Origin of the sequence: Mycobacterium lacus (assembly GCF_010731535.1) — a bacterium.
Lineage (GTDB): Bacteria > Actinomycetota > Actinomycetes > Mycobacteriales > Mycobacteriaceae > Mycobacterium > Mycobacterium lacus.
Genome location: NZ_AP022581.1, coordinates 2,476,908 through 2,534,034, shown reverse-complemented (window position 1 = coordinate 2,534,034; position 57,127 = coordinate 2,476,908). Strand labels below are relative to the sequence as shown.

51 protein-coding genes, 1 tRNA gene and 4 pseudogenes (2 of these 56 only partly in view) are annotated in these 57,127 nt (G+C 66.6%); 39 read left to right on the top strand and 17 right to left on the bottom strand.

Annotated elements, in window-relative coordinates; genetic code table 11:
• The 3 genes from ddaH to G6N24_RS11620 form a co-directional block, all read left to right on the top strand.
• Window positions 1-601: the 3' portion of a dimethylargininase gene (gene ddaH, locus G6N24_RS11630; RefSeq protein ID WP_085161528.1), read on the top strand. Its footprint begins 251 nt before the window's first position; only the last 601 of its 852 coding nucleotides appear in the window; the start codon falls outside the window, past its left edge; its stop codon occupies window positions 599-601.
• A gap of 108 nt (window positions 602-709) precedes the next feature.
• Window positions 710-2,161, top strand: coding sequence for an amino acid permease (locus G6N24_RS11625; RefSeq protein ID WP_085161525.1), 1,452 nt, complete (start codon window positions 710-712; stop codon window positions 2,159-2,161).
• The gene (locus tag G6N24_RS11620; RefSeq protein ID WP_085161523.1) at window positions 2,158-3,048 is read left to right on the top strand and encodes a universal stress protein; all 891 of its coding nucleotides are present in this window, start codon (window positions 2,158-2,160) and stop codon (window positions 3,046-3,048) included. Before G6N24_RS11625 ends, G6N24_RS11620 begins: the two co-directional genes overlap by 4 nt.
• On the opposite strand, the gene G6N24_RS11615 is transcribed toward G6N24_RS11620, so the two are convergent.
• Genes G6N24_RS11615 through G6N24_RS11605 form a run of 3 tightly spaced genes read right to left on the bottom strand, consistent with a single transcriptional unit; the run spans window position 3,045 to window position 6,044 of the window.
• A complete protein-coding gene (locus tag G6N24_RS11615; protein ID WP_085161521.1) occupies window positions 3,045-4,367 on the bottom strand; it encodes an ABC transporter substrate-binding protein in 1,323 nt (440 codons plus the stop codon). The two genes, G6N24_RS11620 and G6N24_RS11615, sit on opposite strands and share 4 nt — an antisense overlap.
• Entirely contained in the window at window positions 4,364-5,185 is an 822-nt protein-coding gene (locus tag G6N24_RS11610; protein ID WP_085161519.1) for a carbohydrate ABC transporter permease, read from the bottom strand. The genes G6N24_RS11615 and G6N24_RS11610 overlap by 4 nt, the downstream gene beginning before the upstream one ends.
• Window positions 5,172-6,044: a carbohydrate ABC transporter permease gene (locus G6N24_RS11605; RefSeq protein ID WP_085161517.1), complete on the bottom strand. Its 873-nt coding sequence runs from the start codon at window positions 6,042-6,044 to the stop codon at window positions 5,172-5,174. The genes G6N24_RS11610 and G6N24_RS11605 overlap by 14 nt, the downstream gene beginning before the upstream one ends.
• 33 nt (window positions 6,045-6,077) lie before the next feature.
• Between G6N24_RS11605 and G6N24_RS11600 the strand changes: the two genes are divergently transcribed.
• From G6N24_RS11600 to G6N24_RS11590, 3 genes and pseudogenes are all read left to right on the top strand, one after another.
• Window positions 6,078-7,595, top strand: coding sequence for a TldD/PmbA family protein (locus tag G6N24_RS11600; RefSeq protein ID WP_085161515.1), 1,518 nt, complete (start codon window positions 6,078-6,080; stop codon window positions 7,593-7,595).
• On the top strand, window positions 7,592-8,965 hold the full coding sequence (locus G6N24_RS11595; RefSeq protein ID WP_085161513.1) for a TldD/PmbA family protein: 1,374 nt from the start codon (window positions 7,592-7,594) through the stop codon (window positions 8,963-8,965). Before G6N24_RS11600 ends, G6N24_RS11595 begins: the two co-directional genes overlap by 4 nt.
• A 26-nt stretch (window positions 8,966-8,991) precedes the next feature.
• A pseudogene (locus G6N24_RS11590) lies at window positions 8,992-9,294 on the top strand (carboxymuconolactone decarboxylase family protein); the annotation flags it as partial.
• Here the strand turns inward: G6N24_RS11590 and G6N24_RS11585 are convergent.
• Window positions 9,287-11,893: a cation-translocating P-type ATPase gene (locus G6N24_RS11585; protein WP_085161511.1), complete on the bottom strand. Its 2,607-nt coding sequence runs from the start codon at window positions 11,891-11,893 to the stop codon at window positions 9,287-9,289. The pseudogene G6N24_RS11590 and the gene G6N24_RS11585 sit on opposite strands and share 8 nt — an antisense overlap.
• 422 nt (window positions 11,894-12,315) lie before the next feature.
• Between G6N24_RS11585 and G6N24_RS11580 the strand changes: the two genes are divergently transcribed.
• From G6N24_RS11580 to G6N24_RS11565, 4 genes are all read left to right on the top strand, one after another.
• The gene (locus tag G6N24_RS11580; protein ID WP_085161509.1) at window positions 12,316-12,612 is read left to right on the top strand and encodes a hypothetical protein; all 297 of its coding nucleotides are present in this window, start codon (window positions 12,316-12,318) and stop codon (window positions 12,610-12,612) included.
• A 228-nt stretch (window positions 12,613-12,840) separates the two neighbouring features.
• Window positions 12,841-12,917 (top strand) — tRNA-Ile (locus tag G6N24_RS11575).
• 157 nt (window positions 12,918-13,074) lie between these two features.
• On the top strand, window positions 13,075-13,338 hold the full coding sequence (locus tag G6N24_RS11570; RefSeq protein WP_085161507.1) for an antitoxin: 264 nt from the start codon (window positions 13,075-13,077) through the stop codon (window positions 13,336-13,338).
• Window positions 13,335-13,730 (top strand): type II toxin-antitoxin system VapC family toxin, encoded by a 396-nt coding sequence (locus G6N24_RS11565; RefSeq protein ID WP_085161505.1) that lies wholly within the window; start codon window positions 13,335-13,337, stop codon window positions 13,728-13,730. The genes G6N24_RS11570 and G6N24_RS11565 overlap by 4 nt, the downstream gene beginning before the upstream one ends.
• A gap of 232 nt (window positions 13,731-13,962) precedes the next feature.
• On the opposite strand, the gene G6N24_RS24515 is transcribed toward G6N24_RS11565, so the two are convergent.
• Window positions 13,963-14,151 carry an alpha/beta fold hydrolase gene (locus tag G6N24_RS24515; RefSeq protein ID WP_085161503.1) on the bottom strand — a complete coding sequence of 63 codons (189 nt, stop codon included), beginning with the start codon at window positions 14,149-14,151 and terminating at the stop codon, window positions 13,963-13,965.
• Window positions 14,152-14,159: 8 nt separating this feature from the next.
• Window positions 14,160-14,342, bottom strand: coding sequence for a hypothetical protein (locus G6N24_RS11560; RefSeq protein WP_085161501.1), 183 nt, complete (start codon window positions 14,340-14,342; stop codon window positions 14,160-14,162).
• 233 nt (window positions 14,343-14,575) lie between these two features.
• On the opposite strand from G6N24_RS11560, the gene G6N24_RS11555 reads away from it, so the two are divergent.
• Window positions 14,576-15,499: an amidohydrolase family protein gene (locus G6N24_RS11555; RefSeq protein ID WP_085161499.1), complete on the top strand. Its 924-nt coding sequence runs from the start codon at window positions 14,576-14,578 to the stop codon at window positions 15,497-15,499.
• Between the two features lie 497 nt (window positions 15,500-15,996).
• Window positions 15,997-16,132 (top strand): annotated as a pseudogene (locus G6N24_RS24510) (SAM-dependent methyltransferase); the annotation flags it as partial.
• A gap of 40 nt (window positions 16,133-16,172) precedes the next feature.
• On the opposite strand, the gene G6N24_RS11545 reads toward G6N24_RS24510, so the two are convergent.
• Window positions 16,173-16,676 carry a hypothetical protein gene (locus tag G6N24_RS11545; RefSeq protein ID WP_085161494.1) on the bottom strand — a complete coding sequence of 168 codons (504 nt, stop codon included), beginning with the start codon at window positions 16,674-16,676 and terminating at the stop codon, window positions 16,173-16,175.
• A 51-nt stretch (window positions 16,677-16,727) separates the two neighbouring features.
• Here G6N24_RS11545 and G6N24_RS11540 point away from each other — a divergent pair, with 51 nt between their 5' ends.
• Entirely contained in the window at window positions 16,728-16,943 is a 216-nt protein-coding gene (locus G6N24_RS11540; protein ID WP_085161492.1) for a hypothetical protein, read from the top strand.
• Window positions 16,944-16,945: 2 nt separating this feature from the next.
• On the top strand, window positions 16,946-17,194 hold the full coding sequence (locus tag G6N24_RS11535; protein ID WP_085161490.1) for an excalibur calcium-binding domain-containing protein: 249 nt from the start codon (window positions 16,946-16,948) through the stop codon (window positions 17,192-17,194).
• A 19-nt stretch (window positions 17,195-17,213) separates the two neighbouring features.
• Here G6N24_RS11535 and G6N24_RS11530 read toward each other — a convergent pair whose 3' ends face one another.
• Entirely contained in the window at window positions 17,214-18,320 is a 1,107-nt protein-coding gene (locus tag G6N24_RS11530) for a F420-dependent hydroxymycolic acid dehydrogenase (protein ID WP_085161488.1), read from the bottom strand.
• Window positions 18,321-18,736: 416 nt separating this feature from the next.
• Between G6N24_RS11530 and G6N24_RS11525 the strand changes: the two genes are divergently transcribed.
• The 8 genes and pseudogenes from G6N24_RS11525 (at window position 18,737) to G6N24_RS11490 (ending at window position 26,093) form a co-directional block, all read left to right on the top strand.
• Entirely contained in the window at window positions 18,737-19,915 is a 1,179-nt protein-coding gene (locus G6N24_RS11525; protein WP_085161486.1) for a cation:proton antiporter, read from the top strand.
• A gap of 543 nt (window positions 19,916-20,458) precedes the next feature.
• Window positions 20,459-20,674 (top strand): hypothetical protein, encoded by a 216-nt coding sequence (locus G6N24_RS11520; RefSeq protein WP_085161576.1) that lies wholly within the window; start codon window positions 20,459-20,461, stop codon window positions 20,672-20,674.
• 124 nt (window positions 20,675-20,798) lie between these two features.
• A pseudogene (locus G6N24_RS11515) lies at window positions 20,799-21,394 on the top strand (nitroreductase family protein); the annotation flags it as partial.
• A gap of 233 nt (window positions 21,395-21,627) precedes the next feature.
• Entirely contained in the window at window positions 21,628-22,761 is a 1,134-nt protein-coding gene (locus tag G6N24_RS11510; RefSeq protein ID WP_085161484.1) for a 4Fe-4S dicluster domain-containing protein, read from the top strand.
• Window positions 22,754-23,584, top strand: coding sequence for an FAD/NAD(P)-binding protein (locus G6N24_RS11505; protein WP_085161482.1), 831 nt, complete (start codon window positions 22,754-22,756; stop codon window positions 23,582-23,584). The genes G6N24_RS11510 and G6N24_RS11505 overlap by 8 nt, the downstream gene beginning before the upstream one ends.
• Window positions 23,585-24,343: an NADH-quinone oxidoreductase subunit B family protein gene (locus G6N24_RS11500; protein ID WP_085161480.1), complete on the top strand. Its 759-nt coding sequence runs from the start codon at window positions 23,585-23,587 to the stop codon at window positions 24,341-24,343. It begins immediately after the preceding gene.
• Window positions 24,340-25,632: a Ni/Fe hydrogenase subunit alpha gene (locus G6N24_RS11495; RefSeq protein WP_085161478.1), complete on the top strand. Its 1,293-nt coding sequence runs from the start codon at window positions 24,340-24,342 to the stop codon at window positions 25,630-25,632. The genes G6N24_RS11500 and G6N24_RS11495 overlap by 4 nt, the downstream gene beginning before the upstream one ends.
• Window positions 25,629-26,093: a hydrogenase maturation protease gene (locus G6N24_RS11490; RefSeq protein ID WP_085161476.1), complete on the top strand. Its 465-nt coding sequence runs from the start codon at window positions 25,629-25,631 to the stop codon at window positions 26,091-26,093. The genes G6N24_RS11495 and G6N24_RS11490 overlap by 4 nt, the downstream gene beginning before the upstream one ends.
• A gap of 159 nt (window positions 26,094-26,252) precedes the next feature.
• Here G6N24_RS11490 and G6N24_RS11485 read toward each other — a convergent pair whose 3' ends face one another.
• The 6 genes from G6N24_RS11485 to acsA are packed head-to-tail and all read right to left on the bottom strand — an operon-like array spanning window position 26,253 to window position 31,853.
• Window positions 26,253-26,684 (bottom strand): pyridoxamine 5'-phosphate oxidase family protein, encoded by a 432-nt coding sequence (locus tag G6N24_RS11485; RefSeq protein ID WP_085161474.1) that lies wholly within the window; start codon window positions 26,682-26,684, stop codon window positions 26,253-26,255.
• Between the two features lie 12 nt (window positions 26,685-26,696).
• Window positions 26,697-26,948, bottom strand: coding sequence for an acyl carrier protein (locus G6N24_RS11480; RefSeq protein ID WP_085161472.1), 252 nt, complete (start codon window positions 26,946-26,948; stop codon window positions 26,697-26,699).
• 6 nt (window positions 26,949-26,954) lie between these two features.
• Entirely contained in the window at window positions 26,955-28,109 is a 1,155-nt protein-coding gene (locus tag G6N24_RS11475) for a dihydrolipoamide acetyltransferase family protein (RefSeq protein WP_085161470.1), read from the bottom strand.
• Window positions 28,106-29,083, bottom strand: a complete 978-nt coding sequence (locus G6N24_RS11470; protein ID WP_085161468.1) for an alpha-ketoacid dehydrogenase subunit beta — start codon at window positions 29,081-29,083, stop codon at window positions 28,106-28,108. Before G6N24_RS11470 ends, G6N24_RS11475 begins: the two co-directional genes overlap by 4 nt.
• Window positions 29,080-30,048, bottom strand: coding sequence for a pyruvate dehydrogenase (acetyl-transferring) E1 component subunit alpha (gene pdhA / locus G6N24_RS11465; protein WP_085161574.1), 969 nt, complete (start codon window positions 30,046-30,048; stop codon window positions 29,080-29,082). Before pdhA ends, G6N24_RS11470 begins: the two co-directional genes overlap by 4 nt.
• Complete coding sequence (gene acsA / locus G6N24_RS11460; protein ID WP_085161571.1) at window positions 30,048-31,853, bottom strand: acetate--CoA ligase; 1,806 nt, start codon at window positions 31,851-31,853, stop codon at window positions 30,048-30,050. Before acsA ends, pdhA begins: the two co-directional genes overlap by 1 nt.
• Before the next feature lie 192 nt (window positions 31,854-32,045).
• Here acsA and G6N24_RS11455 point away from each other — a divergent pair, with 192 nt between their 5' ends.
• From G6N24_RS11455 to G6N24_RS11420, 8 genes are all read left to right on the top strand, one after another.
• On the top strand, window positions 32,046-33,029 hold the full coding sequence (locus G6N24_RS11455) for an Acg family FMN-binding oxidoreductase (protein ID WP_085161466.1): 984 nt from the start codon (window positions 32,046-32,048) through the stop codon (window positions 33,027-33,029).
• A gap of 109 nt (window positions 33,030-33,138) precedes the next feature.
• Complete coding sequence (locus G6N24_RS25815) at window positions 33,139-33,438, top strand: hypothetical protein (protein ID WP_407938704.1); 300 nt, start codon at window positions 33,139-33,141, stop codon at window positions 33,436-33,438.
• 163 nt (window positions 33,439-33,601) lie between these two features.
• On the top strand, window positions 33,602-35,644 hold the full coding sequence (locus G6N24_RS11445; RefSeq protein ID WP_085161464.1) for an erythromycin esterase family protein: 2,043 nt from the start codon (window positions 33,602-33,604) through the stop codon (window positions 35,642-35,644).
• Between the two features lie 27 nt (window positions 35,645-35,671).
• Complete coding sequence (locus G6N24_RS11440) at window positions 35,672-36,712, top strand: 1-phosphofructokinase family hexose kinase (protein WP_085161462.1); 1,041 nt, start codon at window positions 35,672-35,674, stop codon at window positions 36,710-36,712.
• A 51-nt stretch (window positions 36,713-36,763) separates the two neighbouring features.
• Window positions 36,764-37,543, top strand: a complete 780-nt coding sequence (locus tag G6N24_RS11435) for a universal stress protein (protein WP_085161460.1) — start codon at window positions 36,764-36,766, stop codon at window positions 37,541-37,543.
• Between the two features lie 88 nt (window positions 37,544-37,631).
• A complete protein-coding gene (locus G6N24_RS11430; RefSeq protein ID WP_085161458.1) occupies window positions 37,632-38,288 on the top strand; it encodes a response regulator in 657 nt (218 codons plus the stop codon).
• Between the two features lie 241 nt (window positions 38,289-38,529).
• The gene (locus G6N24_RS11425; RefSeq protein WP_085161456.1) at window positions 38,530-40,179 is read left to right on the top strand and encodes a GAF domain-containing sensor histidine kinase; all 1,650 of its coding nucleotides are present in this window, start codon (window positions 38,530-38,532) and stop codon (window positions 40,177-40,179) included.
• Between the two features lie 168 nt (window positions 40,180-40,347).
• The gene (locus tag G6N24_RS11420) at window positions 40,348-41,232 is read left to right on the top strand and encodes a universal stress protein (protein ID WP_085161454.1); all 885 of its coding nucleotides are present in this window, start codon (window positions 40,348-40,350) and stop codon (window positions 41,230-41,232) included.
• 247 nt (window positions 41,233-41,479) lie between these two features.
• On the opposite strand, the pseudogene G6N24_RS11415 reads toward G6N24_RS11420, so the two are convergent.
• Window positions 41,480-42,708: pseudogene (locus G6N24_RS11415) on the bottom strand (integrase catalytic domain-containing protein).
• 103 nt (window positions 42,709-42,811) lie between these two features.
• Here G6N24_RS11415 and G6N24_RS11410 point away from each other — a divergent pair.
• Window positions 42,812-44,347, top strand: a complete 1,536-nt coding sequence (locus tag G6N24_RS11410) for an HNH endonuclease signature motif containing protein (protein ID WP_163745490.1) — start codon at window positions 42,812-42,814, stop codon at window positions 44,345-44,347.
• A 79-nt stretch (window positions 44,348-44,426) separates the two neighbouring features.
• On the opposite strand, the gene G6N24_RS11405 is transcribed toward G6N24_RS11410, so the two are convergent.
• Complete coding sequence (locus tag G6N24_RS11405; protein ID WP_085162298.1) at window positions 44,427-45,251, bottom strand: universal stress protein; 825 nt, start codon at window positions 45,249-45,251, stop codon at window positions 44,427-44,429.
• Between the two features lie 95 nt (window positions 45,252-45,346).
• Window positions 45,347-49,033: a trehalose-phosphatase gene (gene otsB / locus G6N24_RS11400; RefSeq protein WP_085162297.1), complete on the bottom strand. Its 3,687-nt coding sequence runs from the start codon at window positions 49,031-49,033 to the stop codon at window positions 45,347-45,349.
• A gap of 142 nt (window positions 49,034-49,175) precedes the next feature.
• Between otsB and G6N24_RS11395 the strand changes: the two genes are divergently transcribed.
• The 8 genes from G6N24_RS11395 to G6N24_RS11365 form a co-directional block, all read left to right on the top strand.
• Complete coding sequence (locus G6N24_RS11395) at window positions 49,176-50,072, top strand: universal stress protein (RefSeq protein ID WP_085162296.1); 897 nt, start codon at window positions 49,176-49,178, stop codon at window positions 50,070-50,072.
• A 15-nt stretch (window positions 50,073-50,087) separates the two neighbouring features.
• A complete protein-coding gene (locus G6N24_RS11390) occupies window positions 50,088-51,605 on the top strand; it encodes a bifunctional aminoglycoside phosphotransferase/ATP-binding protein (protein WP_232070797.1) in 1,518 nt (505 codons plus the stop codon).
• Between the two features lie 13 nt (window positions 51,606-51,618).
• A complete protein-coding gene (gene ppsA / locus G6N24_RS11385) occupies window positions 51,619-53,925 on the top strand; it encodes a phosphoenolpyruvate synthase (protein WP_085162295.1) in 2,307 nt (768 codons plus the stop codon).
• Window positions 53,922-55,025, top strand: a complete 1,104-nt coding sequence (locus tag G6N24_RS11380; protein ID WP_085162294.1) for a 3-oxoacyl-ACP synthase III family protein — start codon at window positions 53,922-53,924, stop codon at window positions 55,023-55,025. The genes ppsA and G6N24_RS11380 overlap by 4 nt, the downstream gene beginning before the upstream one ends.
• Window positions 55,009-55,905: a 3-oxoacyl-[acyl-carrier-protein] synthase III C-terminal domain-containing protein gene (locus G6N24_RS11375; protein WP_085162293.1), complete on the top strand. Its 897-nt coding sequence runs from the start codon at window positions 55,009-55,011 to the stop codon at window positions 55,903-55,905. Before G6N24_RS11380 ends, G6N24_RS11375 begins: the two co-directional genes overlap by 17 nt.
• A 67-nt stretch (window positions 55,906-55,972) precedes the next feature.
• Entirely contained in the window at window positions 55,973-56,209 is a 237-nt protein-coding gene (locus G6N24_RS24500; protein WP_232070761.1) for a hypothetical protein, read from the top strand.
• Window positions 56,206-56,613: a DUF222 domain-containing protein gene (locus G6N24_RS25500; protein ID WP_331253220.1), complete on the top strand. Its 408-nt coding sequence runs from the start codon at window positions 56,206-56,208 to the stop codon at window positions 56,611-56,613. The genes G6N24_RS24500 and G6N24_RS25500 overlap by 4 nt, the downstream gene beginning before the upstream one ends.
• 335 nt (window positions 56,614-56,948) lie before the next feature.
• Window positions 56,949-57,127, top strand: the 5' portion of a protein-coding gene (locus G6N24_RS11365; protein ID WP_085162292.1) for a recombinase family protein. It continues 1,306 nt past the right edge of the window; 179 of the gene's 1,485 nt are visible here — the first part of the coding sequence; the start codon lies at window positions 56,949-56,951; its stop codon lies beyond the right edge, outside the window.

Below are 57,127 nucleotides of genomic sequence, written 5' to 3'. Positions count from 1 at the left end.
GGTCTACGCGGCCAACGGAGGTTTCATCGCGAACGACATTGCCATTGTTGCGAGATTCCGGTTCGCCGAACGGGCCGGGGAATCGAAGGCCTACGCCGGGTGGATGTCCTCGGTTGGATATCGGCCCGTGCATACCCGCCACGTCAACGAGGGGCAGGGCGACTTGCTGATGATCGGCGAAAAGGTATTGGCGGGCTTCGGCTTTCGCACCGACCGGCGCGCGCATGACGAAATCGCCGCGGCGCTGCGGATGCCGGTGATCTCCCTCGAGCTGGTGGACCCTCGCTTCTACCACCTCGACACCGCGTTGGCGGTTCTGGACGACCAAACGATTGCGTTCTACCCTCCCGCATTCAGCAAGGCAGCGCGGGAACAGTTACATGCGCTGTTTCCCGACGCGATCGTGGTCGGTACCGCCGATGCATACGCATTCGGGCTCAACGCCGTCTCCGACGGGCTGCACGTTGTGATTCCCGCTGCCGCAACGGGTTTCGCCGCCCAGCTGCGTAGCGCGGGCTTCGAGCCGATCGGCGTCGATCTGTCCGAGCTGCTCAAGGGTGGCGGTGCCGTCAAGTGCTGCACGCTGGAGGTGTACTCGTGACGGTCTTCGACACCCCGCCAGTCACCACCGACACGGATCGGCAGTTCGCCGCCGCAATTGCAGGAGGCGGGCTCATAATCAGCGTGGCCCCGCAACAGGGAGGCGCAATTGCCGGCTACATCGATCAGCCTGAGAGAGCAGATGTTGCGGCGCCGCCCGGTGAGCGGCGCGCCCGTCGCGTGCGGGGCCGCAGGGCACCTCAAGCGAAGTTTCGGCGCATTCCAGCTGACGATGTTCGGGGTCGGCTCGACCATCGGCACCGGCATCTTCTTCGTGCTGTCGCAGGCGGTGCCGGAAGCCGGGCCCGGCGTGATCGTGTCGTTCATCGTCGCCGGCCTCGCGGCCGGCTTCGCGGCTATCTGCTACGCCGAATTGGCGTCCGCCGTGCCCGTTTCGGGTTCGGCGTACTCGTACGCGTTCACCACGCTGGGTGAAGCGGTCGCGATGGGTGTGGCAGCATGCCTGCTGTTGGAGTACGGGGTGGCCACAGCCGCGGTGGCGGTGGGCTGGAGCGGCTACGTCAACAAGCTGCTGGAGAACCTGTTCGGGCTTCACGTGCCGCAGGCGGTGTCGGCCGCGCCCTGGGACTCGCATCCGGGATATGTAAACCTGCCGGCGGTCATCCTGATCGCGATGTGCGCCCTGCTGCTGATCCGGGGTGCCAGCGAATCGGCGACGGTCAACGCGATCATGGTGCTGATCAAGCTCGGCGTGCTGGCGATGTTCGTGATCATCGCGCTCAGCGCCTACGATGCCGACCACCTCAAGGACTTCGCCCCCTTCGGCGTCGCCGGTATCGGGTCGGCGGCCGGGACCATCTTCTTCTCGTTCATCGGCCTTGACGCGGTGTCGACCGCCGGCGACGAGGTGCGCAACCCGCAGCAGACCATGCCCCGCGCAATAGTCGCGGCGCTGGTGATCGTCACCGGCGTGTACGTCCTCGTGGCGCTGGCCGCACTCGGCACCCAGCCGTGGCAGGACTTCGCCGCGCAGGAGGAGGCCGGACTGGCCACGATCCTCGACAACGTCACGCACGGCCGGTGGGCCAGCACCATCCTGGCCGCCGGCGCGGTGATCTCCATCTTCACCGTCACGCTGGTCACCATGTATGGCCAGACCCGCATCCTGTTCGCGATGGGCCGCGACGGGCTGCTGCCGGCGCGGTTCGCCGCGGTGAACCCGCTCACGATGACCCCGGTGACCAACACGGTGATCGTCGCGATCGCCGCGTCGACCTTGGCCGCCTTCGTACCGCTCGACAATCTGGCGGACATGGTGTCCATCGGCACACTCACCGCGTTCATCGTGGTATCCGCCGGGGTGATCGTCCTGCGGGTGCGCGAACCCGAACTGCCGCGCGCGTTCAGGGTGCCCGGTTACCCTGTCACGCCTGTCCTTTCGATGCTGGCCTGCGGGTACATCCTCGCCAGCCTGCATTGGTACACCTGGATCGCGTTCGGTGGATGGGTTGCGGTGGCGCTGGTCTTCTACCTGTTATGGGGTCGCCATCACAGCGCGCTCAACGGGCCGCTCAACCATCCGCCCAAGGAGAACCCGTGACCGTGGTCGTCGGGTACCGCGCCGGCAAGATCGGGCTGTCGGGATTGCAGCTGGCGGTGCGCGCGGCGCGGACGCTGCGCACCTCGCTAACCGTGGCGACCATCGTCGGAAAGCCGTGGCTGACACCGCCGTTGGCCGAGTACCAGCACTGGGCGGATCAGCTGGCCGCGGATTCGGCGACGGAGGCCCGACGCTACCTGCGCGAATTGGCCGACGGCGTCGACGTCACTTACCAGCACCGTGCGCACCGATCGGTTTCCGGTGGGCTGATCGAGGTCGTCGAGGAAACCGACGCCGAGGTGCTGGTGCTGGGGTCGCTGCCCGGCGCTCTGCCGGGGCTGGGGGCACTACCCGGTCGCGGGGGAGTGGTGATCGGCTCGACCGCCGGCCGGCTGTTGCACTCGTCGCCCGTGCCGGTGGCGATCAGCCCCAGCGGATACCGTGCCCACACGGGCAGCTTTACCCGGCTCACGTGTGCCTACGCGGCCACCGCGGAGTCGATTGGCGTGCTGCGGCGATGCATCGACTTCGCCGAGGAAGTCCAGTTACCGGTTCGGGTGATCACCTTCGCGGTTCGCGGCCGGACGATGTATCCACCCGAGGTGGGGCTGGATGCCGAGGATTCGATTCTGGATGCATGGGCGACGCAAGCGCGAGAAATCCTGGAAAATTTGAAGACCGAGGGCATCGTCGGCGAAAACGTGGTGCTGCAGGTGGTTACCGGAAACAGCTGGGAGGAGGCACTGCACGCGGCGGAGTGGGATGACGGCGAGATCCTGGCGTTGGGCACATCACCCGGCGGCGAAATTCGCAGAGTATTCCTCGGATCCCGGGCCACCAAGATCATCCGCCACAGCCCGATACCGGTGCTGGTGCTGCCCGGCTAGCGGTCGGCGGCGGCGTTGGCCGCGGCCTGGGCCTGTCTCAGGGTTGCCGCGACATCGCCGCGCCCGAGGAACATTTCGTCGAAATACGGTTGCAGGGCCTGGTTCCCCGCGGCGAAGCCGCTGCCACCCGGAGCCGGAATGCGCGGGCCGTCCAGCACCGAGAAGAAGGGTGTGACGTCGACGCCCTTGGCGGCCCAAAAGGCGAAGTAAACAGACTGAGCGGATAGCACCGCGGGAATTGCCGCCCCGGTACGGCCCAGGTATGCGTTGCCCGTCCTGCTGCCCATCCACGCCAATACCCGACGCACCGCATCCGGATGTTTGGACGCCGAATTACCGGCCGCCGCAATACCATTGGTCACGCTCACCCGGCCCTTGGGGCCGGCCGGCATCATCGCCACACCCCAGCGGAAGCCGGCGTCACGGGCCACCGGCGCAAGACTGTAGGTGCCGGACTGGAAGAGGGCCATCTTGCCGGCCAGAAATTGGTTGCGGGAGAAATCCCCGTTGTCATTGGTGTCGGACGCGGGCGGCGCCACATGATCGTCGTTGATCAGGGCGACGAGATAGCGGAAGGCTTCGATCGCGGCAGGGTTATCGAATGCGAACTCGTCGTCGCGCTGGAATATGCCGCCGGCGGAGCCGATGTAGTTGAGGTAGATGCCCTGAGGATCGTTGCCCGCGTTGTAGCCCCACTGGCGCACCCGTCTGGGTTCGAAATCCTTTGTGCCCGCTAAATGTCCGTCGGCGTCGATGGTGAGCCTGGCCAGCAGGGGGCGCAACGTGTCGTCACCGCCGGGACTCCACCGCAGGCTGTCCAGCTGGGCAGGATCCACACCGGCCGCCGCCAGCAGATCCGCGTTGTAGAACAACGCGATGCCAGCGTCGGTCAGCTGCGGCACGCCCCACAGCACACCGGAGCGGGTGAACTGCTCGACGACGGCAGGCTCCCAGTCCGAGGCGCTGTCCCTATCGATGCGCATCAGCCGGCCGCTGTCGGCATAGGCGGCGAGATAGGCATTGGATAGCCAGAAGATGTCGTCGGCGCTTCCGCCGGCGACGTCGGTCCGCAGGGTGTCGAAGTACGTGGAATAGGACACCAGATCGGTGTGCACCTCGATGCCCGGATGCGTTCGGGTGAAGGCCTCGAACGATTGCCGATACGCCGCCGCGATTGGTTCCGCCCAGAGCCGCACGGTCACAACGATCTTGCCGCCACCGGGTTCGCCCGCCCGGCCCATGAACACCGCCGTCGCACCCAACAGCACCGCGACCAGCACGAGAGCCCCGGCGACCAGCGATGAGAAGCGCGGTGTCATTTGATCCCTGAGACGACGATCGACGCGACGATATGCCGCTGAGCAGCCACGAAAAGTGCCATCAGCGGGACGATCGCGACCGTGGTCGCCGCCATCACCAGCGTCCACTGGGCGTTGAACCGGGACTGCAGGTCGGCCGTCGCGACCGTCAGCACCCGCCACTTGCGACCGCTGGTGATCACCAACGGCCACATGAAGTTGTTCCATTGCGAGACCACGGTGACCAGCGTGATCGCGGCCAAGACCGGTCGGCTGGACGGAATTATCACATGCACGAGCACGTCGAGCGTGTTGGCGCCGTCGAGGCGCGCGGCGTTGATCAAGTCGTTCGGAATGAGGCGAAAGTGTTCGCGTAGCAGGAATATCGCATACGGGGAACCGAACATGAACGGGAGCACCAATGCCCAGAACGTGTTGCGCAGACCTAGCTGGGCCATCATCAGATACAGCGGTATGACGGTGACGGTCGCCGGCACCATCAACGTCGCGATGTAGACCCAGAACAACACGTCTCGTCCGGGAAACCGCAACCGCGCGAACGCATAAGCGGCCAGCACCGAAAAGGTCAGCTGGCCCAGCAGAATCACCGCCGTCATCAGCGCGGTCACCGCCGCCGACCGGCCGAAGCCGGCGCCGGCCAGGTCGGTGTAATTGGACAACGTCGGTGGGCGCGGCAGCTGCAGCGGCGTACCCGTCGCAAACTGATGTGCGGAGGTAAACGATGTCAACAAACCGAGTGCAAACGGCAGCAACGTGATTACCGCGCCTACCAGCAAGCCGGCGTAGATCACCGTGTTGGACAAGCTACGTGAGGTCATAGCTAATCCGTCGGCGGAAGTACTGATGCTGAACGAAGGTGGCGGCGACGAGGATGACGAACAACACCACCGCCATCACCGATGCCCGTCCGATGGCGGCCGAACCGAACGCCTCGGCATAGATGCGGTGGGCCACCAGGTCGGTCCTGCGCTGGGGCCCGCCGCCGGTCAGTGCGTAGACGATATCGAAAATCTGTGCGGCGCTGACGATTCCGGTGACAAGGATGAAGAATGTCGTCGGCCGCAGCATGGGCAGGGTGATGCGCCAGAACCGCTGCCAGGCATTGGCGCCGTCGGTGCGCGCGGCCGCGTGAATGTCGTCGGGGATCGCCAGCAGGCCAGCCAGGAAGGACAAGGAGACATAACCGACATTGGTCCAGACCACGACGGCCGCAACCATCGGCAGGGCAAGGTCGGGATTGGTGAGCCATTCGATCCGGCGCCCCAGCACGGCGCTGACCGCGCCGTCGGTGGGCGCCAGGATCCAGCGCCACATCACCGCGATCGCCAGGGGGGCGCAGATCCACGGCAGCACGTAGAGCGTGCGGAAGAAGCTGGTGCCCGGCAGCCGCCGCGCCAGCAGCACCGCGGCCAGCAGTCCGAGCACCGTCTGCGCCGGGACCACGATCGCGACGAAGATGGCCGTGACCACCAACGAGTCGCCGAAGTCGGAGTCGACCAGCACCGATCGCCAGTTGGCCAGACCGACGTAGCGCAGCGGTCCCAGCAGGTCCCACCGGTACAGGCTTAGCCAGACGACGACCAGGATCGGCAGCAACAGGAAGGCGACCACGCCGAACAGGCTGGGGGCCAGCAGCGCGTACGCCAGCGCGCTGGTTCGGCGTGGCGCGTCGCTCATGGATGTATTAAAGCCGGTCGTTACGGTGTAGCCGTGACACCCAACCAGGGGATCGATGCCGACTTCCTGGACCTGCCGCGCCACCAATTGGCCGATGCCGCGTTATCGGCGGCTATCGCGGCCGGTGCCAGCTACGCCGACCTGCGGGTTCACCGCATCAGCACCGAGGTCATCCAGCTGCGCGACGGCGAGCTGGAGACCGCGGTCATCAACCGCGAAGTGGGGTTGGCAGTGCGGGTGATCGTCGCGGGTACCTGGGGATTCGCCTCCCACGCCGAGCTGGCGGCGCACGTCGCGGCCGCCACCGCTCGCCGCGCGGTCCAGGTGGCGACCATACTGGCGGCGCTGAACACCGAGCGCGTCAAACTGGCGCCCGAGCCGGTGTACGCCGACGCCACCTGGGTGTCGAACTACCAGATCGACCCGTTCGGCATGCCGGTAGCGGACAAAATCGCGGTGCTTCAGGAGTACTCCGGGCGCTTGCTGGGCGCCGACGGCATCGACCACGTGTCGGCCGGACTCACGGCCGTCAAGGAGCAGACGTTCTACGCCGACACCTTCGGCTCGTCGATCACCCAGCAGCGGGTGCGGGTGATGCCGTCCATCGAGGCGGTGACCGTCGACGCCGAAGCGGGCAGTTTCGATTCGATGCGCACACTGGCGCCGCCGACCGCCCGCGGCTGGGAAGCCGTCGCCGGCGACGAGGTGTGGAACTGGACCGATGAACTAGCCGAGATGCCGTCCTTGCTCGCCGAGAAGGTCAAGGCGCCCAGCGTGATGCCCGGGCCCACGGATCTGGTGATCGACCCTACCAACCTGTGGCTGACCATTCACGAATCTATAGGCCACGCAACCGAATACGATCGTGCTATCGGCTACGAGGCCGCCTACGCCGGAACCTCGTTCGCCACCCCCGACAAACTCGGCACGATGCGGTACGGCTCGCCGGTGATGAACGTGACCGCGGACCGCACCGTCGAATTCGGCTTGGCCACCGTCGGTTACGACGACGAAGGCGTGGCCGCGCAAAGCTGGGATCTGGTGCGTGACGGGGTGTTCGTCGGCTATCAACTCGACCGGGTGTTCGCCCATCGGCTGGGCGAGCCGCGCTCCAACGGGTGCTCATATGCCGACTCGCCACACCATGTCCCGATCCAGCGGATGGCCAACGTATCGCTGCAACCGGGCACCGACGACCTCGGCACCGCGGACCTGATCGCCCGTGTCGACGACGGCATCTACGTCGTCGGCGACAAGTCATGGTCGATCGACATGCAGCGCTACAACTTTCAGTTCACCGGCCAGCGATTCTTCCGCATCCGGGACGGCCGCCTGTACGGACAGTTGCGCGATGTCGCGTACCAGGCCACAACCACCGACTTCTGGAATTCCATGGAAGCTGTGGGCGGCCCGTCGACCTGGCGGCTGGGCGGCGCGATGAACTGCGGCAAGGCCCAGCCCGGCCAGGTGGCCGCCGTCAGCCACGGCTGTCCGTCGGCGTTGTTCCGGGGCGTCAACGTGCTCAACACCCGTACCGAGGGCGGCCGATGATCACGCCACAGCACGCCATCAACATCGTCCTGGAGGAAGCGGCGAAAGCAGGCGGGGCCGACGACACCGTGGTGCTGGTAACCGACCGGATGGAGGCATCGTTGCGCTGGGCGGGCAACTCGATGACCACCAACGGGGTCGCTGTGAGCCGCAGCATGACCGTGATTTCATTTGTGCGCCAAGGTGAAAGCGCTTTCGTCGGCACTGTGGTATCCGCCGAAGTGGACCCGTCGGTGATCCCGGGGCTGGTGGCGGCGTCCCAGGAAGCGGCACGCTCGGCGCCGGAGGCCGGTGACGCCGCGCCACTGCTTGCCGATGCGGGGGAGCCGGTCGATTGGGACGCGCCGGTGCCGGGCACCGGGGCCGAGGTTTTCGCCGGCATCGCCGGTCCGTTGAGTCGGGGATTCCGTGGCGGCGACCGGCTGTATGGCTTTGCGCACCACAGTGTCTCGACGACCTTCCTGGCGTCGTCGACTGGGCTGCGCCGACGTTACACCCAGCCCGCCGGTGCGGTCGAGATCAACGGCAAACGCGGCGACGCGAGCGCATGGGTGGGTGTCGGCACGCCCGATTTCGTAGACGTGCCAATCGATTCGCTGCTCAAGGAGCTGTCGTGGCGATTGGGATGGGCAGAGCGAACGGTGGAGCTGCCCGCGGGACGGTACGAGACGATCATGCCTCCGTCCACGGTGGCCGACATGATGATCCACCTCTGGTGGTCGATGGCGGGACGGGGCGCCCAGGAGGGCCGGACCGCCTTCTCGGCGCCCGGCGGTGGCACCCGGGTGGGCGAGCGGCTCACCGACTTGCCGCTGACGCTGTTCTCCGATCCGTGGGCGCCGGGCCTGGCGTGTGCGCCGTTCGTCGCGGTGAGCAACTCCTCGGAGACGGTGTCGGTGTTCGACAACGGGATGGAGATCGGCCAGGTGGATTGGATCCGCAACGGCGTGATCAACGCGCTGGCTTACCCGCGCGCCGCGGCCGCGAAGTTCGACGCGCCGGTCGCCGTCGCCGCCGACAACCTGGTGATGACCGGCGGGTCGAACGAGCTTGCCGACATGATCGCCGGCACCGAGCGCGGCCTGCTGCTGACCACGCTGTGGTACATCCGCGAGGTCGACCCCACGACGATGCTGCTCACCGGGCTGACCCGTGACGGTGTGTACCTCATCGAAGACGGCGAGGTGACCGCGGCGGTCAACAACTTCCGGTTCAACGAGAGCCCGCTGGACCTACTGCGACGGGCCACGGAGGCCGGCGTCAGCGAGAAGACCCTGCCGCGGGAATGGGGAGACTGGGTGACCCGGACGTCGATGCCGTCGCTGCGGATACCGGACTTCCACATGTCGTCGGTCAGCCAGGCGATCTAGCGTGTAAGGAATGCCGGCAGCGGTTCGGCGCGAGAAGACATCTCTGCAGGTCGGCGCGCGAGAGCACTCCGCCGACGCCGGGGCTCCGGCACATCGAACGCTTCGAGAGCTCGGCGCTGTCCGACGATCGCGCAAAAGCCGCCCCGCGGTATACGGATGCGTTAATTTGGAGCCCTGCGCACCTCGTCGCCAATGACGTCGCCGAGGTGCGCACTCGGTTCTCCGAGGCCGAAGTCATCGAACTGTCGTTGGGGGCTGACGCGCCGCGGGTTGAGCACGGCACCGAGCGGTATCTCATTGGCGCCGACGGTAAGACGGTGTTCAGCTGACGGCGGAGCGGGCGGTGCCGTGGCAGATCGCCCTCGCCTGGCGACGCCCCCGCAGGTGCTTGTCCAGGGCATCGACGGCGAGCAGGATCGGCATCGCGGCGAGCGCGACTAACCATCCCCACAGGGGCGGATTCCACTGGCCAAGCAGCCTCGCGACGGGTGGCACCCACAGTTCGACCAGTGAGATGGCCAGCCCGATCAGCGCCGCCGGCACCAAGAGCCGATTGGTGAGCCAGCCCAGCGCGCCGGGCCAGCGCGAGGAGGACCGGCAGGCGAAGACGTTCGCCGTCTGGGCGAAGACGACGGTCATGAAGGCCGCGCCGGATGCGGCCGCCAGGTCGTGCCCGGTGGGAAACGGATGCGCGGGACGCCAGCCAAGTGCCACGAGGGACACCACGAAAGCAACGAGGCTGAGGACGGCCTCGAGTGGGCCCAGCATCCCGAACGCCCGGCGCAACACCGTGCGATTCATCAGCCGGCCATGAACCGGCGGTCCCTCGAGAAGGTGCTGCGCGGGCGGCTCCGCGCCGAGGGCGACCGCGGACAGCGTGTCGGTGCCGATGTCCAGCGCGATGATTTGCAGGACGCCAAGGGCAAGAGGGAACAGGCCGCCCGAGAGCGCCCAGACGAGGAACGGTGCGAGCTCGGCGACGTTGTCGGTCAGGTGGTAGGTCAGGAACCGCCGGATGTTGACGAAGGTCGCGCGACCCTGCTCGACGCCGGCGACGATGCCGGCAAAGGAGTCGTCGAGCAACACCAGGTCGGCCGCCTCGCGGGCGACGTCGGTCCCCGACAGGCCCATGGCCACACCGATGTTGGCCTCATGCAGCGCCGGCGCGTCGTTGACGCCGTCACCCGTCATTGCGACGACGTGGCCCCTCGAGCGAATCGCGCGGGCGATGCGGAGCTTGTCTTCGGGGGACACCCGCGCGATCACCGCGCCGTCGCGGTCGAGCAAAGCGGCGAGATGCTGCTCGTCCTGGGGCAGATCACTGCCGGATAGCACGGGTGAGCCGGGGGAGCGTAGGCCCACCTCGTCAGCGATCGCGGTGGCCGTGGCCGGATGGTCGCCGGTCACCATCGCCACCTTCACTCCAGCCCTGCGGCAGGCCTTCAGCGACGCCGGGACATCGTCACGCGGAGGATCCTCCAACGCAACCAAGCCAAGCAGCCGCAGTCCTTCGGCGCACTCTTCCTGATTCCGGGGCGTGCGACCGTTCCTCGGGCCCGCCGCGATTGCGAGCACCCGCAGCCCGCGGGCTGTCAGGGCTTCCATCGCCCGGTGGGCCTCGGGGCCGGCGCCACAGAGCCCCAGCATGATGTCGGGTGCCCCTTTCACCACGATCTTGTCGGCCAGCACCACGGCCATGCGACGCAACCGGGGGTCGAAGGGGAACCGCAACTCGGCGGAACCGGTGCGACGGTCCTCGACCGTATCGATGCCGACTCGCCGGGCGAGGGTGTCGAGGGCCGCCTCCATGGGGTCCCCGTGGGCACGCCACTGCCCACCCACCTCTTCGGCGTACCCGGTAGAGCATTGTTCCCCGGCCAGGGCGAGCTCCCGCACCGGGTCCTCCGCGTCGGGGGTGGACCACGCCAGCCTGGCCGTCGGCCCGTAACCGGCGCCTTCGATGGCCAGAGAACCGGCGGGCGTCCAGGCCTCGACCACTGTCATCTGGTTGCGGGTCAGCGTGCCCGTCTTGTCGGTGCAGATGAACGTCGTGGACCCGAGCGTCTCGACGGCCTCGAGGTTGCGGACCAGGATCTGCCGTTTTGCCATCTGCTCCGAACCCCACGCGAGGGACAGCGTCACCGTGGGGAGCAGGGCCTCCGGGACCAGCGCGACGGTGACGCCGATCGCGAACACGAAGGCCTGCTGGATCGGGTTGCCCACGAGCACGGAAAGGAGCAGGAACAGCGCGCCGACGCTGACCGCGATCGTCGCGGTGACGCGCACGACGCCGCGCAGTCCGCGGGTCAGTGGGGTGTCGGGTTTGGTCGTCGACGTCGTCAGGCGCGCGATCCCGGCCACGCGCGTCCGTTCGCCGATCGCGGTGACCCGGGCGCACGCGTCGCCCTCGACGACAAAGGTGCCCGCGAAGAGCGCTTCGCCCTCGGCCACGGCGCCGGCCTCGCTCTCACCGGTGAGCATGGACGAGTCGACGAGCAACCGGTTCTCGGTGAGCACCACCGCGTCGGCCGGCACCCGGTCGCCGCTTTCGAGGAGGAGGATGTCGTCGACCACCACATCCTCGGCCTCGATCACCCGCCGACCTCCGTCGCGCCACACGGTGATGCGCGTCGGCAGCATCTCCTGGAGCCGATCGGCGGCCCGGTCGGCCCGGGCTTGCTGGATCATGGCGAAGACCCCATTCAGCACGATCACCGCGATGATCGCGACACTGAGTTGGGGAAGCTTCGCGAAGAAGGCCAGCGCCGCGGCCACCCAGAGCAGCAGGGCGAAGAAGTGCGTCAGCTCACCGAGCAGGCGGCGGGCGACCGAGGGCCGCCTCGACGCGGGCAGCCTGTTGGCGCCACCCCGCGCACGCCGCTCGGCGGCTTGCGCCGTCGTCAGCCCCGGCACCATGACACCGGCCATGGTTCTCCCTTCGGCGACACCCCAGTGCCCATCGAATTCTGTTGCCTCAGTGAGTCTTAACGGCGCTAACCACGAACCCCGTGCAGCGGTTGGCCAGAGAGCGGTTGCACCCTGCACGCAATAGCCAAGATGCTATAACCGAGGCCAGTACTCGCGTGATCGCGACTGGACGACGGCGGCGAAAGCTGCTGTCGTAGCTTGCGCGGCCGCCGCACATCGACGGCATTGCGGGGACCGAAGGCCAAGCCGGTCGGTTAACGGCCGCGGGCAAGCCCATGGGTGTTCACGCTCTCGCTAAGTGCCGTATGCCCGCTGTACATGTACGGATTATGGTGTAGCACAGCAATGTTCGCTTGTGGGCGCTCGTCACGTGGGCGTACCGTTGGGGCCGCGACCAACGACATCCCAAGAGAGCTACGACCATGAGCGGTCATCCTGATGTTGAGGTTCCTGCCGGCACGACGCGGATCACTGGGCGCGACGGCGGGGCACGGGTATTCGACGGCAGGGAATGGACCGTCGAGAGCGCGAGCGAGGGCCACGACATCACCGTGAGCATCCACGGCATGCAGTGCGCGGACGGTCGGGTCGTGTCCAGGGTCGCGGTTGGCGGGTTGTGCCCCGATTGGCCGATCACGTCCCAACGCGCTCGCAGGCTGGCGAGGGCATTGATCGCCGCGGCCGATGCCGCTGAAGGCCCCGAGTATATGCAGCCGTAATACTCCACGGCCGTCTCGCCACGCTGGCGGCGGCCCGGGTCGGCGGGGTATGGGTTCGCGTGGGCTCGCATGCCGGAAAGCGCTAATCTCATCGTCGTGCGAAGCAAGGTCGGCCGTGCATCATCGGCCATGGCCTCGCTGCCTACGCTCGTGTTTGATGATGAGTTGGGCATCATGTCTGCGAGAGACGAAAAGCCTGCAGCGGGAAATTCCCGGTCAGGGGCGCACGGGGCGGTAGCTCAGTTGGTTAGAGCCGCGGACTCATAATCCGTTGGTCGCGGGTTCGAGCCCCGCCCGCCCCACCAAGTTCTGGCTGATAGCAGCCGGTACTGAGGCGACCGGTCATCCACGCAGGGCCAGTCACCCCGGGCGTCACCGGGGCGGTGGGTGACCGGCGCCCTGCGACGGGCTCTTGTCTGCCGCGACCGGTTGAGACTCTAATGCGACATTTATACTCATCGCATGAGTAAACGCCTGCAGGTCCTCCTTGACGCAGACGAATGGGAACAGCTCCAAGAGATCGCCCGCCGCCACCGCACGACGGTCTCGGAGTGGGTTCGTCGCACCCTGCGCGAGGCACGTGAGCGCGAACCTGGCGGCGACCTGGACACCAAACTGCGTGCTATCCGCGCGGCCGCACGCCACGAGTTTCCCACCGCCGACATCGAGCAGATGCTCGAGGAGATCGACCGCGGACGCGAGGCGTTGCCGGGAACCGCGCGGTGATCCTGATCGACTCCAACATCCCGATGTATCTGGTGGGTGCCGCCCACCCCCACAAGTTTGATGCGCAGCGTCTGCTGGAGACGGCCCTGTCCGCCGGAGAACGCCTCGTCACTGACGCGGAGGTGCTACAGGAGATCTGCCATCGCTACGTGGCCATCGATAGACGCGAGGCGATCCAGCCGGCGTTCGATGCCATCCTCGGCGTGGTCGACGACGTGCTGCCGATAGGACGCACCGACGTCGAGCAAGCCCGGGACTCCGTGTTGCGCTACCAGAGCTTGTCCGCGCGGGATGCGCTGCACGTTGCCGTCATGGCACGCCATGACATTACGCGCCTCATGAGCTTCGACCGCGGCTTTGACGGCTATCCAGGCATCACGCGTCTGGCATGAACGCCTTATGCGCCGGCTTTCCAGGCAAATTCGATGGGCGCATTTCATGGGATTCGGTTGCAAGCCGAAGGCCGGGTTGGCTCAAGCTGGTACGCAGGGTGCGCGCGACCGACCGATGAGCAACTCTTGAATGCGATATCGCCCGCGATATCGCATTCGTAAATCACCTCATGGTCGGCGGAGGTTACTCGTGTGGCCCGTGTGATTACGGCTGACTTGGCGGCCTCATCCGTCACTCAGTTCCCGCTGGGTGCGCGGTAAGAAACACGGTGATCGCGGTGATCAGGCGGTCGGGCTGGTCTTCGGGGATGACTGTGCGACTTCCCGTGATCAGCTCGAATCGGCCTTGCGGCAACAGTTTTGGCAGCTGTCGTCCGTGCTCGCAACGGAAGATCATCTTGTCGTTGTCGGCCCACAGCACAGTGCGGGTTAGTCGAAGCTGGTGAGGCCGGCCGGGGCCGCGAATGTGTACTTCGTATCGACAGCTCGCGCCGTTGACGCCGACGCCGTGAACGAACACGGGCGCAGGCCGCTGCCGCAGTCGCGGTAGCGGGTCACGCCAGCCGGAATCTCCATGCGGTGCTCGTGGCCGAGCTGCGGACTGATCGACATGATCCTCCCCTGGCAGGAGCAGCGCTCCAGGTAGCACTGGACGATCTCCCCACGCCGCCCATTGGGGCGGTGTCAGGGCGGTCGGCTCGTCATCTGCTCCGGTCGCCCAGGTGCTGACACCACGCGCAGGTCTCGGAGCGTGATGGGCTCGCCGCAATCGTGGTAGCCGCTCCCAAGTGGCATCGTGCGAGTTTGATTTGCCAGCCAGCGATGCGCGGGGTCAATAATTTGTCATGACCGGGCCAGAACCCCGGGTGCCCGTCATCGACATGTGGGCTCCGTTCGTGCCGTCCGCCGAGATCATCGACGACCTGCGGGCCGGATTTCCCGCTGAGCTGCTGTCGTACCTGGAAGTCTTTACCAAGCAGACGATCAGCGCCGAGCAGTTCAGCGATTACGTGGAATCCCGGCGCTGCACCGACGGCCAAATCCTCGACTCCCTCGACGCTGCCGGAATCACGCGCAGTTTGATCACCGGATTCGACGAAAAGTCCACGTGCGGTGTCACTTTCGTACACAACGCCTCGGTGGCCGCCCTCGCGGTGCGCCATCCCGGCCGATTCATACCCTTCGCAGGTGCCGACGTCGTGGCCGGCAGCTCGGCGCTCGACGAGTTCGAGCGGTGGGTGGTTGAGCACGGTTTCCGAGGGCTGAGCCTGCGTCCGTTCATGATTGGGCGGCCGGCAACGGACCCCGCCTACTTCCCCTTCTACGCCAAGTGCGTCGAACTCGATGTTCCCCTTTCCATCCACACCTCCGCCAATTGGACTCGGACACGGCCCAGCGATCTTGGTCATCCCCGCCACATCGACGACGTCGCCTGTCGCTTCCCTGAGCTGACAATCCTTATGAGCCACGGCGGCTACCCGTGGGTGTTAGAGGCATGCCTGATCGCATGGAAACACCCCAACGTCTACCTCGAATTGGCGGCCCACCGTCCCAGGTACTTCGCTGCGCCGGGCGCCGGATGGGAACCGCTGGTGCGCTTCGGACAGACCACGATCCGTGACAAGATCGTTTACGGCACCGGCGGGTTTCTCATCAACCGTCCCTACCCCGAATTGTGCGACGAGATGCGTGGGCTGCCGGTCCAGCGGGAAGTCCTCGAGGACTGGCTGTGGCGAAACGCCAATCGTCTACTCCGACTCGACACGTGAGACGGGGCAAAAGTTGAGGAGAATCGACATGGTCGAGGCAATCGATGCGACAGGCCAGCACCGACGACGACCGCCGGACGGCCAGAGAGTGAGTCCTGCAATGAGGTGTTTTCTGCGCTGTTGCGCATCCGGCGTGTTCGCCCTGGTGTTGGTGGGATTGCCGGTGACCGGGCTCGCCGCGCCGGCGATTAGCCGGGCCGACGATCCCTGCTCCCCCGGCTGGTACTGGGACGCCGACTTGAACCAATGCGTGTTCTGGCTTCCCGCCGCAAATGGACCCGGCGGGCCCGGGGGACCCGGCGGGCCTGGGGGACCGGGTGGACCCGGGGGACCGGGCGGACCCGGTGGACCCGGCCCACGCTAGGCCTCTCGGGCGGCGGTAGCCCGGGTGATGACCGTCGAACCGAGCACATGACGCTGCCGCGACGCCGCGAGCTGCACGGCGCCGGCCCGCGGATGTGGACGTTCCCAGCCCGGCGGCGTTACTGGAATCTGAGCACAACGCATCGCCGGCCGAGATGCGGACATTGTTCGAAAGCGCGGGGTTCGCGGTCAGCGACCAACACCGCGTGCGGCGGCCGGCGTGGACGCGAATCGTTGTGCGACCTGATAACCGTCGGCACCCAGGGTTAAGGGTTGGGGGTGATCCCGGCGACACGCGGGTGTGCGATTGCTACGTGTCTCGATCGCCGCCCCGCCGTTCGGCAAGGATTTCACGGAGGGCCGGCAGCATTCGTTGGTCCTTGGGCCGGTTGGCTGCTTGCTTTGACGGGATGACGTCACTGAGCGACGCGGTGCGCACACTCACTCCGTACAGCTGGACCTGGGCCGCATCGCGGCGCAGGTCAGGGTAACCGCGTGTTCCGGATGGCTGGAACGTCACGTCGAGATCGCCGGCGTCGGTCGTGAGATTCCAGGTTTGTGCAGCGGCCAGTGCCTCGCCGTCACAACGGAACGGCAGGCCGCTGGGCTTGGAGTCGGTGCGGACTCGCGCGTTGAGTTCGCGGAGCGCACTGGCGAGCTTGTCGAGGTTTCGCCGGCCCATTTCGGGCGTGATGTCGGCGTCTTCGGTCGGAAACGGTGAGCCGTGGTACACCGCGGCGAGGCCGCCAATGAGGATGTAGGCGACCTTGTTTCGGACGAGAACGTCCAGAGTGCGGGGGAGGTTGAGCTCCATTTCAATCCCGTCCAGCCTCCGGAGCGCCCTCAGTTGCCTCGCCACCGTGGCGTGACGATCCATCCGCTCTTGGCCGCTGAGAACAGAAAGCCGCGCCGCCTGGGCCATATCGCTGTTGTCCTGTGGCACAAGCGTGAGCTCGAGGTCGAAGCCGCACAGGCGCACCAGTCGACGGACGTTGTCGAGACTGACGGCGGTGCGACCGGACTCCCATCGAGCGATTGCCGGCTGGGCCGTGTCGGCTCGGCCGCCGATATGGGTTTCTGATAATGCCTCGTGCACCAGTCGTCGCGGCAGCCGCGGCAATGGCGATCTGGGGAGCCGCGTTCAGCGTGGACCCAGTGCTATTGGCAGACCCACCCGACATCAACTGCACGCAGTTCAACGAGGACGGCAGTTGCTATTGGGCCAACTGCACCCAGGCGAAGGCCAACGGCGAGTGCAACATTCGCGACGGCAGCGCCCACTACTGCCCGAAGCAAGACCGCGACGGCGACGGTCTCGCCTGCGAGTGCTAGAGCTTCGCCCCGGGCGACCCTAGTGCAGAAGAGGCAGCACTTGGGTGCGGTAGAAGTCGATGGCGACGAGGGGATCCTGCTGGGGAAAGTGCATGAATGGGATGGCGCCGGCATCGAAAACGGTCTTTATCGCGTCGATGTGGGCAGCGGGATCAGTACCGATGACCCAGTGTGCGATCACGTGGTCGAGCGGGTTTGCCTCGGACGCCCTCTGGATGTCCGCCGGGTTGGGTTGATCAACCGGCCCGGCGTTGGTGAACCGCCACAGTTCTGCGGCCCGGTTGGCCTCGTTCTGATCACCAACGACGGCGAATATCTGCGCACGCTTGCCTAGGGTGGCGGGATCGCGGCCGGACGCGCGTGCGCCGTTGTTGAAGGCGGCCAACAGCTTCGGGTCCTTGATATCGGTGGTGTTGTGTGTGATCCAGCCGTCGCCGTGTTGCCCGGCCAAGTGCGCGCTTCTTGGGCCCGCCGCGGCCACGAAGATGGGCGGCGGTGACTGCGGCAGGTTATACAGCTTGAGTTGGTTGGTCTGGAAGTAGCGACCCTGGAATGAGATTCGTTGTCCGCTCCACAGTTGCCGGATAATGTGGATGGCTTCGATCAATCGGTCATGGCGCTCGTGATACGGGCCGAACTGTCCGGTCGCGGCCTGCTCGTTGAGGCGTTCTCCGGTGCCCAGACCGAGGAAAACCCGCCCCGGGTTGAGGATCGCAAGCGAAGCGAACGCTTGCGCGACGATCGTCGGGTGGTAGCGGTAGATGGGACAGGTCACGGCCGTTCCGAACGTGATGTGGTTCGTTCGTTGGCCCACCAACGCCAGAGTGTGCCAGGGGAACATCGCGTACCCCTCGTTGTCCTGCCACGGTTGCAGATGGTCGCTGACCCACAGGTACTGGAATCCGGCCTGCTCAGCCGCCTGAGCCTGGTCGACCAGTTGGGCGGTGGCGAATTGTTCGTGTGACAACACGAAGCCGACGTTCGTGCCCGATGATGGCGCGGGGCTGGCGGGGGGCGATGGTGAGCGAGCGGGTTGTGAGCTGCATGCGGCCGCCAGGCCAGCAACGCTCAGCACGCTCAATTCCCCTGCGATCCGTCCGAATGAGCGCCGCGAAATGTCAGTCATGGATTCGGTCGTGCCAGAACTCATTGCATCCTCCGTGGCTCGTTCGCGCCTGACGTGTTTAGCTGCCCGGTCCGATCACGAAGCATCGGCCATTGCTGGTGGTGAGCAATACCTCCAGACGGCGGACTTGTCGATACCCGGAAATTCGAAGCGATGCACCTGCTGGCCGGCTTCGATCTTGGTGTGGTCTGCGAAACGGCCGCGCTCGCGCATGCTGCAACACCCGCACAGCACACCGCGATGATCGCTATCGTTCGGCGCGCCTTGGGCATGGAAGCAATCTCGACATGTCGGCGGATGCCCGTCCGGGAAAACCGACGAGGACTTCGTGCTTGCCTAACGGGCCATGACCTCCGACGATCGGAACATGCGTGCCGGAAACCTCGCGGGCACACCGCCGCTGAAAGGGCGTTGACGTGCACGGGTTCGGCTTCGAAACGCTGGCGCTGCTTGCCGTCATAGGGTTGGCGGGTCCGCTGCTGGCGTCGCTGCCGCGCCTGCGGATTCCGGTGATCATCGGTGAGTTGATCGTGGGACTCGTCGTCGGCAGGACCGGTTTTGGCGTCGTCGACGCCGCCAACCCGACGCTCGAGATGTTCGCGAACATCGGCTTCGCGCTGGTGATGTTCGTCGTGGGCACCGATGTTCCGGTCCGTGGCCACGCGCTACGGTCGGCGGTGCCGCGGGCGTTCGCGCGCGCCGTTTTCGTCGGTGCCGTTGCCGGGGTACTCGGTGTCGGGTTGGCGACGGGGTTCGGCACCGGCCACGGGGAGCTTTACGCGGTGCTGATGGCCTCGTCGTCGGCGGCGCTGGCCCTACCGGTGATGGATTCGCTGCGGTTGCAAGGGCCGCAGGTGCTCTCCGTGACCGCGCAGATCGCCATTGCGGATTCCGCATGTATCGTGTTGCTGCCGTTGGTGATTGACGTGCGACAGGCGCCGACGGCCGCACTCGGGGGACTGGCCGTCGCGGGCTGCGCGGTGGTGCTTTTCGCGCTGTTGCGCGCGTTCGACCGCAAGGGCTGGCGGCAGCGCGTGCACGAGTATTCCAAGCAACATCGGTTCGCGCTGGAATTGCGGACCAACCTGATCCTCCTGTTCGCGCTGGCGGCGCTCGCCGTCAGCACCCACGTGTCGATCATGCTGGCGGGCTTCGCGCTGGGTTTGGTGATCGCCTTGATCGGCGAACCGCGTCGGCTGGCCCGTCAGCTGTTCGGCATCACCGAGGGGTTCTTCAGCCCATTGTTCTTCGTCTGGCTGGGCGCCTCGCTGCAGGTACGCGACCTGGGTTCGCACCCAAAACTCATTCTGCTGGGCGTGGGCCTGGGGCTGGGTGCCGTGCTGGCGCATTGCGCCGGAAGGCTGCTCGGCCAGCCGCTGACGCTGGCGGTGCTGTCGGCCGCGCAGCTGGGTGTGCCGGTGGCCGCGGCCACCATAGGCACCCAGGAACACCTGCTCGCCGCCGGTGAACCGTCGGCGCTGATGCTCGGCGCCTTGCTGACAATCGGTTGCACGTCCATCGCCGGCGCGCTGGCGGCGCGCGGCCAGGCCGCCGCAGCAACGGATAGGCAGGCTGACACCGGTAACTCCACATAGGGTTGACCGGCGGACGCCGAAACCATTGTGGTCGAGAGTATTTCTGATGGTGGGTGATAGGGAATCCGCCACCGGCCGTTGGAGTTGGCGGGGCACTCGCGGGTCGAACCTGGCCGCGGTCGTCACATCTGCCCCACGAATCGCTGGGTTGAGCCGGTACACAGTTTGCGCACCTCGTAGCGACGAGCTAAGGCACGCAGGGGATTTGTCGCCGCGAGGCGGGCGCAACGAACACCCCAACCCGCCGAGACGTGCGTGGCAGATGTGACCAGAGTGCCGTGCGCCGAACAGTTAGGGCCATTCGGCCTTGGGACGAGTGTGACGAACGGCCTCTCCGCTGGGGACTTCGGCAAGGCGACAATCACGACCGAAATCACTGCCATCCCGTTCCGTTCGGCCCTACTCGCCACACACCGGGATGTGGTCGGATGGCACGCAAGGCTGATCGAGGAGGCCGCGATGAACTTCACGACATCTGTGGCGCGGGTTGACCGAATAGCCCTGGCGATCGGGCTGGGGAAACATCGCGAACCGGCACCGACGATGTACCACGTGATCGATCGCCTGCACGCAGGCCGCGCAGTCGATGTGCCGGCTCACCAGATCGCGCCCACAGTTTCGGCGTGGCTGGCGGAGCTTGGAGTCCAGAGCCCTCTGGTTGACGATCTCGCCCGGGCCGCGCGACTCGGCGATTGGCCGGCGGCCTATGCCGTCGGCCAGAACTTGTCGGTTGAAGTCACCCTGGCAGCCGCGGGGTAGCGAAAGTCCGCCTGCGCATAGCACAAAGTCCTCTTCGATTATGGACGGCATGCTCTACGTATAGCCGGCGCGACCGAGCGACCGTGGAGATGAAGACTTCGCCGACTGAACGGGAGCGAGAACCATGAACACGGGATTTCCGGATGCCGGCACACTCCGGACGGTGCTGACCCTGGCTTCCCGGGACCCGTCCGTGCACAATACGCAGCCATGGCGGTGGCGGGTCTTTGCGACTCGCCTTGCCGCGATCGGAGTGTCTGCGCATAACGCGGATCAGCTCGATATTGTGCTCGCTGCGGCGATACCGCGGCGGCGGACCGATCGGCGGCATTACAGCTTCTGGCCGGTATCGGTGGGTGACATTGCCCTGATGGCTCGGGCGGCCGGGAACGGGGTGCCGCTGCGCCCAGTTTGCGCTACCGACAAGCTGAATGAGATTGTGGTGCAATCCGTTTGGAACCACGCAACCAAACCGGACTATCTTGCCGAGCTCACCATGTGGAGCGGGCGATACGCCTCCGTGGCCGGCGTTCCAGCTCGCAACACGCCAGTATCGGACTCCGCCGCGGCGATGCCCAGCCGGATGTTTGCCGCCCAGCGCTGGCCATGCCGCCCGGCTCCTCACCCGACGAGGACAACGCCGCATGGGTGCGGGCCGGCGAGGTCACCAGCGTCGTGCTCCTCACCGCTACCGCGCTGGGATTGGCCAGCTGCCCGGTCGCGCGCCAACACCGGCGTCGCATGCCGTGGGCGACGCGATAGGGGCGGCGACGGTGGGCTTGCTGATCGTGGGTGTCGCGATGACGTCGGTGGTGGGTGGGGTCCGCGCACGGCTCGATCGAGCACGCGACACCGAGTGGGAGCGCGAGATCAGGTCCCGGTAAGAAGATGGCGGTCGGACCAATCGGCGTTGACCATGGCCAGACCAGCCTTCACTGACGGATGATGGGTCGATGGGCGGATACGCTGACGAAGCCAACGCCGCGCTGCTCGATACTGCCGGGCTGCATCGCCTCGTCGACCTGTTGATCGAGCGTGGGTATCGCGTGATCGGTCCGACGTTGCGCGACAACGCGATCGTGCTGGCCGAACTCGAGTCGGCGCGCGATCTTCCGCGCGGCTGGGGTGTTGATGTGGGTCCGGGGCATTATCGGGTGCGTCGTCGCGACGACGACGCGGTGTTCGGGCATTCGTCCGGGCCGCAGTCGTGGAAGCAGTTCCTGCATCCGCCGCGGCTGCGGCTATGGGCCGGCACGCGGGACGGGGTCAGTGACAGCGAAGCCGAACGGGAGGCGCCGCGGTACGCGTTCCTCGGCGTGCGGGGCTGCGACCTCGCCGCGATCGCCACCCTCGACCGGGTGTTGGGCCGTTCGCAATATCCGGACAACTCGTTCGTCAGCCGTCGACGACAGATTTTCGTGGTCGCGGTGAACTGCACAGAACCGGGCGGGCTGTGCTTCTGCGCCTCGATGGGCACCGGGCCCGCCGTCGGAGGCGGGTACGACTTGGCGCTGACCGAGCGCGTCGACGGTGACGAGGTGACCTACCTGGTTGACGTCGGCAGCGAAGCGGGCGCGGACGTGCTCGCGGCCGTTCCGAACCGGGCGGCCAGCCGTGCGGAAATCGACTGTGCCCGTGCCGATGTGGGGGACGCGGCGCAGCACATGGGCCGCCGGATGCCGGAGGCGGACCTGCGGGACCTGTTGATCCGGTCACGCGAGTCACCGCAGTGGGACGAGGTGGCCAGTCGCTGCCTGACCTGCGGCAACTGCACCATGGTGTGCCCCACCTGCTTTTGCACCAGCACCGAGGATGTCAGCGACCTCACGGGTGAACACGCCGAACGTTGGCGTCATTGGGCGTCATGTTACGAGTTCGACTTCACCTACGTGCACGGTGGCGGCAGCGTCCGACGTTCCGGGGCCTCGCGCTACCGGCACTGGTTGACCCACAAATTGGGCACGTGGCACGACCAGTTCGGCATGTCGGGCTGCGTCGGCTGCGGGCGATGCATCGCCTGGTGTCCGACCGGCATCGATATCACCGCCGAGGTGAACAAGATGGCCGGGACGGTCGGCGATGACTGACGGGCCGATGGCGCCTGTCCCGTATCGGGTGCGCAGTCGCGTTGTGGAGAGCCCGGATTCGGCGACGTTATGCCTGGAGCCGCTCGGCGAGGTGTTGCGGGCACCGCAGCCGGGCGAATTCATGATGCTCTACGCCTTCGGGGTCGGCGAGGCTGCGATCTCGATCAGCGGCGATCCGACCGTGAAGGACGGCTCGATCACACACACGATCCGGGCGGTGGGGGCGGTCAGCCGCGCGCTGCGCGATGCCCAGCCCGGCAGCGTCGTCGGTGTGCGGGGGCCGTTCGGCACCACCTGGGGATTGGCCGAAGCTGTCGGCCGGGATTTGGTCATGGTCGCCGGTGGCGTGGGGCTGTGCCCGTTGCGTCCGGCGGTGCTGGGCGCACTGGCCGAGCGCTCGCGCTACGGCAAGCTGACGTTGATCGTGGGTGCCCGCTCGCGCTCGGACTTCTTGTTTGCCGCCCAGCTCGAAATGTGGGCGCAAGACCCGCAGATCGAACTACATGTCACGGTCGACGTCCCAGTCCAAGGCTGGCGCGGCGAAGTCGGCCTGGTCACCGAGCCGCTGCGCCGGCTGACGCTGGACCCCGATCGCACGACCGCGTTCCTCTGCGGGCCGGAGCCGATGCTTCGGTTCGGCGCCGAGGCCCTGATATCGAAAGGCATAGCCGCGCATGACATTCGGGTCTCACTGGAACGCAACATGCAGTGCGGCATCGGCTGGTGCGGCCATTGCCAGCTGGGTCCGTTGTTGCTATGCCGCGACGGCCCCGTCGTCGGTTACGACGTTGCGGGCCCCCTTCTGCGGGTGAAGGAGCTGTAGATGAGCCCAACTACGTTGGCGGTGTGGAAATTTGCCTCCTGCGACGGTTGCCAGCTGACGCTGCTCGACTGCGAGGACGAGTTGCTGACGATCGCCGACCACGTGGAGATCGCCACCTTTGCCGAGGCCTCCAGCGCCATGGTTGGTGGGCCGTACGACGTGTCGCTGGTCGAGGGCTCGATCACCACCCGGCGTGACGAGCAACGGATCCGCGAAATCCGGGAGCAGTCGAGGGTGCTGGTCACGATTGGCGCGTGCGCGACGGCCGGGGGCGTGCAGGCGCTACGCAACTTCGCCGACATCGCGGAGTTCACCTCGGTCGTCTACGCCAAACCGGAGTACATCGACACGCTGGCCACCTCCACGCCGGCGTCGGCACACGTCAAGGTGGACTACCAGCTGCAGGGCTGTCCGATCGACCGCGGACAGCTGCTCGACACGCTCGCGGCGCTGCTGATCGGGCGCAAACCTCGGCTGCCGGCCAAGACGGTGTGCACCGAGTGCAAGCTCCGCGGGGTCACGTGTGTCCTGGTCGCCGAAGGCATACCGTGTCTGGGCCCGGTCACCCACGCCGGCTGCGGAGCGCTGTGTCCCAGGCACCATCGTGGTTGCTACGGCTGCTTCGGTCCGTCCGCGGCGCCGCAAACGTCGACGTTGATCCCGGTGCTGCGCCGCGACGGGATGGCGCAGGGCGATGTCGATCGGGTGTTTTCGACCTTCAACGTCGCCACCTTCGCCGCCGAGCGGAGCACACGGTGACTGCCTCCGAGCGGACGCTGAGCGTCGGCACGCTGACTCGCGTGGAAGGCGAAGGGGCGCTATACATCACGCTGAAGGACGGAGCCCTCGAACGCGTCGAGCTCAACATCTATGAGCCGCCGCGGTTTTTCGAGGCGTTCCTGCGGGGACGCGCTTACACCGAGCCCCCAGACCTGACCGCGCGGGTCTGCGGAATATGCCCGATTGCCTATCAGGTCAGCGCCTGCAACGCGATCGAAGACGCCTGCGGCGTCGAGGTGGATCCCGAGCTCGTCGCGCTGCGGCGGCTGCTGTACTGCGGCGAATGGATCCACAGTCACGTCCTGCACATCTACCTGTTGCATGCACCGGATTTCCTGGGCTACCCCGACGCGATCGCGTTGGCCCGCGACGAGCGCGACATCGTCGAGCGCGGGCTTGCGCTGAAGAAGGCGGGCAACCGGCTAATGGAGTTCATCGGCGGGCGGGCGATACACCCCGTCAATGTCCGCCTCGGCGGGTTTTACTCGGTGCCAGCCAAGGCGGATTTCGGCCCGCTGGTCGAGCAATTGCGCCGGGCGCTGGACAGCGCGCTGGCGACCGTCGAGTGGGTGTCCGGGTTCGAGTTCCCCGAGCTCGAGCTCGACCACGAAATGCTGGCGCTGAGCCAGCCCGGTCGATATCCGATCGAGAACGGCGCCATCGCGCGCAGCGCGGGCCCGTCGTTTCCGGCGGCCGACTTCACCGGGCATGTGCGCGAGGCGCAAGTGCCGTACTCCACCGCGCTGCACGCCACGCTCGACGGCGGTCGCTACCTGACCGGGCCGCTGGCCCGGTATTCGCTCAATTCGTCGGCGCTGTCGCCGGTCGCCGCGCAGGCCGCCGCCAGCGCCGGGCTTTCGGGCCAATGTCGAAACCCGTTCCGAAGCATTATTGTTCGTGCCGTCGAGGTGGTCTACGCGATCGACGAGGCGCTGCGGATCATCGACGGCTACCAGCGTCCGTCGCGCCCGTTCGTGGAGGTTCCCGCTCGTGCCGGCGTGGGGCATGGGGTCAGCGAGGCCCCCCGCGGCTTGCTATATCACCGATACGAGATCGACACGGACGGGCTGGTTTCCGCGGCGACCCTGATCCCGCCCACCTCCCAGAATCAGGCGGCTATTGAAGCCGACCTGGCCCGCGTGGTCTCCGGCAACCTCGAACTCGACGATGCCGCACTGACCACGCTGTGTGAGCGCGTGATTCGCAGCTACGACCCCTGCATCTCCTGCTCGGCACACTTCCTGACGCTGACGGTGCGGCGTCGGTGAAAACGGTTGTGATCGGCCTGGGCAACAGCTACCGGCGCGACGACGGCGTGGGAGTCGCGGCGGCAGAGGCGCTCAACACACTGGGGTTGCCCGATGTTCGCGTGGTGACCGACATTGCGGAGCCGACGAGCCTGCTCGAGGCATGGTCGGGTGCGGGGCTAGCCGTGGTGATCGACGCCGTCGTTGCGACGCCGTCGACACCAGGCCGCGTCCGGCGCAGCGACCCGAGCCAAGTGGTCGCACGCGACGGGTTGAGTTCGCACGGCGTCGATATCGCCCGTGCCCACGCGCTGGGTCAGGCGCTCGGCCTGGTGCCCGACGAGCTGGTGGTGTTCACTATCGAAGTGGCCGACACCGGCAATGGCATCGGCATGACGCCGCAAGTCGCGGGTGCCGTGCCGGAAGTGGTCCGGCTGGTTGTGGAAGAGATCAACCGACACCACCGCGCAACGAACTCGTAGGGCGGCCGTCGAGACTGCGGTGAGGGTCAGTGTTCGGGCCTGCGGGACGCCGCAGGCGCAGTCTGGATGTCGTGCTCGCGGTCTCGGCGTGGCTCGTAACTCAGATGCAGCCCAGCCCGCGGAGTTCGTACCCCGGCGGCGCCACGCGCGGCCGGCTCGTCACCAAGCCGGGTCCTCCGGCCTCGGCACGTCGAACCGGAACCGCCGGCCCGTGACCATCTCGGGAATGATTCGCACATAATGCGTTTTCGCAGACGCTGTCCAGGTGAGCAACTGGGCGCGCTCGGCCTCCGCGAGCTGCTCCTCGGTACGAAGCGTGCGGGCAACGCCTTTCACGATCACGCTCCAGCCCTCGGCGACGTTATGCTCGTCGGCCTCGAACACCACATGATTGTTGATCGCGGTGCTGATCAACTTGGTGCCTTCCGCGGTGCGGAACAGCACCGTGCGGCGCTGGACGACGAAGTTCACCGGGAAGATCTCGGGCCGGCCGTCGACGCTGGTGACCAGCCGTCCGAGCGCCACGCTTTTCAGCAGCTCCCAGCATTCGCTCTCGGGCAGGATGGTGACCCCGTCACCGGTTGCTGACATCAGCTACCCCTCTCACCTGGCCGCGCGCTCGTCGACGTAGTCGACCACGTCCGCGAGCGTCCGCAGCGACGCGTAGTCGGACTCCGGGATGTCGATTTTCAGCCTCTTGTGGATACCCAGCAGGAAATTCAGCCAGTCCATGGAGTCGAGATCGACTTGGTCGCGCAGCAGGACGTCGTCGCGAATGTCGTCGGCGTCGACCTCGGGGGCGATGGTGGTCAGCACGGACAGGACCACGTCACGAGTGTCTTCTTGTGTCGTCATTGCGCATCACTTTTCCAGTAGGTCGGGCTGCTGCAGCAGTTCGTTGATCGCGGCCAGGAATAGGGCGCCCCGGTGACCGTCGCTTGCCCGGTGGTCGGCGGCAAGGGTGGCCTGCACCGCCGTGACAACCCGGATTCCGCCGTCGATCACGCAGACTCGTTGGGCCGGCTTACCGAAGCCGACCAGGGCCACCTGCGGCGGGTAGATCACGCCGAAGACCGTGTCGACGCCCTGGTCGCCCAGGTTGGTGACTGTGATCGTCGGATCCGACATTTCCGAACTCCGCAGCGAGCCCGCGCGTGCCCGGGCGACGAGATCGGTGAGGTCGCCCATCAATTCGTCGAGTTTCTTGTCCGCAACGTCATGGATTGCCGGCGCGACGAGCCCACCGGCGCGTAGCGAGATCCCCACACCGACGTGGACTCCGGTCGCGGGCCGGAACGCGTCGTCTCGCCAGAATCCGTTGAACTCACCGAACCGCTGCGCGGCGAGGGCGACGGCCTTCAACAGCAGGACGGCCGGCAGCACGCGTTCGGTGATGGAGCGCTGCGCATTTCGTGATGTCAGCCACGTCAACGAGTTCTCCAGCGCGATTTCCTGGGCCAGGTAGTAGTGCGGAATCTCGCGCTTCGACCGGCTCATCGCGGCCGCGATCGACTTGCGCATCTGTGCCGCGCGGTCGGCCGGCTTGGTCTTGGTTGCCGGCTTGGCGAGGGGTTCCCTGGCGGCGGCGTGCTCGACGTCGCTGATGGTGACCGCCCCCTGCGGACCGGTACCGCTGACGGCGTCGATATCGACGCTCAGGGACTGGGCCAGGCGGCGCGCGGCCGGTGAAACCCACCGCCGTCGTTGAGCGGTCGTCGGCTCGGCGGCAGGTGTTTCGGGCGGCCGGGATCGTGGCCGGGGCCGGCGCCCGGCACGCTCGCCCGGTTCCAGCAACGTGGCCAACACGGTTCCCACCGCGACGGTTTCGCCGACGGGTACGACTAACTCGTCGACGATGCCCTCCTGCCAGCATTCGATTTCGACCGCCGCCTTGGTGGTCTCGACGACCGCGACGATCTGCCCGCGGCTGACCTTGTCGCCGGGTTTGACCAGCCATTCGATCAGGGTGCCTTCGTCCATGTCCGCGCCCAGGGCGGGCATTGTGAACTCGATCATGATCGGTCACCGAACAGGTCTTGCACCGCGGCGACGATCTTGGCGGGTTGTGGGAGGGCCGCCTCTTCCAAGTGCTTTGCATATGGCATGGGGACCTCGACGCTGCACACCCGGGCGACCGGCGCATCCAGGTCGTAGAACGCGCCCTCCATAATTTGGGCCGAGACTTCCGCCGCCAAACTGCCGCTGCGCCACGCCTCGTCGATCACGACCGCGCGATGCGTCTTGCGGACGGATTCCAGGATCGTGTCGGTGTCGAGTGGTCGCAGGACCCGCAGATCGACTACCTCGCAGTCGATTCCGGCCAATGACAGCTCGTTGGCGGCGTCGAGCGCCTTCGGCACGCAACCGCCGTAGGCGATCAGCGTGACGCCATTGCCGCTGCGGCGCACCGCCGCCCGGCCGATATCGGTCGGGCTCAGCGTATCGACATCGGTCGAGGTGTTGTAGAGCGCAACGTGCTCGAAGATGATCACTGGGTCGGGGTCCGCCAGCGCAGGGGCGAGCATGCCGTAGGCGTCCTCGACGGTGGCGGGAGCCAGCACCTTGATGCCCGGGATGTGGGCGTACCACGGCTCGAGGCTGTGCGAGTGCTGTGCGGCGAGCTGACGCCCGGCCCCGGTCGCCATCCGCACGACGATCGGTACGGAGAATTGCCCGCCGGACATATGACGCAGCGCCGCAGCGGTATTGACGATCTGATCGAGTGCCAACAAGCTGAAGTTGACCGTCATGATTTCGACTATCGGGCGTAATCCCCCCAGTGCCGCGCCGATTCCGATGCCGACGAAGCCCAATTCCGACAGCGGGGTATCGCGCACCCGTTCGGGGCCGAATTCGGCCAGCAGGCCTTTGGACGCCGCATAGGTTCCTCCGTAGCGTCCGACATCTTCGCCCATCAGCACGGCGCGCGGGTCGTTGCGCAGGGCGTCGCGAAGCGCATCGTGAACCGCTGTTCGATAGGTCGTTTTCATCGCGCCAGCTCCGGTGTCAGCACGTCGCGTTCGAGGTCCGCCACGTCCTCCCACGTTCCCGCTTCGGCGAACGCCACCGCGGCCTCTATCTCGGCGGCCGCCGCGCGTTCGATGTCGGTCAGGTCATCCTCGGCGAGGACGCCGTCGCGCCGGCACCGCTCGGTGAACAGGCGTATCGGGTCGCGCTCACGCCACTTCTCGACCTCGGCCTTGTCCCGGTACAGTTCCGGGTCGAACATCGAATGCGCCCGGAACCGATAGGTGCGGAACTCGATGAAGAACGGGCCGCCGGCGCCACGGACGTGATCGGCACCCCGCTGTGTGGCACTATGGCACGCCTGGACGTCCATCCCGTCGACAGCCAGCGTCGGGACACGATACGACGCCGCCTTGACGGTGAGATCGGTCTGTGATTGTGCGCGGTCCAGCGCGGTGCCCATCGCGTAAAGATTGTTCTCGCATAGGAATAACACCGGCAAGTTCCACAGCGCTGCCATGTTCAGCGACTCGTGGAATGCACCCTCGGCCACGGCACCGTCACCGAAATAGCACGCGGTCACCCGGTTTCGCTTCAGCATGGCGTCGGCGAGCGCGATGCCCACCGCGAGCGGTAGGCCACCGGCGACGATGGCGTTGCCGCCGTAGAAGCGCCGTGCGGCATCGAACAGGTGCATCGACCCGCCGCGGCCGCGCGAGCAGCCCTCCTGCTTGCCGAACATCTCGGCCATAATCGACGTCATCGGGATGCCGCGCAACAGCGCGTGCGCGTGTTCGCGGTAGGTTGCCACCACCGCGTCATCGTTGGCTAACGCGCGCAGGGATCCGGCGGCGACGGCCTCCTCTCCAACATACAGATGCAGGAACCCACGAATCTTGGCCGCGCTGTACAGTTCCGCGCACTTTTCCTCCATGCGGCGCACGCGGACCATGTCCGACAACAGTTCACGCGCCAGCTTCGCCTCGATCACGATGACACCCCCTGGGGTGCAGGCGCGGACAGCTGCTCGATGGTGGACGTATCGCCTTCGGGCAGACCAAGTTCGCGAGCCTTCAGCAGCCGCCGCATGATCTTTCCGCTGCTGGTGTGCGGCAGCGAATCGGCGAACTCGATCTCTTTGGGTGCCACGGCGGCTCCGAGCCGCGTGCGCGCGTGGCCCAGCAGCTCCAGGCGCAGATCTTCGTCGCCGGCATAGCCGTGCTTGAGTGTGACAAAGGCTTTGATGACGGCGCCGACCGTCGGATCGGGTTTCCCGATGACCGCCGCCTCGGCCACCGCGGGATGATCGGTCAGCGCGCTCTCCACCTCGAACGGACCGATCAGGTGTCCGGCGGACTTGATCACGTCGTCCTTGCGCCCGACAAACCAGAAGTAGCCGTCCGCATCCTTTTTCGCCAGATCTCCCGTCAAATACAGCCCGCCGCTAAAGCACTTTCGATACCGTTCCTCGTCGTGCAGATAACCGCGGAACATCGACGGCCAGCCCGGCTTGAGCGCGAGCTCGCCTTCCACGCCCGGCTCCTCGATGACCGAGGTTGTGCCGTCGTCGTTTTCGCGCACGATGTATGCGTCCACGCCCGGCAGCGGGCGTCCCATCGACCCGGGCCTGATGTCGAAGGCGGGCGTGTTCGCGATCATGATGCCGCCCGTCTCGGTCTGCCACCAATTGTCGTGAATCGGTAAGCCCAGCACGCGCTTGCCCCACCAGACCGCTTCGGGATTGAGTGGCTCGCCCACGCTGGCGATGAAACGGAGCCGCGGGAACTGATAGTGCGCCGGCAGTTCGGGGCCCGCCTTGATGAGCATCCTGATGCCGGTGGGTGCCGTGTACCACACCGACACGTGCTGGTCCTGCAGGATCCGGTACCACCGCTCGGCGTCGAACTCGGCCTGGTCGACGACGGAAGTGACCCCGTGCAGGAGCGGGCTGATGATGCCGTAGGACGTTCCGGTGACCCAGCCGGGATCGGCCGTGCACCAATAGATGTCGTCGGGATGGAGGTCGAGCGCGTACAAGCCGGTGACGTAGTGCATCGCGACGGCACCGTGAACGTGGATGGCGCCCTTCGGTGTACCGGTGGTGCCGCTGGTGAAGTGCAGCAATGCCGGGTCGTCGGCGGTGGTGGGCGCAATCGGCGCGTTCTCCCCGGCCGCGTCCATCCGGTCCCAAAAGTTGAGCGTTCCGCGGGCCCGATCGCTGGCGCTGTCGTCGTCGACGACGAAAACGTGCCGCACCGACGCCAGTCGATCGCGGATCTTGGCGATCTTGCGCTGATAGATCGCCTTGGTCGTCACCAGCACATCGGCTTGCCCGATGTCCACCCGGGTGGCGATGGGCTCAGGTCCGAAGGCCGAGAACAACGGCGAGACGACGCTGCCGTTGCGAAGCGCGCCCAGCACGGTGATGTAGAGCTCGGGGATGCGGCCCATGATGGTGAACACCCGGTCGCCCTTGCCGACGCCGAGCGCGCGCAGCGCGCCGGTGAAGCGCTGGGTAAGCCGGCCGAGCTCGGCGTAGCTGAGGTCGCGCGTGGAAACCGAGCCGTCCCAGCCCTTGTCGGTGACGAACCGCAATGCGGTGCGCGTCGCGGCCGGGCCGTTCTGCCGTACGTGTCGGTCCAGGGCGGCGTAGCCGATGTTGCACCGGCCGTCCCCCATGCCTGCGCACAACGCCGGCACGTCGGACCAGTCGAATCGGGCGCGGGCTCGGTCGTAGTCCGTGAGGTTAGGCCGGACGCGGTAGTCGTGAGGTGTTTTGTGAACGACATCCATGGTTGGTCCATCGTTTTCCGGGCACTGAATGCCGGAATAGGGAAAAAGGTCATCAATCGACCGGTCGGTCGTCCCTTCGCCCGAGGCTTTGCCGCTCGCGGTGTCCAATGACGTGCCGCCATGGGACCAAGGACCCTGGCGTCCGATCGTCGCGTGCCCGAGGGTCGAATCAGACAAAGGCAGGTGAGTGCAATGACCCAAACGATGGTCGACGCCGGGGTGATCACGAGGGCTGTGGAATTGGCGTGCCGCGCTCCCTCGCTGCACAACAGCCAACCTTGGCGATGGGTGGCCAGCAGCACGACCGTCGATCTGTTCGTTGACCCACACCGGATGGTCACCTCGGCCGACAGCTCGGGTCGCGAGGCGATCATCAGCTGTGGCGCCCTGCTCGATCACTTCAGGGTGGCGATGGCCGCGGTAGGCTGGGATACCAAGGTCGACACGTTTCCCAACCCGAACTATCTCGACCACCTCGCCTCGATCGACTTCGCGCCGATGGACTACGTCGCCCAGGGCCGGCGCGAGCGCGCCGATGCGATACCGCGTCGCCGCACCGATCGGCGCCCGTTCCGTGCGCCCAAGGAGTGGGCGTCCTTCGAACCGGTGCTGCGCAGCTCCTACGACAGCGACTTGGTGGCGCTCGAGGTATTGGCCGACGATGCGCGGCCGCTATTGGCAGAGGCCGCTCGACTCACGGAGGCGCTGCGCCGCTACGACGACGCCTATCACCATGAACTGAGTTGGTGGACGGCGCCTTTCAGGGAATCGGAGGGAATACCCCAAAGCGCGCTGGTGGCCGGGTCGGCAGCCCGCGAAGTCGAAGTGAACCGCCTGTTTCCCACCACCTGGGCCGCCGAGCGGAGTTCGGCGAGCCTGCAGGACCAGGCGAAAATCATCGTGCTGTCCACGCTCGAGGACACGCGTGTCGACGCCTTCGATTGCGGCCAGGCGCTCTCGGCAGTGCTACTGGAATGCACCCTGGCGGGGCTGGCAACGTGCCCGGTCACCCACATCACCGAGCTGGAGGCCGGCCGCGACATCATTCGGGATCTCACCGGCGGCCGGGCGGCGGTACCTCAGGTCTTGATCCGGGTTGGGATTGGACCCGCCGGCGAGATCCCGCCACTGACGCCGCGGCGACCGTTGCGCGAGGTGTTGGAGATGCATCGCTAGATGGCCCCGTCAAAGGTGACTTCAGACCCCGACCAACTCGCGGCTCAACTGGAGCTGTCGCATACGCATAGGAAGTGAAATGCCCACTAGGCTAGGCGATTCGCCGTTATTGACAGATCCCGACGCCGATGCGCTCGCGTGGCAATTCCTGAAGTCGGCCTACGCCGACAACAGCATGTATCGGGATTGGCCGCTGGACCGGCGCCTCGAGGGCTATCTGCGCCGGCGGGGACTCGTCCGGCTCGCCGAAGACGGCGACGCCTACGACCTCATCCTCAACCGTGTCATGTCCTACATCGGTTCCTACGCCGGCTCGGCGCACCGATCCAGAGCCGACGAACGGCCCGCTGGCCGGGGACTTCGGTCCCTACCGCCGACCGGTACCGACTGGTCGGATGGTCCCGGATAGACACAGCCACCACGGCGATTTCGAGATCTAGGAGACAAGGCGCCGATGAAGACAACATCGAGGCAACCTGCGACAAGGGCATCCTCACCGTCGCGATGGGTATTTCGGAGCCGCAGCCGGTCGAGCGGCATGTCCGGGTCCGGTCGGCAAACTGATCCACGTCATGACCCGCGCAGCTAGGGCTACCGGGCGCTCGCCGCGGCGCGTGTTCCGTGATCGGCGCGAGGCCGGCCGGGTGTTGGCAAATCTGCTGAGCGCCTATCGCGACCGGCCGGACGTCGTCGTCCTGGGCTTGGCGCGGGGCGGCATACCCGTCGCGTGGGAGGTCGCGGCCGCGCTGCGCGCCCCGCTGGACGCCTTCATCGTGCGTAAGCTCGGCGTCCCCGGCCATGAGGAGTTCGCCGTGGGAGCGTTGGCCAGCGGTGGCCGCGTCGTCGTCAATGACGACGTGGTCCGGGGGTTGCGAATCACGCCCCAGCAACTGCGCGACATCGCCGAGCGGGAGGGCCGCGAGCTGGTCCGGCGCGAGGCCGCCTATCGCGCGGGACGGCCGCCCCTCGACGTGGCCGGCAAGACAGTAATTCTCGTCGACGACGGGCTGGCCACCGGCGCGAGCATGTTCGCCGCGGTGCAGGCTTTACTCGAGGCCGAGCCCGCCCACATCGTGATCGCCGTGCCGGCGGCCCCGGAATCCACCTGCCGGGAATTCGCTGGCCTGGTCGACGACGTCGTGTGCGCGTCCATGCCGACCCCGTTCTTGGCGGTCGGGGAGTCGTTCTGGGACTTCCGCCAGACCACCGACGACGAGGTTCGCCGGCTGCTGGCCACCCCGACGACCGGGATCTCGGTGATCAGGCCCGCGGCCCCGACGGCGGCCGAGCTGATCGGCAGCGTGGCCATTGATGCCCCCGCAGGTATTCCGCCGCGCGAAACGCTAGAGGAGCTTATCGGTGACGCGCGGATCGTGTTGATCGGCGAGAGCTCGCATGGCACGCACGAGTTTTACGAGGCTCGGGCCGCCATCACGAAATGGCTGATCGAGGAGAAGGGATTCTGCGCCGTCGCCGCGGAGGCGGACTGGCCCGACGCGTACCGGGTGAATCGCTACGTTCGCGGCCTGGGCGACGACAAGAGCGCGGACGAGGCGTTGAGTGGCTTCGAGCGCTTCCCGGCCTGGATGTGGCGCAACGTGGTCGTCCGTGACTTCGTCGAGTGGTTGCGCGCGCGCAACCGACAGCACGAGTCGACCGGTCAGCGGCAGGCGGGCTTCTACGGCCTTGATCTCTACAGCCTGCACCGGTCGATGCACGAGGTGATCACCTACCTCGACAAGGTCGATCCGAAGGCGGCGGCGCGAGCGCGGGCCCGTTACGCGTGCTTCGACCACACGTCGGCCGACGACGGCCAAGCGTATGGGTATTCGGCCGCATTCGGCGCCGGCCCGTCGTGTGAACGGGAAGCCATCGAGCAATTGGTTGAGCTGCAACGCAATGCGCTGGTGTATGCGCGCATGGACGGACTGCTCGCCGAAGACGAACTGTTCTACGCCAAGCAGAATGCACAAACGGTGCGCAACGCGGAGGTGTACTACCGCGCGATGTTCAGCGGGCGTGTCACCTCGTGGAACTTGCGTGACCGCCACATGGCGCAGACTCTCGAGGCGCTGGTAGCACACCTGGACCGCCACGGCGACGCCCCACCCGCGCGAATCGTGGTGTGGGCCCACAATTCTCACGTCGGGGACGCGAGGGCGACCGAAGTGTGGGCCGACGGGCAGCTCACGCTCGGTCAACTCGTTCGTCAGAATTACGGCGACGAGTCCCGCCTCATCGGGCTGAGCACCTACACCGGCACGGTCACCGCCGCCAGCGAGTGGGGCGGTGTCGCCGAGCGAAAGGTGGTTCGACCGGCCCTCAACGGAAGCGTCGAAGAACTGTTCCACGAGACGGGCAAGGACGCTTTCCTGGTGTCGGCGGCGATTAGCCGCGAGGCCGCGGACCCGCTGGAAGTCGTTCGGTTGGGACGCGCCATCGGGGTGATCTACCTGCCCGCGACGGAACGGCAAAGCCACTACTTCCATGTGCGCCCCGCAGACCAATTCGACGCGATGATTCACATCGATCAAACCCGTGCGCTCGAACCTCTCGAGCCCACGAGCCTGTGGATCGCCGGCGAGACGCCGGAAACCTACCCGACCGGCCTGTAACCACCAACCACGAGCGGAGCCGACGAGATGAGCGGGCAGGCCGACCCGGCGGTGGGTCTACCGCGGATCGTCACGTTGACCATGAATCCGGCGCTCGACATCACGACGAGCGTCGGCGTCGTGCTGCCGACCGAAAAATTGCGTTGCACCGCGACTCGTTACGACCCGGGCGGCGGCGGCATCAACGTCGCCCGGATCGCGCACGTCCTCGGCGGTTCGGTGTTTGCGGTGTATCCCGCGGGCGGTTCCCACGGTGGTCTCGTCACGAGGCTGCTCAGCGACGCGGGGGTGCCGTTTGGAGAAATTCCGATCGCCGGGCAAACGCGAGAGAGCTTCACCGTCAATGAGACCAGTACCGGCCAGCAGTACCGGTTTGTCCTTCCCGGACCGCAGCTGACACTGCCAGAACAGGAGCGATGCCTGCAGGAACTGCGGATGGCGGCGCGTTCGGCGGAATTCGTGGTGGCGAGCGGCAGCCTCCCGCCGGGCGTACCCGCTCACTACTACCAGCGGGTCGCCGACGTCTGCCGGCAGCTGGGCGCGAAGCTCATCCTGGACACCTCCGGAGGCGGCCTGCAGCAGATCACCTCCGGGGTTTATCTGCTCAAGGCAAGCGTGCGTGAGCTCAGGGAACGCGTCGGGCGCGAGCTCGCCACCGAGTCCGAGCAGTTAGCCGCCGCGCACGAGCTCATCGACCGCGGTCTGGCACACGTCGTCGTGGTGTCCCTGGGCTCGCACGGTGCGCTGCTGGCGACACGCCATGAAAGTCAGCGGTTTTCGGCGGTTCCGATGGAGCGCGGCAGCGGCGTCGGGGCCGGTGACGCGATGGTTGCCGCGATCACGGTAGGTCTGTGTCGCGGGTGGCCGCTCGCCAAGTGCGTTCGGTACGGAATCGCGGCCGGCGCGGCAATGCTGAAGACCCCCGGCACGGCGGCCTGCGAGCGCACGGATGTGGAGAAGTTGTTCGAGCAAGTCGCCGAACCCGCTGAGGTCAACGGCGTCGGACGGTCGGCGGCCAAGATGGGGCCTAACGACTCCTGTGTCAAGCGTGACGGCGGAATAGCCTGAGCTATTGAGCCGATCGAAAGGTCGGCCGCCAGAAACTAGTCAGGAACCCACATGAACCAACTGCACGCGAAGTCGGTGGTCGTGGGCGTGGACGGCTCGCAGGCCGCGGTCAATGCCGCCGAGTGGGCGATCGTGGAGGCGACCAGCCGGCAGCTACCCCTTCGGCTTGTCTATGTCATCCCGCGTACGAAGGCGCGGATCGTATCGGCACGCGGCGAGTGGGACCTCGAACGTGGCGAACTTGCGCTGTCCCAGGCGGCCTGCGCCGTACACAGCGCCGCAAAAAGCGAGGGCGAGCCGGTCGAGGTCGAAACGGCCATCCTCTCCGGAGATCCCGATCAGGTGCTGATCAATGAATCCCAGGATGCGGCGCTGGTTTGCGTGGGCACCGCCAGGCGGGGATGGGTGGCCGACAAGTTGTTGGGCCCAATTGCCGGCGCGTTGGTCAGGCGCGCACGCTGCCCGGTAGCGATCATCCGGACCAATCCGGACGGATCGCCGACCAAGGTCGGGGTGATCTCGGTCGTTCTCAATGACGAACCCGACAATGACGAAGTGGTGCACCAGGCCATGGAGGAGGGACGGCGCCGCCACGCGACTGTCCGGCAGATCGATCGGCGAGCGAACAGCTGGGTGCGCCGCTATCCGGACGTTCCGGTCCAGCTCGTCGCCGCCGGCACCGGCGCGAAAGCCACTGAAAACCACAGCAGCGCAATCGACTTGGCCGTGGTGGGTAGGGCCGAAGCCGATCAGATCGCGGGGCTGGCCACCCCGAACTGCCATCCGATTCTGGGCTTTCCCAACTGCTCGGTGCTGTTGGTTCGTGACTGAATCCGACGGCTTCGCCCGGTTGAGTGTGGGATATTGACCCCAGGGCTTCATCATCGTTAGCTCGCACGGTCAGCCGGAAGGACTCACCATGGTGAAGGTTTTCTTGGTCGACGACCATGAAGTCGTTCGTCGCGGGCTGGCCGACCTGCTCGCATCGGACCCAGAGCTTGAGATCGTCGGCGAAGCGGGCACCGTGGCCGAAGCGCTAGCGAGGATACCGGCGTTGCAGCCCGACGTCGCGGTGCTCGACGTGCGCCTCCCGGATGGCAACGGCATCGAATTGTGCCGCGACCTGCTGTCCGGTCAGCCGGAGCTTCGGTGTCTCATGCTGACGTCGTTTACGTCCGATGAAGCCATGCTCGAGGCGATCCTGGCCGGCGCCAGCGGCTACGTCGTCAAAGACATCAAGGGCATGGAGCTGGCCCGGGCGATCAAGGACGTCGGTGCCGGCAAGTCGCTGCTGGATAACCGGGCGGCGGCCGCGTTGATGGCAAAGCTCCGCAGCGGGGCGGAGCACAAAGATCCGCTGTCGGGATTGACCGACCAGGAACGGACGCTGCTCGGCCACCTCAGCGAGGGATTGACCAACCGCCAGATCGCGGCCCGAATGTTTCTCGCCGAGAAAACAGTGAAGAACTACGTGTCGCGCCTGCTGGCCAAACTCGGCATGGAGCGGCGGACCCAGGCGGCGGTGTTCGGGTCGAAGTTGGGCCGAGGCTCCATCCCGCCAACTGCAGCGGACTGAGCAGTCTCGCCGGGAGGCGAGCGGAGTCTGTTTGCTGGTGAACGCCGCCGGCCCGGGAATCGAATGTGGCTGTCTCAGCCCGGCGAGACTAAGCTGGCCAGCGGCATCCTAGTCTGGCTCGCGCCTCCTAAAATGTGACCATGCCTTGGCCGCGGGCGTCCTGGAGGTATCAGGTCTGGTGACCAGCGGGGAGAGTGCAGAGGCTTTCGCTGGCCTCGGCCAGCCCGGGCTGGTAGGCAGGATGCACGCGCAGCTCGATGAGTTGCTGGCGGCGCGCGATCAAATGGAGCGGTTGCTGCGTGTGATCGTCGAGATCGGTTCCGATCTTGACCTCGACGCAACCCTGAATCGGATTGTCCGCGCGGCCAGAGAGCTGACGGTGGCCCCTTACGGCGCCCTGGCCGTCCGCGATCCCGATGGCACGTTGGTGTCGTTTGTCCACGCGGGAATCGACGACGACACGGTTCGACGGATCGGGCACACGCCGGCCGGCAAGGGAGTGCTGGGTGTTTCGCTGGCCGATGTCCCGGCCCTGCGGCTGGATGACCTGACCATGCACCCGGCCGCCGTCGGGTTCCCGGAGCACCACCCCCCAATGCGCGCCTTTCTCGGGGTGCCGATCACGATCCGGGGAACGATATTTGGCAGCCTCTATCTGGCCCACGACGAGCCGGGGCGCGTCTTCTCGGTGTCCGATGAATTCGCCGCTCGTGCGTTGGCGTTTGGGGCCGCGGTCGCCGTCGACAACGCGCAACTATTCGAGCGCGAGCGGATGTCGGTGAAGTGGATGAAGGCCAGCCGCGAGATCACTACCGCGCTGTTGTCCAGCAGCGAGCCGCACAAGCGCCCCCTGCAGTTGATCGCTGAACGCGCATGCGCGCTGACCGATGCCGAGCAGGCGATTGTGCTGGTTCCGACGGACGCCGACCTGCCCGTTGACGAAGTCGACACGTTGGTCGTGTCCGCTGCGGTGGGGTTGCATGCCGCCGAGGTGGTCGGCCGACGGGTTCCGGTGGACGAGTCCACCACCGGTGCCGTGTTCCGTTCCGGCGAGCCGCTGATCACCGACGCGTTGAGTCACCCGATTCAGGCATTCACCGACGTCGGACAGCGCCCGGGGATCGTGATGCCGCTGCGCGCCCACGATGAAGTCGCCGGGGTGATCGCCATCGCGCGCGGTCCTGACCAGCCACCGTTCGACAGCAGTTACCTCGACCTGGTGCACGATTTCGCGACTCATGCTGCGATAGCGCTCGTCCTCGCCTCGGGCCGCGAGCACGCGCGACAGCTGACCATCGTGGCGGAGCGCGAGCGCATCGCGCATGATCTGCACGACCATGTCATCCAGCGGCTCTTCGCCGCGGGCATGGATCTGCAGGGGACGCTTGCCAGGGCGCGCTCACCGGAGGTCGTCGACCGGCTCAACCGCACCCTCGATGATCTGCAAACCATCATCGAGGAGATCCGCACCGCCGTCTTCCAGCTCAAATCGCCGTTGGGGCACGACGGCGGATTTCGGCAGCGCATCCAGCGAGTGGTTGCCGACTTGACCGAGAATCGAGACATCGTGACGACCCTCCAAATGCACGGACCCATGACGGCCGTTGGCGACGAACTTGCTGAGCAGGCCGAAGCGGTCACCACCGAGGCCATCAGCAACGCCCTCCGCCACTCCGGCGCATCACGGCTGACCGTCGAGGTCAGTGTCGCCGACATGTTCACCCTGGACATCATCGACGACGGCTGCGGCGTGCCCGTGGGTAATTCTCGCCGCAGCGGTCTAGCCAACATGGCGTACCGCGCCGAACAGCTTGGCGGCAGCTGCGAAATCAAAAGTCCACCCGAGGGCGGCACTCAGATCCACTGGACCGCTCCACTGGCCGACCGCTAGCGCCCGACCCGCAGCGCGGACCAAAGGCGCACGTGCGGGGGTCCTATGGCCCCTGCCGAACCGCGCCGACCGAGAATAACGTCATGCACATGACGAACCGCATCGGTACCGAGGCCGTTAGGGCACTGCCGACGACCGCTCACGAGGTTTCATCGCAGGGAGTGCGAAATGTCTGATCACACAGCCGAATACGGACTCTTGGTTGGCGTCGACGGGTCGACGTCATCCGATGCGGCGGTGGCCTGGGCAACCCGCGAGGCCGTGATGCGACATGTGCCGCTCACCCTGTTCCACGCTGTCACCCCCGTGGTTGTCGGGTGGCCGGTGGGCCAACTGTATGCAACCATGCCCGAGTGGCAGAAAGAGGGCGCACAGCAGGTCATCGATCACGCCCGCAAGACATTTGAAGCCAGCGTAGGTGCGTCCGAGCCACCCGAGATGCACACTCAGATGGTCTATTCCAGCGTGGTGCCGGCACTGATCGACGCATCCAGGGACGCGTGGATGATCGTCGCGGGTAGCGAGGGGATGGGCGCATTGGGCCGCCTGCTGCTGGGCTCGGTGGCTACGGGCCTGCTGCACCACGCGCATTGCCCCGTTGGGGTGATTCATTCGGATGAAGGCGGAGCCCCCGATTCCCATGCGCCGGTGCTACTGGGCATCGACGGATCACCGGCGTCGGAAGCCGCGACCGCCTTGGCCTTTGACGAAGCGTCCCGCAGGGGGGTCGAGCTGGTGGCCTTGCACGCATGGAGCGACGTCGGAGTGTTTCCGGTGCTCGGGATGGACTGGCGCGACCGCGAGAGCCAAGGGCAGGAAGTCCTTGCCGAGCGCCTCGCCGGTTGGCAGGAGCAGTATCCCGATGTGCACGTGAAGCGAATGCTCGTTTGCGACAAGCCCGCCCGGTGGCTACTCGACGAATCCAAACGCGCTCAGCTGGTGGTGGTCGGTAACCGCGGCCGCGGCGGTTTCCCCGGCATGCTGCTGGGATCGGTCAGCTCCGCGGTGGCGCAGTCGGCCACGGTCCCGGTGATCGTCGTCCGCCCCAAGTAGCGATAGCGGTGCGCGGGCCTTCATCAGTACTGGCGCAGCGGCGCGGCCGTCACTGCGGCCTGCTGCTGGTGGTCCCCCCAGGCCTACAATTCGCCCACCAACGCCCTGACGGGCGCTGGTCGGTCGGTACCTGACCTACGTTGGCTGGACCGCGCGCCCCGAGCCGGCCGAACTCAGCGACGGCGAGGCCGAGGCACCCTCGACGTTTGCGTGATCGAGCGCCGGTGTGTCGGCCTGTTGCCTCATGTCAAGATGCGCGCGTAGGTGGAATCGTTGCCTCACGTAAACGTGCGCGCTTGTTGACCTGGGGTTGGGCGGTGGGGCCGGTCTTGGTGGTGGTGAGGGTGAGTAGCTGGGCGGTCAGGGCTTGGAGCTGGCGCTGGGTGGCGGCGGGATTGATCAGGGAGTAGGTCCGGGTCAGCGCCACGATGCGCTCCACGGGCGTGGTTGGGTGCGCGATCGTGCGATGAAACGGGGTGGTCGCCTCGTCATGTTTCTTGGATACCTTGGCTCCTTTGCGGACCTTGGATATCAGTTTCTGCTGTGGGTAGAAGTAGTTGGTCAGTTTGGACTGAAGCTGCCAGATCTCGTTGAGTAACAACAGTTCTGCGGCGGTGTCGTAGCGGTGGTAGCCGACGGTGGCGCGCACTACCGTCCAGTTCTTCTGCTCGACGTGACAGCCGTCGTTCTTGTTGCCCGGCCGCGCCCGGGTGAAGGTGATTTGGCGGCCTTGGCACCATCTGAGCAGGTCTTCGTTGATGAATTCTGATCCGTTGTCGGAGTCCACCCCCAGGATCGGGAACGGCATCCTGCGGGCGATGTCATTGAGGGCGGCCAACACGGTCTTGGCGGCCCTGTCAGGCAGTGAGCGATTCTGGGTCCAGCCGGTGGCGATGTCGGTGACCGTCAGCGTGAAGGCATGGCCCCCACCGCGATTGCCGCCGTCGTGAAAGACCGTGTCGATCTCGACGAACCCGGGTCGGGCGTCGTCCCATTCTGCCCAGGTGCGCACCGGGATCTGACTTTTGAGAGCGATCCCGGCTTGGTGCCCACACGCCCCTTACGGTGTTTGGCTCGCTCACCGGCCAGGCGGCGATCGATGGTGGCCGCCGACATCGACACCAGTAGTTCGGCGGTGTCCTCATCGATGACCAGCTCCCCGAAATGACGCAGCACGACCACCAGTTCGCCGAGCATCGGCGCAAGCCGTTTGCCGGCGGGCATTCCGAGCACTGTCCAGCAGAGCGTCAGTGCCGCAATGACATCGGGCCCGTACTTCACGGGCCGCGGATTGCGCGGGGTGACGATCTTGGGTTGCAGCGCCGCTTTGAGCGCCTTGCGGGCATGGCTGCGGTGCCACCCGGTGTTCGCACACAACTCGTCGAGAATCCGGCTCTTAACGCCCTTACTCGCCAGCTGGTAGCGGGTCGCGGTCGTCTCGGTGATTGCTCTGCGCTCGGCCAACGTCAACCCCATCCACTGGGCGTACGCGCGCATTTTCAGTGAGGCAACGAATCACCCTTTCGCGCGCATTTCTGATGAGTCAACGCGGTCGGCGGGGTCTGCTAGTATCGAATGTATGTTCGAGACATCGTCGGGTCGCGTGCCGTCGCCAGAGGTGATCGCCCACATTGAGGAGCACGTCGAGCGATGCTATCCGTCGACCACCGCCGAGTCGGCGGGGCTAGTGGAGCGGATTTGTGCGGCCGCGCGGGCGGAGAATCGGGCGGCGGCCGCGCAGCTGGTGGCGATGGGGGAGTTGTTCGCCTCTCGGCTCTCGCGCTCTTCGGAGACCGAGGACTGGGCGATCGACACCATGGAGGCGGTGAGCGCGGAGGTGGGTGCGGCGTTGCGGATCAGCCAGGCGCGCGCCGCCGGCCGGCTGCGTTATGCCCGCGCGATGCGTGAGCGGCTACCCAAGACCGCTGCGGTGTTTGTGGCCGGCGAGATCGACTTTCGGGCGTTTTCCACGATTGTGTTCCGCACCGATCTGATCGTCGACCCCGAGGTGCTGGCGGCGGTGGATGAGTTGGTGGCGCTCAATGTGACGCGCTGGCCCTCGCTGAGCAGCGCCCGGCTGTCCGGGGCGGTCGATAGGATCGTGGCGAAGGTGGATACCGATGCGGTGCGCCGCCGTAAGGAGTATCAGGCCGATCGGCAGATCTCGATCGGACAGGACCAAGACGGCCTCTCGCGCATCGACGGCAGCCTGTACAGCGTCGACGCCCACGCGCTGGACAAGCGGTTGAGCGCGTTGGCGGCCACGGTGTGTGCCCACGATCCCCGCACCCGCGAGCAGCGCCGCGCCGACGCGCTGGGGGCGCTGGCCGCCGGGGCGGATCGGCTGGGCTGTCGCTGCGGGCGCACCGACTGCGCGGCCGCCACCCGCCCGGGCGCCGCCCCGGTGGTGATCCATGTGATCGCCGAACCCGCCACCCTCGAGGGCACCAGCTCGGCGCCCGCCTCGATGATGAACGCCGACGGGCTGATCACCCCCGAACTGATCGCCGAACTGGCCAAGACCGCGAAACTGGTACCGCTGATCCACCCCGGCGATGCCCCACCCGAGCCCGGCTATGTGCCGTCGAAGGCGTTGGCCGATTTTGTGCGGTGCCGGGATCTGACCTGCCGCTGGCCCGGCTGTGACCAACCCGCGATCCACTGCGATGTGGATCATTCGATCCCCTACGCCCAGGGTGGACCCACCCATGCGGCCAACCTGAACTGCAAATGTAGAACTCATCACCTTGTCAAAACTTTTTGGGGGTGGCGGGAACGGCAACTGCCCGACGGGACCCTGATTTTCACCTCACCGTCGGGGCACACCCATGTCACCACGCCGGGTAGCGCGCTGCTGTTCCCCAGTTTGTGCCGCGCGGTCGGCGGTATGCCGGCACCGGAAGCCGACCCCCCGCACGACTACTGCGCCCACCGGACGGCGATGATGCCCAAACGCCGGCGCACCCGCGCCCAAGACCGCGCCCACCGCATCGCCACCGAACGCCGCCACAACCACCACGTCCGCACGGTCGCCCACACCACCCGACTAGCCGAACCCCCCAACCACCCCGGCCCCGCCCCACCCCACACCGACGACGACCCACCACCCTTCTAACCCGGACGGTAGTGGAAGTGCCTGTCCTGCAAGGGATAACGAGACTTACGAAGATCCCGTCATCCCGAGCGGGAACGGTTTACCCGCGCACCACGAGCACCGAACAGCCGGCGTGGCGGCGTACGTGGGGAGTGGCGGGGCCGATCATCCGCGCAACGTCGCCGGCCGCACCGCTGCCCACCACGGCCAGTTGGATGGGCTCCTCGGTGCCAGCGAGAAATTCGGCGACTCCGCGTCGCGCGGCGGCCGGTCGCACGTGCACGTCGGGATACCGAGACACCCAGGGGCCAAGCCGGCGATTCAGCTGCCGATAAGGAATCTCGCCAACACCCCATCGCCAGGCTCCCAGCGCCAGAATCGGCGTCCCACGAAGTTGGGCTTCCCGGAAGCCATGCTCGAGGACCGCGTCGTTGCCGGCCGAATCGTCGACGACGACCGCGATCCAGCCGGAATCGGACCCAACAGGTGACCCGTCACGAGTGGTGCGGATGATCGCCACCGGGCAATGGGCCTGCCGAGCCACCGCGTCGGCGGTCGAGCCCAGCACCTTGCGGGCGACCCATCCGATCCCCACAGACCCTACGCAAACCATCTCCGCATTGCGTGATTCGTCGATCAACGCGCGGTCCGACGGTCCACGCACAACTTCGGCTTCAACCTTGATGGGCTGCCCCATCGCATGGACCTCGGCCGCGGCGGTGCGCAGCGCCGTTTCCGCGAATTCCAGATCCAGGCCGGCATCGCCTTCGGGTGCGCCGGGCTGCGGCTCGGGGATGGCGTGGATCAGACGCATCGGGATGTCGCGGCTGGCGGCCTCGGCGACGGCCCACTTGGCGGCATTGATCGCGGCGTCGGAGCCGTCGATACCCACGACAATCCACTGTGCTGGTTGTGGATGGCTCATTGCACCCACGCTATTTGGGTCGGCCACGTGCCAGCAGGGCCGTTCGACCCTCATGTGCCGGCTTTGGTCACCTCGCGGTCACCGGGCGCCGCCGCTCAGCCGACTTCGACGGTCTGTCCGGGCAGGAGCGGCTGCACCCTACCGCGGCATTCGACGTCGATCGCTCCAGCGCCCCCGGCCTCAGCCGTCAGGGCGGCGCTCCTACCGCTGATCCGGAGGTGCAGCCGGTGGCCGCGATACACGAAGGCGAATTCGATTGGGCCCAGGGACTCCGGCCAGTGCGGGCCAAGCACCAGGCGGTCGTCACGCGTTTCCATCCCGGTGAAACACCGTTGCAGCAGATCGACGCTACCGGCCATCGCCGCCAGGTGTATTCCCTCCGACGTGGTACCGCCCTGGATATCGGCGACATCAGAACTCAGTACCCGTTCGAAGTACTCCATGGCGTTATCCCGGTTGGCACGGGCAAGAACCCACGTGTGGACGACGGCGCTCAACGTAGATCCATGTGAGGTGCGCGCGAGATAGTAATCGACCGTCTTGGGGATCTGTTCTGGGGCGAAGTGGTAGCCGAGCCGGCCGAATAAGCCCAGCAATTCTTCCGACGACAGCAGGTAGAACAGCATCAGCGCGTCAGCTTGCTTGGACGCCTTGTAGTTGTTCACGCTGTCGTCCTCGGCTTCGAGGATGCGATCGAGCCGCTGGATGTTTCCGTATCGCCGCCGATAACGCTCCCAATCCAGTTCCGCCAGTTCCGCATAGCCTTCGAACTGACTGATCACGTCGTCGTGGAACGGGACGAACATGCGCCGGCTCACGTGATCCCATCGGTCGCGTTCCTGGGTTGTCAGACCAACCTTCGCGACGAGTTCGAGCCGATCCCGCAGTGGCAGCAGGTCCAGTGCGTCCATCGCCCGCATGATCACCCAGACCGCCATCACGTTGGTGTACGCGTTGTTGTCTATCCCGTCGTACTCCTTGCCCGGATAGCCCGAATGGAACTCATCGGGGCCGATGATTCCCCGGATCATGTAGCGGCCGCGACTGTCGTCGAAGTTGGCCAGTCCCACCCAGAAACGCGCGATCTCGACCAGCGTCTCGGCTCCGTAGTCGGCGAGATATTGGCGGTCGCCGGTCACCTGATAGTGCTGCCATACGTTGTAGGCAATAGCGAGGCCGACGTGGTGTGCGCGCGCGCTGGCATCCGGAACCCACCGGCCGGACTGCGGATTCAGGTGGACTTCCTGGCTCACCTCCCGCCCGTCGCTGCCCGATTGCCACGGATACATCGCGCCGAGGTAGCCCGCTCTGCGCGCCGCGCGGCGTGCCTCGGGAAGCCGCCGATGCCGGTAAAGGAGCAGTGACCGGGACACGTTGGGCATCCGCAGGTTCAGAACCGGTGAGACGAACAGTGCGTCCCAAAAAATGTGCCCGCGATACGCCTCACCGTGGAGCCCCCGCGCCGGCACTCCGGCGTCGAGTTCGGCAGTATGCGGCGAGATGGTCTGCAGCAGGTGCACCAAATGCAGCCGGAGGATCCGCAACGATCCCGTGCCGTCGGCCAGGCCGACGTTGCATCGCTCCCACAGTCGGGCCCACGCCCGGGCGTGCTGCCGGTGGAGGTCGGCATAGCGACCGGCCTCATCGAGGTAGTGCTGCGCGGCGCTCGTCGGCTCGGAAATGGCGGGGTCTCGGCCGGTGAAGATGGTCGCGACTTTCTCGCACGTGATTGATTGCCCCGCGGAAACCGCGACCCGGATGTCGTGACCGCCACGGTTGGCTTCCCGCACCACCGCGTACTGCGCGTCCGCCGGCGCATCGTCACGCCACACTGTGGTGCGCGCGGCCACCGCGATCCAGATGCGTGATTGCGACGTTCGAGTTCGCAATATCACCGAGTCGGGCGGCATTTCGTCGATCACCGATGCGGTGAGGTGGGTGCTGGACAAGGAACGGTAGCGGTCGACCATCGTATTGCGCACGGTCGCATCCAGCAGTGATCTGAATTCGACTGTCCCCGACCAATTCTCGGCGCTGATCGTGGTCTGCATGGCAAGTATGTGGGGCTGGTGCATGGAGGCAAACCGCTGCTGGGTCAGTGTCGTGATCCGGCCCGCGTCGTCCCGGAATCGCAGCCTGCGGGTCAACGTCGCACGCCGCAGGTCAAATGTCTGGCGATAGAACAGCAACTCGGCGTCGTCGACGTGAAACCAGGCCCCGCCGTCGATGCGGAAGGTCAGCGACAACCAGTTGGGCAGATTGACCAGGCTTTCGTTCTCGACGGTGCGGCCGGCGATCTGATCGGTCAGCGTGTTGTATACGACGGTGGCATAGGTACCGGGGTAGTGCGTCTCCGACGCTACTGCCTCCGGCGCACAACCACGCGTGGCGACGTAACCGTTGCCAACCGTGCACAGTGCCTCGCGCAGCCGTTCGTCCTTCGGGTCGTAACCCTCGTAGACGAGTTCCCACAGGTCGCTGCGACGCGACGCCGCATTTCGCAGGTCATCTGCCAGGCGCTGGACGAATTCGCGTACCGCGGTGGGGCTTTCGAGCCTAAATGAGGCGGCGGAGGGCCGTTCGCTGTTCTCTTCGTGACGCACCACGATTCCTACGCCGTCGAAACGGACGGCGTCGAAGGCATCTTCGTCGGTGATGTCGTCGCCGATGTAGATCGGCAGTAGGGTCTCGAGGTCGGCCGTGCGGTCGCTCCCCGCGATGTGGTCGAGCATCCATTCCAGTGTTTTGCCCTTGTCCCAGGCCACGTTCGGGCGAAGTTCAACGACCTTGCGGCCCGTCGTGACCCGCAGACCTTCGGAACGCCCGAGGTGACGCACCGCCGCGATCACACCGTCGACGCGCCCGGCGTCGACATCGCGGTAGTGCACGGCCACGGCGAAGCGTTTGGGCTCCACCAGTATTCCCGGCGTGTCGCTCAGCTCCTCGGCCAATCGGGCGGCCGCACGCGCCAACGTGGAGACCGCTGGCGCCGCCGAGGCGTTCTCGTGATGGATTCCGGCCGGGGTGACCAGTTCGAAACCGTGGCTACCGGCGAACCACAGCCCGTCGACGTTGACCCGGTCGCGGACATCGGCCAAGTCGCGGCCGCTGATCACCGCGACGGAACATTGTGTTGCCAGTGCGTGTAACGCCTCGGCGGCGCCGTCGATCAGCGTTGCCGACTCGGGGCGCCTGACGATGTCGGACAGGGTGCCGTCGAAGTCGAGGAACACCGCCGGTCGCCGGTCCGCCACGAGTTCCTTGAGCTGGCCGTAGGCCAGCAGGGCATCGGGGATGGTGGACATGACACTGTCGCCGGCTCGCACCGAGATCTCCGCGAGGTCGGCGATCAGGGCGTCGGCGCCGCACGACATGAGGTCGTCGGCGCGCTCGGTGTCGTCCACGCGGATGACGAGGCCGAACCCGCGGTCACCGCCGGCTCGCACCACGACTGGGTCGTGGGCGATGACCACGCAGCGACCCGGACGGGCCTTCAGGCGGGTCGCGGTCTCGGTCAGGACAGCCGCTGCGGGCTTTCCGACACCCACGCTGACGACCTCGTGAATGCCCGCGGCGCGCAGGACCCGCGCGCAGTCGCGGGTGCAGCGGGTGGAAGAGCAGACGGCCGTCGCGATGCCGGCATCGTGCAGCCGGCGCAGCAACGGCAACGTCGAATCGAAGGTGCGTACGCCAACCGAGGCACCGTCAATGACCACGGCGTCGAGGTCGAAGATCACCGCGTCGTGGTAGCGCCTATCGATGGTGGCGGCCTCTTCGGTCACTTCTCTGACGATGCCACAGCGGGCACTCCGATCGAACCCAGGTGATCCAACGAAGGCCCCATGGCCATCTGGTTGGTGACAAAAGCCTCACGACCGACGACCTCGCCGCCAATAACGTCGTGACTGACAGAGGGAGGACGAAATGTCTGTAAGCGGGAAGCGCCTCGGCATCGTTGTCGGCGTCGATGGGTCTGCCGCGTCGAATGCCGCCGTCATGTGGGCCGCGCAGGAAGCGGCGATGCGTCATGTTCCGCTGACCTTGGTCCATATGGTGAACGCGGCCGTGCCGACGTGGCCGGAGATGCCGATAACGGCTGGGATCGCGGTGTGGCAGGAGCAGGAGGGGCGCCAGGTCCTCGAACACGCGGTGAAGATCGCCGAAGACAACCTGAAGGCAGAGCCAAAGATCGCCATCAAGAGCGAGCTGAGGTGTTCGCCGCCGGTGCCGACGCTGGTCGAGCTGTCCGAAGAGGCAGAGATGGTGGTCGTAGGCAGCTACGGGCGTGGGGCGGTGGGCCGGGCCTTACTGGGTTCGGTCAGTTCCGGCGTGGTGCGGCGCGCGAGCTGTCCGGTCGCGATCGTTCACGACCAAGATCCGTCGCAACCCCGTCCGGCTCACCCCGAGCGGGCCCCGGTGCTGGTCGGCATTGACGGCTCGCCCGCCTCGGAGCTCGCGACGGCCATTGCGTTCGACGAAGCGTCGCGCCGTGGCGTCGGTCTGCAGGCGGTGCACGCGTGGAGCGACATCGAGGTCGTCGAACTCCCGGGGTTGGACTGGTCGGCGGTCAAGTCGGAGGCCGAGCTCAGCCTGGCCGAACGTCTGGCGGGCTGGCAGGAACGCTACCCCGACGTCACGGTGCACCGGCTCGTCGTCTGCGATCGGCCGGCCCGTCAGCTGATCGAACAGTCGCGATCCGCCCAGCTAGTCGTCCTCGGCAGCCACGGCCGGGGTGGCTTTACCGGCATGTTGCTGGGTTCGGTCAGCAACGCGGTCGTGCACTCGGTCAGCACGCCGGTAATCGTGGCGCGCCCGTCCTGAGTCATGACAGTCGCGATGATCGCCGACGGGCATGCCGCATCTCCGACGACGGCCGCGGTGCCCTACATCGATATGCACGAAACGCACACGGGTGTGGTGGTGTTGGCCGGCGACCGCGCGTACAAGGCGAAAAAGCCGGTGCTGACTGATTTTCTCGACTTCCGCACACCCGAGCAGCGCGAGCGCGCATGCTTCCGCGAAGTCGAACTGAACAGCCGGCTCTCTCCGGGCAGTTACCTTGGCGTCGCGCATCTCACCGACCCCCGCGGAGGTCCCGCGGAACCGATCATCGTCATGCGGCGATATCGCGACGACGATCGGTTGACGTCCATCGTGACGGGTGGCCGGCCCGGCGGGGCCGCCGGGTCTGTCCAAGGCGTCCTGGACGCCATCGCCGGCGTGGTGGCCCGCTTTCACCGGCATGCCGCGAGGAGTCGGGCCATCAGCGCCGAGGGCGAGGCCGGCGCGATCGACCGACGCTGGCGCGAGAACTTGTCGGAATTTGACCGCTATGTGGGCAGCGCGGCCTCAGGCCTCTCCGGCGAGTCGGTCGGGCGGATCGCGCACCTGGCCGCCGAATACATCTCGGGTCGCGCGCCCCTGTTCACCCGCCGGATCAACGAAGGACGCATCGTCGACGGCCACGGGGACCTGCTCGCCGACGACATTTTCTGGGTCGACGGCGAACCCGCCCTGCTGGACTGCCTGGAGTTCGACGACCGACTCCGCTACGTCGACGGCATCGACGACGCCGCCTTCCTCGCGATGGACCTGGAGTTCCTGGGTCGGGCAGACCTTGGTGATTACTTCCTGCAACGCTACGTCGCGCACTCGGACGATACGGCGCCGCCGTCGCTGCGACACTTCTACGTCGCCTATCGCGCCGTGGTCCGGGCCAAGGTCGACTGCGTGCGGCTGTCGCAGGGCAAGCCGGAGGCCGCTCAAGACGCGGCTCGACACCTCGCCATCGCGACCCGGCACCTGCAGAACGGCGCCCTTCGGCTGGCGCTCGTCGGCGGAAATCCAGGCACCGGCAAGTCGACCCTGGCGCGTGCGCTCGCCGAAAAGGTTGGAGCGCAAGTCATCTCAACCGACGACGTGCGCCGCGAACTACGAGAATCGGGCGCCATCGCCGGAGAGCCGGGTGTGCTGCACGCTGGGCTGTATGCCCCCGACAACGTCACGGCCGTCTACGACGTAGTCCTGCGCCGAGCCCGCCCGTGTTTGGGTAACGGGCAATCGGTGATCATCGACGCGACCTGGCGAGATCCGCAACATCGCGCGCACGCTCATCGCCTTGCGGCCGAAACACATTCGGCGACGGTGGAACTCGAATGCACGACGACGGTTGACACGGCGGCCGGCCGGATAACGACGAGGCAGCCAGGCGCCTCCGACGCGACGACGGACATAGCCGCGGCGTTGGCTGCCCGACATGGCGGCTGGGACACCGCGCGCCGGGTGGATACCTCTCGGCCGCTCGAAGACTCACTGCGGGAGGCCCACGATGCCTGGTCTCGAGCGATCGGTTGAGAAGGAGTAGGACATGGCAACGAACACCGACGTCACCAACTTTGTCGCGGACATCTCCACATTGCGGATGAGCGATGCCGAAGAGGCCGGCGGCAAGGGCGCCAACATGGGTGAGATGGTCGCAGCCGGCCTTCCCGTTCCCCCGGGATTCGTCTTGATGCGGAGCGGTTATTTGGCGTCGATGCAGGCGGGCGGAGTCGACCGTGAGCTCGCCGCTCTGCATCGCGAGGCGCTGGCGCAGGTGGACAACCCCGCCCGCATGTCCGAGCTGTGCCAGCGAATGCAGAATTTGGTGACCAAGGCCGGTGTCAGTGACGACGTTAGCGATCAGCTCCTCGATTCCTACCGCAGACTGGGGCCCAATTGTGTTGTGGCGGTGCGTTCTTCGGCTACCGGCGAGGACGGCCGCGACGCGTCGTTTGCCGGGATGAACCGGACGCTGACGAACGTGACAGGCGACGACGCGCTGATCGACGCCGTGACGCGATGCTGGGCTTCATTGTTTAGCCCACGGGTGATCACCTACCGCGCCAGCCGAGGCTTCATGGCCGATCCCGCGATGGCCGTCGTGGTCCAGCAGATGATCGCCTCCGAGCAGTCCGGAGTCGCGTTCACCACCGACCCCAGCACGGGGGAGCGCGATCATGTCGTCATCGAAGCCGCCGTCGGCCTGGGTGAGGTCGTGGTGTCCGGAAAGGTCCAGCCCGACACCTACGTCGTCGACAAGAAGACCCTGGAAGTGCTCGACGTCAGGGTCGGCTACCAGGCGTTCAAGATCGAGCGCGGTGCCGACGGCCGCGACGTCATCGTGGAGTTGGAACCCGCACAGGCGCAAGCGCGTGTCCTCGACGATGCGTCGTTGCGCCGCATCGCCGAACTGGCGATTGCCATTGAGGCGCACCATGGTTGCCCACAGGACGTCGAATGGGCGATCGCCTCCGGCAAGACCTGGTTGGTGCAAGCCAGGCCCATCACGACGTTGGACACCAGGGCAGCCGAGGAGGCGGAAACAACCGGTGTGCTGCTTCGAGGGCTGCCCGCGGCGCCCGGTTCGGCGTCCGGGCGGGTGCGCGTCCTGCACACTCCGGAAGAGGGCAGCCGGTTGCTGGGCGGCGAGATCCTGGTCGCTCCGATGACCAATCCGGACTGGCTTCCGGCGATCCGCCGCGCCGCGGCGCTGGTGACCGAGACCGGTGGAATGACCTGCCACGCGGCCATCGTCGCGCGCGAGCTCGGGGTTCCCTGTGTGGTGGGGGCCCGCAACGCGACCACTGTGCTACACGACGGCCAGACCGTCACCGTCGACGGCGCCCGCGGCAGCGTCAGCGCCGGCAGCGTTGGCCCCCAGTCGCAGGTTTCGACGGTCCAGCCGCCCGCAGCGACCCCGGTCAGTGAGACGACGGGAACGAAGATCTATGTCAACCTGGCCATCCCGGACACGGCCGAAGCCGTCGCCGCGCTGGACGTCGACGGGGTGGGTTTGCTGCGTGCCGAATTCCTGCTCACCCAAGCGCTTTCCGGGCGTCATCCGCGCGACCTCATTGCGCGGGGGGAGCAGGCCAACATGGTCGACGCCATGGTGACGTCCATCGGCCGCATCGCGTCGGCCTTCGGAGCCCGGCCGGTGGTCTACCGCGCCACCGATTTTCGCAGCAACGAGTTCCGTGGCTTGCGCGGCGGCGAGGCCTACGAGCCGGTCGAGCACAATCCGATGATCGGGTACCGCGGCTGCTACCGATACATCAAGGATCCCGATCTGTTTGCCCTGGAACTCGAGGCATTGGCTCGGGTGCGCGAGCGGAATCCCAACGTGCACCTGATGATTCCGTTCGTGCGGACGCGATGGGAATTGGAGGCCTGCCTGTCGTTGGTCGACGCGTGCCCGCTGGGCCGCCAGCGTGGTCTGCATCGCTGGGTGATGGCCGAAGTGCCGTCGGTCATTTACTGGCTTCCCGAGTACGTCGGGCTGGGCGTGGATGGTGTGTCGATCGGCAGCAACGACCTGACGCAACTGATCCTTGGCGTCGACCGCGATTCCGATATCTGTGCCGAACTTTTCGACGAATCCGACGGCGCTGTCCTCGACGCCATCGGCCGCGTCGTGGCGATAGCGCGCAAGCACGGCATCACCTCATCGCTGTGCGGCCAGGCGCCCTCGACCAACCCGGCCTTCGCCGAGCATCTGGTCAGGATGGGAATCACGTCGGTATCGGTCAACCCGGACGCGGTCGCCGCCACCCGCCGGGCAGTCGCCGCCGCCGAGCGCCGGCTGCTGCTGGAAGCGGCGCTCGGTCGTACTAAACGGAGGGATAGCCGATGACTCGCCATTGGCTGGTGATGGAGACCGAAGGCGAAGGCGTTCGGGCACCGTTCGTCGCCCGGCTGGCGGGCGCCGGCCGGCATCTCCCCGAGACTCACCTCAGGACAGACGAATTGATGGCGACGACACGCCACCACACCCACATCGATCTGGAACGGCTGACCGGGATCCGCGAGCGCCGGGTCTCGGTGGGCGACGAGGATTCCTACAGTCTTGCCACCTCGGCGGCGCGCAACGCCCTCGCCACCGCGCAGCAGGACCCGGCTTACCTCGACGTCGTCATCAGCTGCAGCATCACGAAATTCCGTGGCGGCCTTACCCAATGGCTCGAGCCGACGATGAGCAGCGCGGTCGCCCGCGGAATCGGCGCGCACAAGGCGATGACCTTCGACGTGTCCAACGCATGCGCCGGGATGCTCACCGGGGTCACGATTTTGAACAACTGGATCCGTCAAGGCATCGCCGAGCGCGGCCTGGTCGTCAGCGGCGAGTACATCTCGCAGCTGGGCACCAACGCCGCCCGCCACATCCGCAACATCATGAGCAAGGAACTCGCCAGCCTCACCCTCGGTGATGCCGGCGCGGCACTCTTGTTCGAGCGGGCCCCGTCGGGGTCCGCGGGAATCGCCCTCGCCGGATTCACCACGGTCGCCGACTATAGCCGGCTGTGCCTGGCGTACCCGCAGGGCCACGATCCGGGCGCGCGAATGTTCACCAATTCCCGCGCCATCCAGAAGGCCGCGATCGCCAACACCCCGCTGCTGCTGCATGAAGTCCTTGAGGCCGTTGGCATTTCGATTCATGACATCGACCACGTGATCACCCACCAGACGTCGGCGCGCGCCATCCGCAAGGGAATGGCCCGAATGTCCGAGTCGTTCGGCGACAGCCCCCGGCACGACGCCGTGATCACCGTCGACCGGTACGGCAACACCGCATCGACGACCCATACCGTGGCCCTCGTCGAGGAACTCGAGGCCGGACGGATCGAGGCCGGGGAAAGGGTCGCGCTGCTCGCGCTGGCCTCGGGGCTCGAGATCGGCGTGGTCTTGCTGACCCTGGATGAGGATTTGGTGAAACGCTATGGGCACAGTCATTGACCGGGTCGACATCTCCCACCCGCGGCTGCGCGGCCGGCACAGCGCGCTGCGCCTCGCCGTCACCGCGGCCAAGGATTGCCTGCACCGGGCCGGATGCGACGCGTGCGAGTTGGATCTCGTGGTCAATGCGGGGATCTACCGCGACCGCAACCTGGGGGAGCCGGCGCTGGCCGCGCTGATCCAGGACGACATCGGAGCCAACCCCGAGGACCCGCACACCGGCGCCCACGGCACGTTTTCCTTCGACATCTCCAACGGCGCCTGCGGGGTGTTGACGGCGCTGCAGATCGTCGACGGATTCATGCGGATGCGCAGCATCCACCGCGCGCTGGTCGTCGCCAGTGATGCCGATCCGGGTCATGGGATGAGTGAGCACTTCCCGTTTTCCGCCGCCGGCGCGGCGTTGCTGTGCGGATGGACCGATGACAGCTACGGGCTGAGCCGCGTGTCCTGGGTGAACGCCAACGATGTGGCAGACGATGCCGAGACATTCTCCGCGACAGTGGGGTTCGCCGATGGGCGTAACGTCCTGCGGTTCGATCGGTCGGCTGCGATGGACGAGCGGTTCGTCGCGGCTGCCGCGGCGGCGGCGCGCGCGTGCCTGGATGCGCATTCTGTGGGGCTTTCGGACATCGACGCGATTGTCGCCGCGCCCGCGCGGCACGAGTTCCGTGCGGCGCTGAGCGACCAACTCGGGGTGCCGGTCGAACAGATCGGCGTCGCCGACGATCAGCGCATGCATACCGCGGCGCTGGCGTCGGCGTTCGAGCAGCACGTCGGGCGGCTCCCAGCGGGCGCGCAGGTTCTGCTGGTCGCCGCCGCCGCGGGCGTCACGGCCGGTGCCGCCCTGTATCGCAAGCCGGCACCCACGGCTGCCTGAGCCACCGCCCACGAGGTGTGACACGGCCCCCCGATGTTGGTCGGTGCCCTTGGGTAGTATCGAAAATATGTTCGATATGTCGTTGTTGGACCCGGCCGAGCTGCGCGGAGTCGATGACGGCGCGTTGGTGGCCGCGATCGAGGACTGTGCGCGCGTTGAGGCGGCGGTGAGTGCTCGGCGGCGGGCGGCGATCGCCGAACTGGTCGGCCGGCGCACCGGTGATGACGAGCGGGCACACCGCCTGGGGTCGGCTGCCGGCCACCAAACTGGAGCGCGCGATCGACGCCTGGATCGATCGCTATGACCCCGGCGCGCTGCGGCGCACCTGCGCCAGCGCGCGCAGCCGTGACGTGTGCATCGGCGACCCCGATCACGAGGCCGGCACCGCCGCGCTGTGGGGCCGGCTGTTATTCCACCAATGCGGCGGTGCTGGATCGGCGGCTGACGCAGATGGCTCACGGCGTGTGCGACAACGACCCGCGCACCCTCGCCCAGCGCCGCGCCGACGCGCTGGGCGCGCTGGCCGCCGGCGCCGACCGGCGGGCATGCGGCTGCGGCAGCGCCGAGTGCTCATCGGCTGCCGGCAACGACGCGCGGCCATCGGTGTGGTCATCCACGTCGTCGCCGCGGCATCCGCACTCGACGCGCACGCCGACCCGCACCTGTCGGCCGAGGCGCCCGCACCGCGACCCATCACGGCGGAGATGACCCCTCGCCGAGGCGTTGGCCCCCGCCCCCGAACCCGACCCGCCCGCGAGGTCGTCGGTCCAACCGCCCGCCGCCCTGATCGGCGGCGGCGCCAACATCCGCCCCGTCCGCCTTCCCAGTGACTTCGCACCCGAACCCCGCTACCGGCCCTCCACCGGGTTGGATGAATTCGTCCGCGTGCGGGACATGACCTGCCGGTTCCCCGGTTGCGATCACACCGCCGAATTTTGCGACGTCGGCCACGCGATTCCCTATCCTTACGGGCCGACGCATCCGTCAAATCTCAAATGCCTTTGTAGAAAACAACAGCGACTACGCATAGTACACTAGAGGTTATGAAAGCTGCCCTCTACCTGCGACAAAGCCTCGACCGCGACGGGACCGAGCTGGCCGTCGCGCGCCAGCGCAAGGACTGCCTGGCGCTGTGCGCCCAGCGCGGCTGGGACCCGGTCGAGTACGTGGACAACGACAAGTCCGCGACCAACGGAAAGCCCCGTCCCGCGTACCAGCGGAT

Excerpts from the sequence above, each read along its gene's own strand:
- G6N24_RS11560 (WP_085161501.1), bottom strand. The coding sequence starts at position 14,342 with ATGTCGATCAGTCCGCAGCTCGGCCACGAGCACCGCATGGAGATTCCG.
- G6N24_RS11500 (WP_085161480.1), top strand. The coding sequence starts at position 23,585 with ATGAGCCCAACTACGTTGGCGGTGTGGAAATTTGCCTCCTGCGACGGT.
- G6N24_RS11380 (WP_085162294.1), top strand. The coding sequence starts at position 53,922 with ATGACTCGCCATTGGCTGGTGATGGAGACCGAAGGCGAAGGCGTTCGG.
- G6N24_RS11580 (WP_085161509.1), top strand. The coding sequence starts at position 12,316 with ATGAGCGGTCATCCTGATGTTGAGGTTCCTGCCGGCACGACGCGGATC.
- G6N24_RS11505 (WP_085161482.1), top strand. The coding sequence starts at position 22,754 with ATGACTGACGGGCCGATGGCGCCTGTCCCGTATCGGGTGCGCAGTCGC.
- G6N24_RS11485 (WP_085161474.1), bottom strand. The coding sequence starts at position 26,684 with ATGTCAGCAACCGGTGACGGGGTCACCATCCTGCCCGAGAGCGAATGC.
- G6N24_RS11445 (WP_085161464.1), top strand. The coding sequence starts at position 33,602 with ATGACCCGCGCAGCTAGGGCTACCGGGCGCTCGCCGCGGCGCGTGTTC.
- G6N24_RS11510 (WP_085161484.1), top strand. The coding sequence starts at position 21,628 with ATGGGCGGATACGCTGACGAAGCCAACGCCGCGCTGCTCGATACTGCC.
- G6N24_RS11435 (WP_085161460.1), top strand. The coding sequence starts at position 36,764 with ATGAACCAACTGCACGCGAAGTCGGTGGTCGTGGGCGTGGACGGCTCG.
- G6N24_RS11405 (WP_085162298.1), bottom strand. The coding sequence starts at position 45,251 with ATGAGCCATCCACAACCAGCACAGTGGATTGTCGTGGGTATCGACGGC.
- G6N24_RS11455 (WP_085161466.1), top strand. The coding sequence starts at position 32,046 with ATGACCCAAACGATGGTCGACGCCGGGGTGATCACGAGGGCTGTGGAA.
- G6N24_RS11570 (WP_085161507.1), top strand. The coding sequence starts at position 13,075 with ATGAGTAAACGCCTGCAGGTCCTCCTTGACGCAGACGAATGGGAACAG.
- G6N24_RS11410 (WP_163745490.1), top strand. The coding sequence starts at position 42,812 with ATGTTCGAGACATCGTCGGGTCGCGTGCCGTCGCCAGAGGTGATCGCC.
- G6N24_RS11475 (WP_085161470.1), bottom strand. The coding sequence starts at position 28,109 with ATGATCGAGTTCACAATGCCCGCCCTGGGCGCGGACATGGACGAAGGC.
- G6N24_RS24500 (WP_232070761.1), top strand. The coding sequence starts at position 55,973 with ATGTTCGATATGTCGTTGTTGGACCCGGCCGAGCTGCGCGGAGTCGAT.
- G6N24_RS11520 (WP_085161576.1), top strand. The coding sequence starts at position 20,459 with ATGTACCACGTGATCGATCGCCTGCACGCAGGCCGCGCAGTCGATGTG.
- G6N24_RS11530 (WP_085161488.1), bottom strand. The coding sequence starts at position 18,320 with ATGACTGACATTTCGCGGCGCTCATTCGGACGGATCGCAGGGGAATTG.
- G6N24_RS11615 (WP_085161521.1), bottom strand. The coding sequence starts at position 4,367 with ATGACACCGCGCTTCTCATCGCTGGTCGCCGGGGCTCTCGTGCTGGTC.
- G6N24_RS11610 (WP_085161519.1), bottom strand. The coding sequence starts at position 5,185 with ATGACCTCACGTAGCTTGTCCAACACGGTGATCTACGCCGGCTTGCTG.
- G6N24_RS11420 (WP_085161454.1), top strand. The coding sequence starts at position 40,348 with ATGTCTGATCACACAGCCGAATACGGACTCTTGGTTGGCGTCGACGGG.
- G6N24_RS11545 (WP_085161494.1), bottom strand. The coding sequence starts at position 16,676 with ATGGAGCTCAACCTCCCCCGCACTCTGGACGTTCTCGTCCGAAACAAG.
- ppsA (WP_085162295.1), top strand. The coding sequence starts at position 51,619 with ATGGCAACGAACACCGACGTCACCAACTTTGTCGCGGACATCTCCACA.
- G6N24_RS11430 (WP_085161458.1), top strand. The coding sequence starts at position 37,632 with ATGGTGAAGGTTTTCTTGGTCGACGACCATGAAGTCGTTCGTCGCGGG.
- G6N24_RS11425 (WP_085161456.1), top strand. The coding sequence starts at position 38,530 with ATGCACGCGCAGCTCGATGAGTTGCTGGCGGCGCGCGATCAAATGGAG.
- G6N24_RS11605 (WP_085161517.1), bottom strand. The coding sequence starts at position 6,044 with ATGAGCGACGCGCCACGCCGAACCAGCGCGCTGGCGTACGCGCTGCTG.
- G6N24_RS11535 (WP_085161490.1), top strand. The coding sequence starts at position 16,946 with ATGCCTCGTGCACCAGTCGTCGCGGCAGCCGCGGCAATGGCGATCTGG.
- acsA (WP_085161571.1), bottom strand. The coding sequence starts at position 31,853 with ATGGATGTCGTTCACAAAACACCTCACGACTACCGCGTCCGGCCTAAC.
- G6N24_RS11375 (WP_085162293.1), top strand. The coding sequence starts at position 55,009 with ATGGGCACAGTCATTGACCGGGTCGACATCTCCCACCCGCGGCTGCGC.
- G6N24_RS11390 (WP_232070797.1), top strand. The coding sequence starts at position 50,088 with ATGATCGCCGACGGGCATGCCGCATCTCCGACGACGGCCGCGGTGCCC.
- G6N24_RS25500 (WP_331253220.1), top strand. The coding sequence starts at position 56,206 with ATGACCCCGGCGCGCTGCGGCGCACCTGCGCCAGCGCGCGCAGCCGTG.
- G6N24_RS11395 (WP_085162296.1), top strand. The coding sequence starts at position 49,176 with ATGTCTGTAAGCGGGAAGCGCCTCGGCATCGTTGTCGGCGTCGATGGG.
- G6N24_RS11440 (WP_085161462.1), top strand. The coding sequence starts at position 35,672 with ATGAGCGGGCAGGCCGACCCGGCGGTGGGTCTACCGCGGATCGTCACG.
- G6N24_RS11585 (WP_085161511.1), bottom strand. The coding sequence starts at position 11,893 with ATGGCCGGTGTCATGGTGCCGGGGCTGACGACGGCGCAAGCCGCCGAG.
- G6N24_RS11470 (WP_085161468.1), bottom strand. The coding sequence starts at position 29,083 with ATGAAAACGACCTATCGAACAGCGGTTCACGATGCGCTTCGCGACGCC.
- G6N24_RS11555 (WP_085161499.1), top strand. The coding sequence starts at position 14,576 with ATGACCGGGCCAGAACCCCGGGTGCCCGTCATCGACATGTGGGCTCCG.
- G6N24_RS11595 (WP_085161513.1), top strand. The coding sequence starts at position 7,592 with ATGATCACGCCACAGCACGCCATCAACATCGTCCTGGAGGAAGCGGCG.
- G6N24_RS11480 (WP_085161472.1), bottom strand. The coding sequence starts at position 26,948 with ATGACGACACAAGAAGACACTCGTGACGTGGTCCTGTCCGTGCTGACC.